The organism is Peptoniphilus sp. HMSC075B08 (assembly GCF_001815405.1).
Taxonomy (GTDB): Bacteria; Bacillota; Clostridia; order Tissierellales; family Peptoniphilaceae; genus Peptoniphilus_A; species Peptoniphilus_A harei.
In genome coordinates this window covers 134,434-192,104 of record NZ_KV820458.1, presented here as the reverse complement: position 1 = coordinate 192,104, position 57,671 = coordinate 134,434, and the positions used below count along the sequence as shown (strand labels likewise).

Here is a 57,671-nt window from a genome sequence, read left to right as displayed (position 1 = left end):
CAATTTCATTGCCGTGGTTGAGGATAGAAATTATCTCGCCAAGTCCATCTACGTGACCTTGGACTATGTGGCCGTCAAGTCTCTTGGAAGGACTTAAGGCTCTTTCAAGATTTAGTTTTTCTCCTCTTTTTAAATTTTTAAAAGTTGTAGAATTTATTGTCTCAACCATAACATCTGCCTTGTAAAAGTCTTGACCTAATTCTGTGACAGTTAGGCAAACCCCGTTGGTTGCAATAGAGTCGCCTCTCTTAGTTCCCTCTAAAACTTTGCTGCAAGAAATTCTTAGGCTGTAGAGGTCACTTTCTCTTTTAATGTCACTAAGGCTTCCAATTTCTTCTATAATTCCTGTGAAAATTTTAATCACACCTTCCAGTGACTAGTATGTCATCAAATAATTTTTCGGACTTCATGTCCTTAATCCTTATTGCATCTTTTAGTTCATCAATTTCGAGATCACCAATAGCAGGGATTCCCTTGGATCCAAGTAGGATTGGGGCAATGAAGAAGTAAAATTTATCAACTAATTTATTTTTTAGCATCTCTGCATTTAAAGTCCTTCCACCTTCAAGTAAGATGGAGGAGATGTCGTAGTCCTTTAACTTTTCCATTAAATCTTTAAGGTCAACCCTCTTGTTCTTGTCCTTACAAATTATGACTTCAACATTTTTCATAGTCTTTAATTTTTCCAGTTTTTCTTTGTCGCAAGCTTCTGTTGTTGCTATGATACAGATTGACTCTAAGTCATCTCTTAGGACCTTGGCATCAAGAGGTATCCTCAAGCTTGAATCTGTGACAATCCTTATGGGATTATTTTTATACTTGCCATGTCGGGTGTTAAGACTTGGGTCATCAGCAAGAACTGTTCCAAGACCCACCATAATTGCATCAAGCTGGCCCCTGAGTTCGTGACCATGGGCTCTTGAAAATTCTGAAGTTATCCATTGAGACTCGCCTGACTCTGTTGCAATTTTCCCATCGAGAGACATGCCAGCCTTTAGGACAACAAAGGGTCTTTTGTTTTTCAAGTAAGTGAAGAATCTCTCGTTTAGGTTTAAACATTCTTCTTCGCAAAGACCTTCTGTGACAGAAATTCCTGCATCTTCTAAAATTTTAATTCCCCTGCCAGAAACTTTTTCAAAGGGGTCGGCTGTTCCAATAACAACTCTTCTTATTCCTTCCTTTACAATCCTCTCAGCACAGGGAGGAGTCTTCCCATAATGGGAGCAGGGTTCAAGGTTTACATATAAAGTTGCACCTCTTATGTCTTCACCACGAGATTTGGCATCTAAGATTGCATTTACTTCTGCATGGTTGTCACCAAACTTTAGGTGAGCGCCTTGGCCAATTATCTTGTCATCTTTTACAATTACACAGCCAACAAGGGGGTTGGTCTTTGTCTTGCCAGTTCCCTCTCTTGCGATTTCAAGGGCACGTTCCATGTAAAAGATATCGTTAAAATCTTCTAAATACATTAAATCACCTATAAAAAAAAGAGCCCATGCAGGGCTCTAAAATTCAAAAAAATTATCTTCTTTCATCCAGACTATACTGTCGGTATTGGAATTGCACCAATTCAGCTTTCGCTCGCGGACTTTACCGCCGGTGAGGAATTGCGCCTCGCCCTGAAGAATTTTATTAACTTATAAATTTATAATAACACTAGAAATTAAATTGTCAAGGAAAAGAAAATCATTTTCCCTCTCTAATATTTTTGATTAGGCTAATGACATCTTCAAAGACAGAGTCTATGTCCCTGTCAGCATCGATGATGTAGTCTGCATAGGGATCAAGGTCTTCTAAGACATCAAGTCTCTTTTCGATATCATTTGCATGGTCATTTCTCTTTATCATCCTGTCTCTCAAAGTCTCCCTTGAACATTTTAGGTAGATTGACCTTGCATTTGCAAATTCTTTTTTAATTGCGAGGACACCTTCTTTATCAACGACAATAACACAGTCGCTGTCCTTGTTGTTATTTTTTTCAAGATCTTCCTTGAGGGTTGAATAGTAATTACCCACATAGCAAGTTGTCCCAATAAATAAATTATCCTCATCCATCTTCTTAAAAAGTTCTTGGTCAATAAAGTTATAATCCATGCCGTCCACTTCAGAGATTCTTGGCTCTCTCGTCGTGTAGGTTATTATTTTTTTTATTCCGTGTGAAGTCAGGGCATTTCTTATAGTTGACTTGCCTGAACCAGAATGTCCTAGTATTAAATAAATCATAATTGCTCCTTAAATTTTAATTTCTAAAGTATAAGATATTTTTTCTATTATACTTTACAATTATAAAAATTTGAAGTACTATGGATAAGATAAAATATTAGATGGAGGTTAGGATGAAACATTTAATTGAGCCACTAGATTTTACAACTGAAGAATACGAAGAAATTTTTAGACTAGTTGATGACATTATTGCAAAGCCAGATGATTATTCTCATGTTTGCGACAATAAGTTATTAGCTAGTCTTTTTTTTGAGCCTTCTACCAGGACGAGACTTTCCTTTGAGACTGCCATGCTAAGGCTTGGGGGACAAGTTATAGGATTTTCTGATGCAGGAGTAAGCTCATCGACAAAGGGCGAGACTCTGCTTGACACCATAAGAGTTATAGAAAACTACGCCGACATTTGTGCTATGCGTCACCCAAAGGAAGGGGCAGCACTTATGGCATCAAAGGTAGTGAAGACCATGCCAATTATAAATGCAGGAGATGGTGGTCACTTCCACCCAACTCAAACTCTTGCAGACCTAATAACAATTAGGCACTACAAAGGATCCTTTGACAATTTAACCGTGGGACTTTGTGGAGACTTAAAATTTGGAAGGACAATTCACTCTCTTGTGAGAGCCCTTAATAGGTATGAAAATGTGAAATTTATTTTTATTTCACCTGAGGAACTCAAGATGCCAGATCCCTTTAAAAATTTTATAGACAAGGAAAACTACGAGGTGACTAGGGATCTTGCAAGTGTAATTGACGACCTAGATGTCCTTTACATGTCAAGGGTTCAAAAGGAAAGATTTGTTTCTTCAGATGAGTATGAAAGGTTAAAAGACTACTATATTTTAAATGAAGAAAAGTTAAAAAATGCAAAAGAGGACATGATTATCCTTCACCCCCTACCAAGGGTAAATGAAATTGCACCTGAGGTGGACAAGGACCCTCGTGCAGTTTACTTTGAGCAAACAAAGTTTGGAATGTATGGTAGGATGGCACTGATCATGAAACTTTTGGAGGCTAGAAAATGATAAATGTTTCAAAAATAAAAAAAGGAATTGTACTTGACCACATAGAAGCAGGCAGGGCCCACGTCCTTTACAAGGCCCTTGAACTTGACAAGGTGACAGATCCAGTTGTACTTATGCAAAATATTTTCTCAACTTCCATGGGCAAGAAGGACTTAATAAAAATAGAGACAGATTACGACTTGGACTTCAAAGTCTTGGGACTTATTGCCCCTCACACAACTGTTAACTTTATAGAAGATGGCGAAAGGGTCAAAAAAATCCGCATGGAGATGCCAGAACTTGTTGAAGATGTCTTGACTTGCAAGAACCCAAGATGCATAACAAATTCTGAAAGAGAAATACCCGGTCACAAGTTTTTCTTATATGATAGGGATAAGAAGGAATATAAGTGCGAATATTGTGACACAGTAACCACATATGGAGAATGATATGGCAAAGATAATAGAAAATATTGATGTATGTAAGGATTACTTCATACTGAGAACAGACTTAGACGTAAAAGTTTATCCAGGACAATTTTTTATGCTAAGGGCCTGGGAAGCTTACCCAACTCTTTCAAGACCAATTTCAGTTTATGACGTCACTGATGGAGTTGACTTCTTAATAGAAAAAAGAGGAGAGGGAACAAAGATCCTTGAAAGCTTAAAGGAAGGCGACGAGATTAAATTATTTGGTCCCTTTGGCAATGCCTTCTACGCAAATGTAGACGAAGTTGCCCTAGTTGGTGGTGGAGTTGGAGTAGCTCCATTCCACTATTTAATTAAAGAGATTCAAAAACTAAAACCCAATTCAAAAATCACCCTCTATATTGGAGAAAGGGAAGAGCTTGAACTTGAAAATGCCTTTAAGGATATTAAATGCGACATAAAAATTAAAAAGGGCGGCTTTATAACAGATATAATTGATTTTGAAAACCACGACTTAATTTACACTTGTGGACCAGAAATTATGATGAAAAAAGTTGTAGAACTTGCAAAAGAACATGACGTGACTACTTATGTTTCACTAGAAAAGAGAATGGGATGTGGCGTGGGCGCCTGTCTATCTTGTTCTTGTGAGACAAAGAGAGGCAGGAGAAGATCTTGCAAGGAAGGACCAATATTTAAGGGGAGTGATTTAATTGACTTCTAGGACTGAAATAGATTTAGCAGGGATAAAATTAAAAAATCCAATAATAATGGCAAGTGGTACTTATGGATTTGGGGAAGAGTTTAAGGACTTCTACGACCCAAAGATTCTTGGAGGAATTTCTTCAAAAGGGATCACAAGGTATCCAAAAAAGGGAAATGATGGAATAAGAATTTGGGAAACACCATCAGGAATTTTAAACTCAATAGGACTTGAGAACCCAGGAGTTGAAGAATTTGTCAAAACAAAAATCCATGACATGAATAAACTTGGGACAGAAGTTTTTGTCAACCTTGGTGGCAATACTATAGAAGAATACATTGAGTCAGCAGAAATTTTAAATGACTACGACTTTGCAGCCATTGAGTTAAATATTTCTTGCCCCAATGTCAAGGAAGGTGGCATGGCCTTTGGTATGGACAAGGATTCTGCCGCAAGAGTTGTGAGAGAAGTCATGAAGGTGACAAACAAAAAAGTTTTTGTAAAATTATCTCCTAATGCTGGCGATATTGTTGGCATTGCCAAGGCAGTAGAAGCTGAAGGTGCAACGGGACTTTCTCTGATAAATACAATTCTCGGCATGGCCATTGACTTAGACAGAGAAGAAATTCCCTTTGACAACACTTATGCAGGTCTATCAGGCTCAGCAGTAAAACCAATTGCTCTTAGGATTCTCCACCAAGTTGCAAAAAATGTAAACATTCCAATTATTGGGATGGGAGGAATTTCAAATTATAGGGACGTCTTAGAGTTCTTAATGGCAGGAGCCACCGCAGTTGAAATTGGAACTTACAACTTTATGAATCCCAATGGAGGAGCAGAAATTATATCTGACCTTGAAAAATATTTAGAAGAAAAAAATAAAAATATAAATGACTTTATAAAAAAATTAGTTTAAAGATTATAAATTTTAATTTGGAACTCCTAAGAGGGGAGTTCTTTTTTGTTATTTAAAATTTTACATGATGTAAAAATTATCATGCTATATTGAAATTTTGTATATAAAAAAGGCAAAAATTGAATAAAACGAAGAATTAACAAGTTATTATGTTATTTTACTAAATCGCAGTTTAATTTAAATTAAATTTTAGTTATAATAAATATATCGAACATTGAGTCTTTGTTTAAAGGATTTAATAGATTCGAAATTTTTTGAAAGGAGATGAGTTTATGGATTTATTAAGTATTTTAAATTCAAAACCACTTTATCTTTTAGTTGGAGTATCGTTAGCCATAATCTTTGGCATGTGTATCTTTTTTTGCAAAAGGGCAATTAAAAGAGCAAAAGAGTTGAACATTACGCAGGACAAGATTAATTCTGTAATTAGGTCTTCAGTAATTTTTTCAATAGTACCTTCAATTTCTGTTATTATTGGACTTATTACTCTTGCACCAATTCTTGGAGTTCCTTGGCCATGGTTTAGACTTTCGGTAGTAGGTTCTCTACCTTATGAATTAATGGCAGCAGACCTCTCTGTAAAAGGAGCAGGTTTCACTGGATTTGACGACTTTCTAGCAAATGGTACATCAAGTGTAATCGGAGCAATTATGTTTGTAATGAGTATTTCTATTATGGCTGGAATGGTTTTCAACATTTTAGCTCTTAAAAGAGTACATACAGGAGTTTTGAAAGCTGGAGAAAAAGACACACCTTTTGTTGACCTTGCTCTATCAGTTCTTGTAATTGGTATGATGTCTGTATTCGTTCCAGTTCAATCTGTTAAGTCGATTATTCACTTACTTACAATAATAGTTAGTATGCTAATAACATTAATTTGTCAAAAACTTGCAAGTAAGTATAAGATAACATGGTTAAATGATTTTACAATGTCTTTTGCCCTAGTTGGTGCAATGGCAGCAGCGGTTATTTTTACTAATATGGGAATAGGAGGTTAATTATGCAAATGTCAAATTATATGAGAAATACTTACAGATACGGAATTATTGCAACCTTAATTGCAATGACACTAATGCTTGGTATACCAGCTATAATGTGTACAATTTATGGAATGTGGCCTGAGTGGTCACTTATTGGGTCAGTGGCAGGACCATTACTTGCGTTATTCGTACCAACAGCACTTGCAGAACAACTTACAATGATACCTATCGGTGGTACGACATGTTATCTTAATTCAATTTTAGGAAATGTAATGAATATTAAATTCCCTTGCTACCTTTCAGCAATTGAAACTGTAGATGCCACTCCTGGTACAGAAGAAGCAGACGTTATGGGTATGATTGCAGTAACAGTCTCAGGGATGGTTTCTATGATTACTATACTTATTGGAGTAGTTCTACTTACGCCACTTAAACCAATCCTTCAAACAGAAACAGTTGCAACTGCAACAAATTATATTCTTCCAGCACTTTATGGATCAATGGGAATTTCTGCTTTTATTTCGACAAGTGCGGGTTCAAAATACAAGGCACCAAGAAGACCACTGATAGCAATTGTTGCTCTAGTAATAGTTTATGCTTTTAATTTTTTAGTAATGCCTATAGCAGGAAAAGAAGGCTATGCAATGTTGATAATGTTAGTTATAACACTTTTAATTTCTTACTTTTTTTATAAGTCAGGAATTGTGAAGCTAGAAAAAAAGGAAGAATGATATGGATAGTTTTTTAAATTCAGTAATAGAATATGGAAAAGGTTTTGTCGATGAAGGAAAGTTGGTAGACTACATTCCAATTTTAAAAGATGCAGATAAGACTGCTTTAGGAGTGTGTCTTATTGATAAAGATGGAACTGTTTATGAAGCAGGAAAATCTCGAGAAAAATTTGCAATAATGTCCATTGTAAAAGTAATACTTTTCGAAATCGTGCTTGAAAATTATGAAATAGAAGAAATAAAAAAATATATTGGATTTAAAGGTTCTTCAAAACCCTATGATTCAATTTTAGACTTGGAAATGGAAAACGGAAAGCCAGTAAATCCTTTTATAAATTCAGGGGCAATAATGTCTTCTTATTTAATTTTCAAAAAATTTAAAGAAAAATCAATAGATGTTCTTTTTGAAAAGGCAAAAATTTTAACAGATAATGAAGATATTGATTATGCTAGAGAGTTATTTAAAATAGCCGGTAAAGGTGGAGATAATAATTTAGCTCTCACTTATATATTAAAAAAGCATGGCAGTATTGATAAAGAAACAAAGATAGAGGACGTTCTTTATATTTACAATTTAGCATGTTGCCTCATGGTTAACACAAAAGATTTAGCTATTTTAGCGTCTATTATTTCTAGGAATGGAATAGGAATAGATGGTAAAAGAGTAATAGACGAAGAACATGCTAGAATTTTAAGGACTCTTATGTCAATTTGCGGTACTTATGACTATTCGGGAGATTTTGCAATTAATATTGGTATTCCAGCTAAAAGCGGTGTTGGTGGAGGTATAATGGCCACTACTAATAAAGATATTGGTCTATGTACATTCTGTCCAGGTCTGGATAGTTCAGGAAATTCAGTAGCTGGAGTAAAGATGTTAGAAATGATCTCTAAAGAACTAAAATTGGGTTATTATTAAATCGAGATTTATAAAATAATTAAGAAAGAGAGATGATTATATGACAGGCGCAATGCTAACTACTTTATTTCAAAGTGTTTGCTTTTTAGCACTATTTTTACTAATAGGATTTTTCATGAGAGCAAAAATTAAAGCTTTTCAAGAAACTTTTATACCAGCTAGTGTAATTGGAGGTTTTATTCTATTATTACTTGGACCTATAGGATTTGGAGTCCTTCCGATTCCAGAAGAATGGATTAAAATTTGGTCGTTAATACCTGGTATTTTAATTGTACCAGTGGTTACAGCTACTCCGCTTGGACTTGATTTAGGTGGAAAAAATGGAATGAATAAATTTAAACCAGCAGTTCCACTATTTTTTATTATGTTCGCAGCTTATTATCTTCAAAATGCTATTGGTTTTGGTACAAACGAGTTATTTAGATCAATGGGTCAAGATTTGTATGATACTTTCGGTTGGGAACTTTGTATAGGGTATACTGGAGGACATGGTACTGCGGGTATACTTGGAAATATGCTAAGTGAACTTAATATTCCATATTGGGAAACAGCGCAAGGTGTTGCAGTAACTATGGCTACATTTGGTCTAGTTGGAGGAATCCTAATAGGTATGGTTCTCATTAACTGGGCTGCAAGAAAAGGCGAAACTTCAGTTCTTAAAGAACCAGGGGATATCCCTCAAGATGTTAAGATTGGATATCAAAGAGATATAAGTAAACAAGGTTCTCTTGGTAGAGAAACAACAAAATCTGCATCAATGGATACTGTAACTTTCCATTCTGCAATAATATTTTTGGGCTGTTTAATTGCCTATGGAATACTTGCTATTTCTAAAAAATATAATATTCCAGGACTTAAATCTATTTCTGTTTGGGCATATGGAATCATTGTAATGTTTGCTATATGGGGAATAATCAGGAAATTAAAGTTAGATTTCTTGATAGACTCTAATGTGAAGGGAAAAATCACAGGATCACTTACAGAGTTTGCTGTAATCGGTGCTGTTGCATCACTTCCTTTAAAAACTGTATTTACTTACTTTGTTCCTATAATGGTAATGGTAATATTAGGATTTATTGGAACGGTTGCAATACTTTTATTCTTATGTAAGAGATATTTAAAAGTAGATTGGTTTGAGCATATGATTGCCACTTTAGGAATGAGCTCTGGTGTGTTTTTAACTGGACTTTTACTTCTAAAAATTTGTGATCCTGATTCAGAAAGTACTGCTCTTGGAAATTATTCAATTTCCTTCTCAATAATATCAGCTGTTACATTTGCTATAATGCCGATAATTTTAAATATCATATTAACAAATGGACCAGGAAAAGCGTTTATATTAACTAGTGGTCTTACAGTGTTTGGAATAATTGCAACAATTATTTCATCTAAGATTCTTTTAAAAGATTGAGATATCAAAAAATAAATTTTAAGGAGAATGATATGGATAGATATAATGATGAACTTATAGAACTTGCAAAAGATATTTGGGGATATGCGGAAATTAAGTGGAAGGAATATAAATCCGTTGAAGCTCAAAAAGAAATTTTAAAGAAACATGGTTTCAAAATTAATGAAAATTTAGCAAATCTTCCAACAGCTTTTAGTGCAGAATACGGGGATTCTGATGGAGCCACTATTGGTTTCTTAGGAGAATTTGATGCTCTTTCTGGACTTTCACAAGTGGAAGATTTAGCTGAGAGGAAAGAAAAAGTTAAGGGAGAATGTGGTCATGGTTGTGGTCACCACCTCTTGGGAGCGGCATCTATTGGTGCAGCTCTTAAACTTAAAGATTATATTGTTGAAAATAATCTTAATGGCAAAGTAGTTTATTTTGGATGTCCAGCAGAAGAAGGCGGAAGTGGAAAAGCTTTTATGGCTAAAGCAGGTTGCTTTGATGATTTAGATATTGCAATAACTTGGCATCCATTTAATGGAAACGCAGTTTTAACAGGCTCACTTCAAGCAAACAAGCAAGTTTATGTGAGATTCAAAGGAAAGGGAGCACATGCTGCAGGAGCACCACACCTAGGAAGATCGGCTCTCGATGGTCTGGAACTCGTGAATATTGGAGTGCAATTTTTGAGAGAACACATGCAGGACTTTGAAAGAATTCACTACTCAATAATAGATCCTGGTTCTGCATCTCCAAATGTTGTTCAACCTTATGCAGAAGGAATATATTTGTTGAGGTCAAAGGATACTGAACATGTAAATAGACTTTATGAGAGATTTGCAAAAATAGTTGAGGGCGCGGGTCTAATGACTGAAACTGAGCCAGAAATTATTTTTGACAAGGCTTGTTCTAATGTAATTCCAAATTCTGTAATTGAAGAAGAGCTTTACAAGGCTTTCTTGGAAGAGGGGCCAATGGAATTTACAGATGAAGAAATAGAGTATGCTAAGCAATTTAGAGATACTTTTCCAGAAGAAAACATTGAAAGTGAAACTACAATAGGATTTTCAGAAGATAAAAATGCAGAACTAGATTATTTAAAAGAAAATATTTTGTATGATAAAATTTTGGATTACAAACATTCAGATGGAATAATGATGGGATCCTCTGATGTAGGCGATTGTTCTAATGTTGTACCAACATCTCAAATAATAACAGCTTGCTACGCTATAGGAACAGCAGGACACTCTTGGCAAGAGGTTGCTCAAGGGAAATCTTCAATTGCAATGAAGGGAATGATTAAGTCATCAGATGTAATGGCAAGGGCAGCGATCAGCTTCATTGAAAACCCTGAACTAATAGAGAAAGCTCGTGAAGAATTTATAAAAATTCGTGGAGAAAAATTTATATCTCCTATTCCTGACGGATCTAAACCAAGGATGGACTGAAATGGATAACATATTAAGCAAATCAAAGGAAAACCAAAAACTTTTGATAAAAATAAGAAGAGAACTTCATATGAACGCTGAAACTTCACAAAATGAAATTGAGACTTCAAAGATAATTATGAAATATCTCGATGAATTCAATATTCCTTATAGAAGTGATATTGGTGGGCATGGAATTGTTGCAGAAATAAACGGAAATGAACCAGGTAAAATTGTCGCTCTAAGAGCTGATATGGATGCACTAGAAATGGAAGAAGAAACAGACCTTGACTTTAAATCCAAAAATAAAAATGTTATGCACTCATGTGGACATGACTCTCATATGACTTTTCTTCTTGGTGCAGCAAAATTATTGAATGATAACAAAGATAAGATAAAAGGCAAGGTAAAGCTTGTATTTCAACCAGCAGAAGAACTTTCTCCAATTGGTGGAGCACCAAAAATTTTAGAATCAGGACTTCTTGATGATGTTGATGCAATATTTGGTTCCCACGTATGGCCTGATCTTCCGTTTGGGAAAATTGCTGTAAAAGAAGGACCTATGATGGCTAACTCTGATCATTTTACAATAAAGTTTATAGGAGCGTCATCTCATGCGGCTAAGCCTCACGAAGGTGTTGATGCTGTCGTAATGGGTTCACAATTTGTAAATGCTATGCAAACATTAATATCTAGAAATACTGATCCAATGAATTCCGCGGTTTTAACTGTTGGAAGATTTATAGCAGGGACAAGGTATAATGTTATGGCAGAAGAAGCCCTAATTGATGGAACTTGCAGAACTTTTTCATATGATGATAGGATGAGAATTTCTAAAGATATGGAAAACTTGGCAAATGCCATTGCCGAAGTGAATCATGGAAAATGCGAATATAATTATGGATTTGGTTATCCAGCAGTTATTAACGAAAAAGAGTCTGTAGGAGTTGTAAAAGAAAGTGTTGCAGAACTTTTTGGAAAAGAATCTATATTAGAGATAGAAAAACCAGCCATGACTGCAGAAGATTTTGCTTTTTATCTTGAAAAGATAAAGGGAGCTTTTTATTGGGTAGGAATTGGTAAAGAAGGCGAAAAAAACTATCCTCTTCACAGTAAAAGGTTTTATCTTAATGAGGATATTTTATACAGAGGCGCGGCTTTAATGTATGAAATAGCCACAAAATTTTTAAACAAAAATTATTCAAAATAAATTTTTAGGTCTCTTCGGAGGCCTTTTTTATTATAAGGAGAATAAAAATTTTTCTTAAATAAATTCTTTTATTTTATAAAATCTAAATTAATTTTACAAATTCACTTTAGCATATTATAATATCAAAAAAGGGTATAGTATACTAAATGTTTATTTATAAAGGAGATAAAATGGATTATAGAAACGGATACAAGGAAACGATAAAAGCTAGAGAAAGAATTAGGGACTACATTTATGAAACTCCCTTGGTTAGACTAAATCATATATCTGAAATGCTCGGCACATCTGTCTATGCAAAACTTGAAAATATGCAAAAGACAAATTCCTTTAAGATAAGAGGCGCCTTAAATAAAATTAGAAAACTTTCTGATGAAGAATTGAAAAAGGGAGTTGTAACAGCATCAAGTGGCAACCATGGCAAGGGGATTGCAACTTGTGCAAAAATCTTGGGAATTCCAGCGAAGATTGTCTTGCCAGACACTTCTACTGAGACAAAGAGGCAAATGATAAGAGACCTTGGGGCGGAAATTGAAATTACGACTGTGGAAAAGAGATTTGAAGTGGCAAAGGAAATTGCTGACAAGGAAGGCATGACTTTCATCCATCCCTTTGACGACCTAGATGTTTCTGAAGGTCAAGGAACTATTGCAGTTGAAATCCTAAACAAGATGGACCACTTGAAGATGATTGTTCCCATTGGTGGTGGCGGACTAATCTCTGGTATTGCCATGTATACCAAGGGAGTTACAAGATGGTCTAAGGTCATTGGGGTTGAGCCAGAAAATGTTGCCAGATACACTATATCACTTGAAGAAGGTAAACCTAGTGAAGTTAAGAGAGGAGAAACTCTTGCTGATGGACTTCTTTCTGTTAAGCCAGGAGACCATGTATTTCCTATTGTAAGAGATCTTGTTGACGATGTAGTTACTTGCCAAGATAAATATCTTAAAAAAGCTTTAGATTTATTGTATAATAAAGAGAAATTAATTGTTGAGCCTTCTTCTGCCATTGGACTTGGTGCAATTTTAGAAGGCAAAATAGAATATGATGACAGGGACAAGCTTGTTCTTATTATCACAGGTGGAAATGTAGAAGGAAGCAAAATCGAAGAAATAATCAATTCGTAGGGAGGAAATCATGAGAGATTTTATTTGTAGTAAGTTTAACAAGGTGGGACCATCTGGTATTAGAAAGATAAATGAAAAAACTATTGAGATGGAAAGAGCCGGCAAAAGGATCTACCACTTTGAAGTAGGCAGACCAGACTTTGACACTCCAAAGGTAATTAAAGATGCCACTATAAAAAGCATCGAAGATGGAGATGTTTTTTATACATCAAATTATGGCATTATGCCTCTAAGAGAAGCTGTGGCTGAAAAACTTAGGAATGAAAATAATTTAGACTATACTGCAAAGGAAGTCTTGATAACAGCAGGTGCAACTGAATCAATTTACGATTCCTATTCACTAATCTTAGAAGAAGGCGACGAAATTCTTCTTCCAAACCCATGCTGGCCAAACTATGTTAACACAGCCCACATTATGGGAGCAGTGCCTGTAAGATATAGCCTTGCAGAAGAAAATGACTTCCAAATTGATTTTGATGAACTCGAAGGTCTTGTAACAGAAAAAACTAAGGCCATAGTAATTATTAACCCATCAAACCCAATTGGATCTATGTTCACATTAGAAACTTTGGAAAAGCTTGCTGACTTTGCAAAGAAAAAAGACATCTTAGTAATTTCTGATGAAATTTATGAAAAAATTGTCTATGGAAATAAGAAACATATCTCCATGGCATCCCTTGATGGAATGAAGGAAAGGACTATTACAATTAATGGTTTTTCAAAAACTTATTCCATGACAGGCTTCCGTCTTGCTTATGTTGCAGCACCAGAAGAATTTATAAGGGTCCTAAATATTATCCACCAACACAACACTTCTTGTGCAACTTCCTTTGTTCAACATGGAGGAATCACTGCACTTAAGGCAGGAAATGAAGGCTCACAAGAAATGGTTAAGGAATATAAGAGAAGACGTGACTACATTGTTGAAAAAGTTAATTCTATTGAGGGACTTAGCCTTAATGCTCCAGACGGTGCCTTTTATGCCTTTATTAACATTAAGGGACTTGGAGTTTCTGCAGAAGAATTTTGCAATTACCTTCTTGATGAAGAATGTGTTGCAATAGTTCCAGGAACAGTTTTTGGTAGTGCAGGAGAAGGCTTTGTTAGATTTTCCTATGCATCTTCTTACGAAGATATAGTTGAAGGTCTAAATAGGATGGAGAAAGCTTGTAAGCATTTTTTAAATAAGTAAGTAATCGTGATTTTATAATCAGGTGAAAGAATGAAAAAAGTTTTAATAATTGTATTAAATGTCCTTGTCTTTGCACTAGCGTCAATATTACTTCCAAGTTCTCAAAAAAGTGGAGATTTGATGTTAAAATTATTTTATTCAATAACCCTAGTAAAGGCAGGCTTTAATATAGAAAAGGCATTAAAAAAAGAGTAGGTTTCTCATTGAACCTACTCTATTTTATTTGCATAAGTTTTTAAAAATATTCCAACTACCTTGTGGAAGCGAGCTATGTCAGTTATATAGGCGTAGTCATTTCCGTAAATTTTTTTTATGTTCATGCTTTCTGCTTCTTCGCCTGTGAAGACTCCAAAAGTGTTGATTCCCTTGAGCCTTGTCAAGAGGACTTCCTTTGATGTGTCCATGACAGCTTCTTCGTCTTTGTAATTTTCTCCAGGAGTCTTTGACGCACCAACTATTCCAATGTCGATCTCGTCAAAGGGAAGACCATCAGTTAGGACAATTAAAAATCTTCTTGCATCCCTGTTTTTAGAAACAAGGTGGCGCATAAATTTTATTGCAAGTCCATCTCTATTGGAGCCCGACGGGGAGTACTTGAAGATGTCCTTATTTTTTATTCTTAGGTCATTGTAGTCCCTGTATTTTTTTATTATAAGATAATTGTAAAAGTTGTTATAGGAGAAGACCCTGGTTTTTATATTTAGGGAAGTTAGGGCTTCAGCAATAATATAAGTTTCCGTCGCAAGGATTTCCTTTCTTTCATTTTGAGAAGCAGAGGAGTCCAAGAGGATGTCTACAAAAATCTCATTGGAGTCCTTCCTGTTAATTTTTTCAAAAATCCTATCTTCATTTAATTCTCTGGTTTTCCAAATTTCTGATGGAACAATTCTTCCAGAAGTTGATTTTAATATTTCATCTTCAGATTCCTTTAAGAGGGAATTTTTTATTACTCCGGCTAGTTCTCTTATGGCACGAGAATTTTGCAGCTTGTTATTCTCATAGAAGTGCAAGTTGTCAGAGTAATTTCCCAACTCTTCCTGAGCGTAGTAGGAAGATTTATTTTCAAACTCTCCCACAGGGAAGAAAAATTTAATTTCTTCATGGATGCCTGTTGAAATTTCTTGAGCAATCCTATCAGCAGTGTGTCTTTTTATTTTTTCTATCCCGTAGCGTTTGACTAGGGCCTTGTAAATATTTTTGTCTCCAAACTTATTTACGGGAGCATCTTCTATGACGTTAATGTCCCTGAAGTCATCGTTAAAAAATGTAAACTCTGCTGACTCAATGTTGTACCTCTCGAGAAAAGTATTGTCCTTGAAATTTTTCCTCTGATAGGGAGAATTCTTCTTGGAAGTTGAATTGGATTTAGCTTCTTTCTTGAATTCTTCATAGGACTCTTCTGTGTCATGGGGAAGGTCCTTGTTTACGTGAAAATATTTTTTGAAAATATATCTTAGGAAGTCAAGATACTTGAAGGTGTCTCTTTCCTTAAAATTATAAATTTCTCCCAGCATTTCTTCCAAGATTTTTTGGACTTTGGGATACTGGCCTCTTTCTTTTCTGATGTAGCCAATTTTAAGTTCTGTTGTCATTATAATTTTTCGCCTGTTGAGATTTTTTAAGATTTCTTCGTCGTGGTCCTTTTTAAAATCAAGGGTCCCAGGTCTTTCCAAAATCATTTCTTTTGAAAAAATATTTTCCAAAACTAATTTTGAAATTTCCCACAAGTCCTTTTTGTTGTTTAAAGAGTTTACATACTTCTTGAAGAAGTCATCCAGGACATAGAAATCAAAATTCCTAGCAGCATAACCCATAAGGGCAGCCTCGTAGGAGTCCTCTGGTTTTAGTGAAAAATTAAAAATATCAAAGTCATAGAAGTCTGAAAGGGTCCAAAAAATATTTTTTAGCCTATTTTCATCCTTCAAATAGATCAGCTCTTTCAATATTTTTTACAAAAAGGGTGTCAATGACATCATTGACAATTTCTTTTTCGTAGGAGTCGAAGGTCTTGTCAACAATACCAAGGTCAAGAGACTCTCTTATGCCAAGACCACGATTCATTAGCTCAATACTTGATAAGAGTCCACGAAGGTCAATGGCCTTGGAAGAAATTTCTGAGTTAAGAGATTTCTCTTGAAGGTCTAAGAATAGTCTTGTGAAAATTTTTATGGCATCCTTGTTAAGATTTGTGTTTTCTTTAAATAACTTGGCCAAGTCACTTTCTGATATTGTTGGCATGTCAATTACCAAAAATCTTGAAACTAAGGCTTCGTTAAGGTCACGAGTTCCAATGTAGCCGTAGTTCATTGTGGCAATAAATCTTGTTGCGTCGTTAAGATTTAATCTGTCGTAGCCAGAAATGTCTAAAACTCTTCTGTAGTCAAGAGTGGAGTGGACAACAGAAAGAGCTTCGTTCTTTGCCATATTAATTTCATCAAAGACTGCAAAGCCACCTTCTTCTGCTGCCTCATAAACTGGTCCCTTCTTAAGAGTAACTTCGTTGTTCTTAAAGGTATCAGATCCAATTAAACTTGATGGGTCTGATGCAATGTTTAAAGAGACTGTCCAAAGTGGTCTCTTAAAGAGATAGGCCAAGTTTTCTGCCAAAACATTTTTGCCCGTTGCCTTTGGTCCAGAGAGGAGGATGTTGTCGCCAGATAAAATTGCAGCGATGGCCTTCTCCCAAGTTTTTTTGCCGTAATATTTGTATTTTATATTTGGGATTCTATATTCAAAATCCTTATTTAAATCATGTTTTTCTATAAATTCATCTACTCCCTTAAGTAGATCTTCTGAAACGCCTTGTGAAAGTAAAAACTCTCTCATTTCATCACCTCTTGCCTATTATAACAAAAAGAAAAAATTATGTGCGTAAATAAATTTTGTAAAAGATTAATTATATTGATATAATGTAAAAAAGTATAAAGGAGGAATCATTATGGCTTTTACCACTTCTTGTTCACTTATTTCATTAATTCTTGGCTTGGGGATTTACATAGGTGTTTTTGTACTTATAATCTTGGCAATCCTTGCCCTTATAAAGTATCTTAAAAAATAAAAAAAGGCTTAGCAGCCTTTAAAAATAGGAATATTATGTTATAATATAGATAAAGAGGACACCATGAAAGATGGTCGCCCTTAGGTTTAATATTAAAGAAATACCACCTAAGTCGATACAGGTGGTATTTTTATTTCCTAATCTTTTTTATAAAGTGTTAGGATGCCAACGATAAGTGTTAGGATTTTTATCACTATGGATATCAATTCATAATCACTCACGTGTGCCCGAATGGGTATGTTGCACCTCCCAATAATTAAATTGGGCAACCACCTAGCCTGTGCCCGAATGGGTATATGTCCTCATCTATATTATACATATTTTAGAGAATTCTATCAATTTAATAAAATTGAAATGATTAACTAAAAACAAAAAAAGGCTTGCTAGCCTTTAAAAATAGAAATATTGTGTTATAATAAAGATAAAGAGGACACCGTTTAAGACGGTCGCCCTGCAGTATGATTTATGAAACCATCTGTAGTGACGATACAGGTGGTTTTTTCTAACTACTTATTTTTACAAAGTGTTAGGATGGCGATTATAAGTGTTAAAATTTTAAGCATAATACTTAGAATTTCATAGTCACTCATAATTGCACCTCCCAAAAATTAAATTGGGCGACCATCTGTATGTCCTCAAAACTATTATAATCTTTTAAAACAAATCAATCAATTGACTTTACTTTGTTAATTAAAAGGCTTGAACTTATTTTTCCTTATGTTATAATAAAAAAAACTAAAAAAGGCGATAATTGAGAATAGTAATTTTAAAAAGTTTTTAAGAGAGCAGGTGGATGGTGAGAACCTGTAAAGTTTTTAAGATGAATCCACCTCATAGTCTGTGTAATTTTAAGTGAACCATTTGGTTAATTAGGGTGGCAACGCGGGTCTCTCGTCCCTTTAGGGATTGAGGGGCTTTTTTTATTTTAAGGGAGGATATATGCTAGACATTAAATTTGTAAGAGAAAACCCAGAAGCAGTCAAAGAAAATATCAAAAAGAAATTCCAAGATGACAAGCTTCCACTAGTTGACGAAGTTATAAAAATTGACGAGGACCTTAGAGCAGTAAAGACTAAGGGCGACAACCTTCGTGCAGAAAAAAACCAAACTTCAAAAAAAATTGGTGGCTTTATGCAAAAGGGAGAAAAGGACAAGGCAGAAGAAGCAAAGAAAAAAGTTGCTGAAATAAATGAAGAGATAACAAATCTTGAAGCTGCTGAAAGAGATCTTGCTGAAGAACTTAAGAAGAGGATGCAAGTTATCCCACAAATGATGGACGAAACAGTGCCAATAGGAAAAGACGACAGCGAAAATGTTGAACTCGAAAGATTTGGCGAACCAGTAATTCCTGACTTTGAAGTTCCTTACCACATTGACATCATGGAAAGCTTTAACGGGATTGACCTTGACTCTGCAAGAAATACATCAGGGGCAGGTTTCTACTACCTAAAGGGAGATATTGCAAGACTTCACTCTGCAATCCTAGCTTATGCAAGAGACTTTATGATTGACCGTGGCTTTGAATACCACATTCCACCATTTATGATTAGATCAGACGTAGTTACTGGCGTTATGAGTTTCGCAGAAATGGAAAACATGATGTACAAGATTGAAGGCGAAGACCTTTACCTAATTGGTACTTCTGAACACTCAATGATTGGTAAATTTATAAACACAATTAATCCAGAAGAAGATATGCCTCTTGCACTTACTTCATATTCACCTTGCTTTAGAAAGGAAGTTGGAGCTCACGGTATTGAAGAAAGAGGAGTTTACAGGATTCACCAATTTGAAAAACAAGAAATGGTTGTAATTTGTAAACCAGAAGAATCTAAGGATTGGTATGTAAAATTGTGGCAAAACACAGTGGACTTCTTCCGTTCACTAGAAATTCCTGTTAGAACTCTTGAATGTTGTTCTGGTGACTTGGCAGACTTAAAGGTTAAGTCTCTTGACGTTGAAGCCTTCTCACCAAGACAAAATAAATATTTTGAAGTTGGATCATGTTCAAACCTTGGCGATGCCCAAGCAAGAAGACTTAACATAAAACTTCGTGGTAAGGATGGCACATACTTTGCCCACACACTAAATAACACTGTAGTTGCTCCACCAAGAATGTTAATTGCCTTCTTAGAAAATCTACTTCAAGAAGATGGCAGCGTAAGAATTCCTGAGCCACTACAAATGTATATGGGTGGAATGACAAAACTTACTCCAAAGAAATAAAAATAATTTATTAAAGATTTATAGATTGTTTTAGGCAAAATAATTTGATATAATTTACTCACTTAGGGGAGTAACTTTTAAATTTTCAGTCGTCATTACGGCATAGCCCGGCTGGAAAGCTTATTATTAAGTATGTGAGACCGATGTAACAATCGGTCTCTTTTTTGTATTTAAAGGAGGAATTATGGAAAAAAATTGGTATAACCAGTCCCCAGACGAAGCCCTAAAAAATCTTTCTGTGACGAAAGAAAAGGGACTTAGTCAAGATGAAGCCAAAACTAGGCTTGAAAAATATGGGGACAATGCCCTAGCAGCAGAAAAGAAAAAATCCTTTGGGGAAAAGCTAAAAGAACAAATCCTTGACCCAATGATTATCATTTTAATTGCAGCAGCACTTGTATCTGCCTTCAATGGCGAAGCCCTTGATGCAGGGATAATTGTTGCCATTGTAATTGTCAACGCCTTTCTATCAATTTATCAAGAAGGTAGAGCAGAGGAAGCAATTGCAGCCCTACAAAAGATGTCTTCACCAAAGGCCAAGGTCATAAGAGATGGAGACCATGTTGAAGTTGATTCAAACACAATTGTGCCAGGAGATATTATCATCCTTGAAACCGGAGATATTGTCCCAGCAGACCTAAGACTTCTTGAGTCATCAAACTTAAAAATTGATGAATCATCCCTAACTGGTGAATCAGTGCCAGTAGAAAAGGATGCAAGTGTGGTTTATGATGGCAAGATGGAAATTGGTGACAGGGAAAACTTGGCTTACTCATCAACTATTGTGTCTTACGGTAGGGGTATGGGACTTGTTGTAGAAACTGGTCACGAAACAGAAATTGGAAAGATTGCAACTTCAATTGCCACAGTTGGAGATGAACAAACTCCCCTCCAAAGAAAACTTGCAAAACTTTCTAAGACTCTTGGTATTTTAGTTCTTGTAATTTGTGCAGTAGTTCTTGCAGTTGGCGTACTTTATAAGCACGACCCAAGAGAAATGTTTATGACTGCAATTTCCCTTGCAGTAGCAGCAGTTCCAGAAGGACTACCAGCAATTGTAACAATTGTACTTTCAATTGGTATGGGCAAGATGGCAGAAAAAAATGCCATTGTAAAAAAACTTTTGGCAGTAGAAACTCTTGGAACAACTACAGTAATTTGTTCCGACAAGACTGGTACACTTACACAAAACGAAATGACTGTTGTAAAGGTATTTACTGACGGACACGTTTACGATGTTTCAGGAACTGGCTACTCTCCAGAAGGTGACGTAACAAGAAAAGATTCAAAAGTTACTATCGAAGAAGATGAAAATATTAAAATTCTTTCTTCTATTGCAGCCCTAACTAATGATGCAAAATTACAAGTTAAGGGTGAGGAAGCGTCAATTATTGGAGACCCAACTGAAGGTGCCCTTCTTACTTTTGCAGAAAAAGCAGGAAATGGACTTAAGGAACTTTATAGTAACATTGACAGAATTGAAGAAATTCCTTTTGACTCTGACAGAAAGATGATGACAACTTTCCACGACAAGATCTTTGATGACATCACATCCTTCACAAAGGGAGCACCAGACGTAGTTCTTGACAGATGTAGCAAAATCTTAATTGATGGAAAAGAAGTAGACCTTGATGAAAAATTAAGAGAAGAAGTTTTAGAAAAGAATAGCGAGTTCGCAAGATCAGCCCTAAGATGTCTAGGATACGCTTATAGAAAACACAGCGACATGCCAAGTGAAGTCACATCAGAAAATATTGAAAAAGACATGGTTTTTGTTGGACTAACAGGTATGATTGACCCATCAAGACCAGAAGCTAAGGCAGCTATAAAAGAATGTAGGACTGCAGGCATAAGACCGATTATGATTACAGGTGACTACCTTGAAACAGGTCTTGCCATTGCAAAAGACCTTGGAATTGCTGAACATGACGATGAAGCAATCATGGGTAGAGAACTTAACGAAATGTCTGAAGCAGAAATGAGAGAAATTGTAAAAGAAAAATCTGTCTTCACAAGAGTTTCTCCAGAAAACAAGGTTCAAATCGTTACAGCTCTAAAACAAAATGGTCACATAACAGCCATGACTGGTGACGGTGTTAACGACGCCCCAGCAATTAAGAAGGCAGACATTGGTATTGCCATGGGTATAACAGGTACTGACGTTGCAAAAAATACTGCAGAAGTAATTTTGACAGACGATAACTTTGCGACAATTGTAAATGCAGTTGAAGAAGGAAGAATTATTTATTCCAACATCAAGAAGTTCGTTGCATATTTACTTTCATGTAACCTTGGAGAAGTTTTAATAGTTTTAATTTCAATCCTATTAAACCTTCCAGTGCCACTAATTCCAATTCAATTATTGTGGCTTAACCTTGTTACAGACTCCTTCCCAGCACTTGCACTTGGAGTTGAAAGAGGAGAGGCAGACATAATGAATGAAGCACCTCGTGACCCAGATGAGCCAATTCTTGATACAGAAATAAAAATCACAGTTGCCATCCAATCTATTGCCATAACAGTTGCCACACTACTTTCATATTTAGTTGGACTTAAGTGGTATGGCCAAGGCGAAGGACTTGGACACGCAAGGACAATGGCCTTTGCAACCCTAATAATTTGTGAGCTTCTAAGAGCCTACTCTTCAAGATCAATTGACAAGACTGTATTTGAACTTGGAGTATTTACAAATAAAAAGTTAGTGTTTGCAACATTATTCTCCTTCATACTAATGCTAGTAGTAATTTATGTACCAGTATTAAACGATGCCTTTGGCCTAATGGACTTAGGACCAAAAGAAATTGGCGTTGTACTTGGATCATCACTTATCCCACTAGTTGCAGGAGAAATCCAAAAGAAAGTTAGATTTAAGAAAAAATAAATTTTAAAAGATAAAATCAAAAGTGTCCTTAGACTCTAATAGTTTAAGGACACTTTTTTATTATATATAATTTTATAGGAATTATTATTTTTTGAAAAAATAAATACTTAGAGAAATAATAAGACCAATTAAACTACCCGACATTGAGTCTTTTGCAAGACCATACAAAGGGATACCAAATATTCTTTCAATCCCAGATAATTTGTAAAAAATAAATAAAAGAATTCCTAATATAAAAAATAGCACAGCCATTTTGCACATATTAAATAAGTAAAAATAAATGTCGTCATTTACATCAATTTTTTTATAGTGTTTTAAAATAAATTTTTCAAGCCATAAATTTATTTTTTTCATAATTTCTCTCCTATGCATTGAAAAGTATTGTAAATGTAATTGTGACATTAGCCACATATTTCACACCATAAAATTATCATAAACCTTAAAATCAGTCAACCACTAATGTAATATGAGTAAACCTTTTTATTATCTCCATATTTAAAGTTACTAGAAAAACTTCCTTAGCTATTATCTAGATAAGTAATATCACTTTGTTTTTCTATAGCACTCAAAATTGGATAGCTTATTATTTCATTTTACATGATAAAAAAATTTTTAACATGCTATAATATTTACTAATTAACTTTAAGGAGGAGAAGAGATGATAAAAAATTTAAAAAAAGTTTTTCCAATTACAATTCCAATTTTAATTTCCTTTTTATTTATTGGACTTAGCTTTGGAATATATACATCTTCCTTTGGATATGATTTTTGGATGCCACCATTGACATCAGTGGTAATCTTTTCTGGCTCAATTCAATTTGTAGTCGTTGAAGCCATGCATTCAGGCATGGATATCATGTCATACATCTTAGTGGTTGTCATGATGAACATAAGACACTTCTTTTATGCCCTAACATGTCTTGGAAAATTTAAAGACATGAGTAGGAAGAAAAAAACTTATGCCTACTACGCCCTTTGTGATGAAGCCTACTCAATGATAATGGGAACAGAAGTGCCTAGTGATATGAAGAAGGAAGACTTTTATCTTTCAATTTTAATCTTGCTCCAGTCCTATTGGTTTATAGGCACAATCCTTGGGGGCATCCTTGGCAACTTCATAAATTTTGAAATCCAAGGCATAGATTTTATTTTGACAGCCCTCTTCCTTGTAATATTTTTGAGCCAGTGGAAGCAAGTGGAAGATCACTTCCCAGCCCTTCTTGGGCTTGTGGCTTCTATCTTATCTTTAATAATCTTTGGAGAGAACTTCATCCTTCCAGCCATGATTATCATCTTACTTGTCCTTTATCTTGCTTACAGGAGGGAAAGAAATGACTGAAATGAAATATATTTTTATAGCAGGCGGAATAACAATCCTTGCAAGATTCCTCCCAAGAATAATTTTTAGGAACAGAGAACTCCCAGGCTTCATAGCCTATCTTGGGGAAAAGTTGCCCTACTCACTAATGGGACTCTTACTTGTTTTTTGCATAAGGGGAGTGGACTTTACAAATTCAGCAGAAGTCCTGCCCCTTGGGCTAGCCTTCGCAGGGATAATTTTGTCCTTTAAGTTTTTGAAAAACTTCTTGGTCTCAATCTTTATTGGAACAGGAATTTACATGGCTTTGATTTATTTTTTGTAAATAATAATTAAGAAGCGAAGAACAAAAATTAAAAATTAAAATTTTTGAGAGGAGACTAATTAAATTTAGTCTTTTTTTATTGGGAATTTTTATAAAAATCTTGACAAAAATATTTACCGGGCTTATAGTGTAAATATAAAGTATATACACTATAAATTGAATTAAGGAGTTGAAGAGATTATGAAAAAAGATTTAAAAATTTTTATTGGCATATCATTTATAATTCCCTACTTAATGGGATTTGCCATTTATTACTGCAAATTACACGAGATAAGCACAAGTATTTATCCCTTATTTCAAATGTTTATTCCATTTTTAGCTGTAATAGCCTTGTTATACAAAGAGGACAAAATTATTATAAAGGTTTTTCCATTTAAAATTTATATATTTACAAGTATTGTTGTGTTTGTATTTGCTATAGTAAATATTTTTTATCCAGAGTTTAGCGGGTTGTCTGAATTTGTTATTTTAATTTCTGCTATTGCAATGATAATAGCTATTTCAACTATGGACAAAGATCTTAAAAAGAAATTATCTCTAAATAATCCAAATAAAAAATCAACTTTACTTATGTGCTTACTTTTTATAATTATATATTTTTTTAGAGCTTTTTTAGGTTATGTATTGCAAGGGGAAACAAATGAATTTTTTAAAATTTTAAATCTAAAGAGTTTAAGAATTTTCATTTCAATTTTTGTTTTTTCTTTTTTAAACATTATGCCATTCATAGGAGAGGAATATGGTTGGAGGGCATATTTAGCACCAAGACTAAAAGAAATTTATGGTGTTAAAAAATCTATTTTAATGACAGGTTTTATTTGGGGAATTTGGCATTTGCCCCTTAATTTATTTTATTATTCAGATGGAGTTTTGACATCGCAAATTTATTCAGTACTTGTACAACTTGTATTCTGCACATTTTTGGGAATATTTTTAACTTATGCATATAATAGGACAAAATCAATTTGGGCTCCAGTTATGATTCACTATTTAAACAACAATCTTGCCTTATTATTGGTCACAGATTTTTCTCAAGATATATTTTCTGGACAGCATTATGATTTAAAAGAAACTTTGTTTTCAATAGTAAGTTCAATAATATTATTTGGAATTTTTATGTTTTCAAAATACGTTAAGGATGAAAATCTTTGGGAAAAATCTGTATATGAGAAAATAAAAGAATCTTAATTGTTTTGTGCTTTTAAAAGGTATTACAGTATTTAATACAAGTATTGTGTAAAAGCAAAAATATAAAGTATATACACTTAAAGGTGGTGTGATATGAAAATTATTATTTCAAATGACTCTGGCCTTCCAATTTATGAGCAAATAAAAAATCAAATCAAGGCTCAGATAGTTGCTGGAGACTTAAAAGCTGACGAAGGGCTTCCTGGTATGAGGACTCTTGCCAGCGACTTAAAGGTCTCTGTCATTACAACAAAGCGTGCCTACAATGACTTGGAGCAAGAGGGATACATTTATTCCATGCCAGGCAAGGGTTCCTTTGTAAAAAAATTAAATGAAGAAGTTGTAAGAGAAAATGCTCTTGCAGAGATAGAAAAATATTTAACTGACGCAATGACTGTTGCCAAGGCAGCAGGAATTGACATAGACGAATTGCAAGAAATTTTAAAGACATTAGATGAAGTGGGTGACTTATGAAAACAATAGAAATAAATAATTTGAGAAAAGAATTTAAGGACTTTGACCTTGATATAGAAAATTTAGAAATTCCTGAAGGAGCAGTCCTTGGTCTAATTGGGGAGAACGGTGCAGGCAAGACAACGCTACTTAAGTGCATCTTGGACCTCTATAGGTATGATGGAAACATAAAAGTTTTTGGAGAAGAGATCCACAAGGAATCCTTTGAGAAAATTGGGGCAGTGATACCTGACTCCTTCTTCAACGATACTTTTAAGATAAAAGACGTTGTTGATATTTTAAAAGGTGCCTACAAAAATTTTGATGAAGATATGTTTTATGACTGCGCAGAAAAATTTAAGATGCCCAGGGACAAAAAGTTAAACGAACTCTCTACCGGTAACCTAATGAAGCTAAAAATTATTTCTGCCATTTGTCATGACCCAGACCTTTTGATCCTTGATGAGCCGACTTCTGGTCTCGACCCAGTTATTCGTGACGAGATTATAGGATTTTTGTTTGACTACATCAAGGATGGGGATAAGACAATTTTATTTTCGTCCCACATCTTGTCTGACATAGAAAAAATTGCCGACTATATAATTTATATCCACGAGGGAAGACTAATCTTATACGATGAAAAGGACTCTCTAATAGAAAAGTATGGAATTTTAAAAACTTCTGAGGAAAATTTAAAAAATTATGGAGACTTCATCTTAAAGACAAGAAAAAATAAATACTCAACAGAAGCCTTGATAAAAAATGTCCAAGTTTTTAAAGAATTTTATCCAAATGAAGTTGTGGACAGGGCAAATGTGGAGGACATAATGATATTCTTATCAAGAGGTGGACAATGAAAGCAGTATTAATAAATGAGTGGAAAATATTTAAGTATTATTTTTTAGCATCAATAGTAGGATTGGCATTAATACTCTTAATTTTTATTAATAATAGGGGAGGAGACAACAGACTTCTCAACTACTGCGTTGCCATTGTTTCTTATACATTAAGAGGTCAAATTGTCTTTGGAGATAAGTATAATGATATGGGTAATTTCTTAACAATACCAGTTTCTATTAATGACTATGCCCTTGGAAAAATCATGAGGAATATAATTGTTTATGTAATAACATCGACAGCATTTTTTTCTTTAGTAATTTTTAAAGAAAATATTACAATGGAAATTATAAAAAGATTTATATTTTATTTTTTAGCAATTGATTTTAGCTTAATGAGCATTTTCCATATATTTTTTTCAAAATATAAAAAATCTTATATTTTTATAATTTATACATTATTTGTTTTATTAGTTGGGATGCCATTGCTTAGATACACCAAGTATCTTTTGAATTACAAAATAATTTTTATAATTCTTTCCATAGCCTTACCAGTAATTTCAGTTTTTATGGATTATAAATTCTCATCAAAACTTTTAAAGGAGAATGAAATGCTATGAAAGCAGTTTTATATAATGACTTTAAACTTGTAAAGAATACTGCCCTTCCACTTGTAATTGTTATTGGGGCAATTTTAGCTTTGAGTTTTGTGGTTAGGGGAAAATTTTCTGAGCAATTTTTTTTGCAATGGGCCTTTATTATGGTCTTTACCTTGAGGTCACAAATTGTTTTTGGAGATAAGTTCAAAGATTTTCAAAAGTTTAAGACAATGCCAGTATCTATAAGAAATTACTCTCTTGCCAAGATTATAAAAAATCTAATAGTATTTTTTATTACTAGTCTTGTATTTTTAATTGGTATGATTACCAGTTCTGATGAAGACAGACTTATTTTAAATATGTATGTCGACCTCCTAATAGCTTTGGACTTTTTCGCCCTTAGCCTTAGTCACCTAATTTTTACAAAATATAGAAAGAACTTAGTGTCATTCCTATACGGCTTATTGATTGTTGCTTTCGGTATTGTTTTTGGCATGATTTACATGGCTAATTATGAAACATTAATTAACTACAGACCACTATTTATAATAGGATCAATAATAATTTGTATCTTGTCCTTTAACTTAGACTATAAATTTTCTACAAAATTTTTAAGGGAGAGTGAGATAGTATGAAAGCAGTTTTATATAACGACTTCAAACTTGTAAGGAATATTATCCTACCACTTATGGTTTTTATTACGGGCATACTTTTTATTGGCTTTTTGATAACAGGACAAGCCTTCAACAAATTTTTTAGCCAATGGACTCTTACAATTATTTTTATCATTAGAGCCCAAAGCGTCTTTGGAGATAACTTTAAAGATTTTCAAAAGTTCATGACCATGCCAGTATCTATTGAGGACTATTCTCTAGCCAAGATAATAAAAAATCTAATTATCTTTGCAATTACTTCACTTGTTTTGTTAATGGGGTTAATTCTTAGTAACGAGGAAGATAAAAATATTATCATAGACATTTATATGAGCCTATTTATTGCCCTAGACTATATGGCACTTAGCCTTAGCCACATTGTTTTCACAAGATATCAAAGGGGAATCGTAGTCTTCCTCTATACCTTAATTGGAATAATTTTTGGAGCAGGCTTAACTTTTATTTACTCAAGTTTCTATGAAAGCTTTACTATTTACAGACCAATGTTTATAGGAGCCTCAATAATAATTTGCATCTTGTCTTTTAGCTTGGACTATAAATATTCTACAAAATACTTGAGAGAGGGGATAGTATGAAAGCACTCCTAGTAAATGATTTAAAAATTAGGAAAAAATTTATTATTGCTTATTTAATATTTATTGCAATGATTTTTGCCCTAAAGACTATTGGACTTATGTCAGAAGAATATAGGTTTTTCACAAACAAACAATTCGTTCTAGTTTACCTATCAGCTATCCTAGTTCATTTCGTATTATATGTAATAAGTAGTGAAGGTATAATGATTGACAAGAGCAAACCATATTTTTTGTGTATGGGTGTATCGAGACGTGACATAATAAATGTAAAGTTCTTGAAGATTGCAATAATATTTTTAATAGACGGTCTTTTAATGGCTTATATCTTGCAAAATGTTAAATTGCGCGGGGAGGAATTTGAGTTTGGACTTTTTATTTCACTATTTATGATGGCCTACTACCTTATAAACATTCCCATCTATCTTTACTTTGGACAAAATAGTGGAGTGGGAACAATATTTACAAGCTCTCCTGCCTTGCTTCCATTTTTAGACAAGATAGGAACAGACCCAGCAGGATTTTTCCTAGGAATAATAAAAAGAACAAGTTCCCTTAAATTAACTTTATTCTTGCTTGCCTTTGTAATAACAATTTATATAATCTCTCGAATAATAGGAGAGAGAAAAGATTATTAATAGAGAAAGACTTTTGAAGCCCCACTTCAAGAGTCTTTTTTTATTTAAAAATTATTTTAACAGAAATAAATTCATCATCTTCCTGCCATTTATCTCACAATGTGATAGAATTGAAAATGTATTTTATATGAGGAGGAAAAAATGGAAACAAATTCAAGTTTTTTAGAAAAAACTTTTTCTCTCAATGAGAGAAAGACTAATGCCAAGACAGAATTCTTGGCAGGACTTACAACTTTTATGACAATGTCATATATCCTAGTTGTAAATCCAAACATGTTATCTGAAACTGGAATGGACAAGGGTGGAGTTTTCACTGCGACTATTGTTGCATCTATAATTGCAATGATCTTTATGGGATTTTTTGCAAACTTGCCCTTCGCACTTTCAGCAGGAATGGGACTTAATGCTTTCTTCACTTACACAGTTGTCCTAAGCATGGGTCACGACTGGTCCTACGCCTTAACGGCAGTATTCTTAGAAGGTATTGTATTTATAGTGATGAGCTTTTTCAATATTCGTGAGGCAATATTTACTTCAATACCAATGTCACTTAAGAATGCAGTATCAGTTGGTATTGGACTTTTTATTACCCTAGTGGGACTAATTTCAGCTGGAGTTATTGTTGATAACGACGCAACTCTTATTGCTCTTGGAGATATTGCATCAAGACCATCCCTTGTTTTTATAGTATCACTTATGGTGATGGCACTTCTTACTGCAAAAAATGTCAAGGGAGCACTTTTATATGGAATTATAACGGGAACTGTACTTGCTCTTATCTTGGGAGTTAGTCACTTGCCTGGAGGAATGTTATTTTCACTTCCACCATCACTTAAACCAGTTGCTTTTAAACTTCACTGGGGAGATATCTTCACATTTGATATGTTCTCTGTAATGTTTACATTCTTATTTGTAGACTTATTTGACACAGTGGGAACTCTTACTGGAGTTGCAACTAAGGCAGACCTAATTGATGAAGATGGAAATCTACCAGGAGTTGGACGTGCACTTTTATCTGATGCTATTGGTACAGTTGTGGGAGCCCTTTTGGGAACATCTACTGTTACAACTTTTGTTGAGTCTGCATCAGGTGTTGCAGACGGAGGAAGAACTGGACTTACAACTTTATCTTGTGCCTTCTTCTTCTTTATATCATTATTCTTATTCCCGATTTTTTCAATCGTGCCAGCACAAGCGACATCAGCTGCCCTTGTAATGGTAGGACTTTTTATGATTAGTCCAATTAATCAAATAAAATTAGATGACTACACAGAATCAGTTCCAGCCTTTTTGACAATGGTGACAATGCCCTTTGCTTATTCAATTGCAGAAGGTATTTCTGTGGGAATGATCTCTTATGTAATCTTAAAGGTGACAACAGGACGTGGAAAAGAAGTTTCACCTGTTATGTATTTATTGGCCCTTATCTTTACACTAAGATACCTAAGACCAATTTTACCTTTATAAGAAATAAGAATTTTTTAGGACTTCAAAAATTATTTTGAGGTCCTATTTTTTTATGAGTTAATAATGAATTTGTAAGTGACACTTTTTTATGACTTGAGAATAAATTTGTAAGTGACACTTTTTTATGACTTGAGAATAAATTTGTAATTGGCAATTTTTTATGACTTTATAATGAGTTTGTAAGTGACAAATTTTTATGAGCTTATAATAAATTCACGAGTGACAATTTTTTATAAACTTGTAATTATTTATGAAGTCATAAATTTTTGTGAAGTGTTATTTTCTTGTAAGGTCAGAATTATTTATAAAGTCTCATTTATTGAATTGTTGGGGTCCCTTTAGTATAATTGTAAGTATATTAAGGGGGCGTTTTTATGAAAAAAATGTTTTTATACATAGTTATGGCTCTTACTCTTTTTGTAAATGTTTTTGCTGCTGAAGACATCCAAGTTGTTCTAGAACAACCAGGTCTTTCACAGGCGAAGAGTGGAGACAGTCTAAAGTATAATTTAATTGTAAATTTGCCAAAAGACTACAAGGAGAAGTATTCATCTTTTTCTGTAACTCTTTTGTTTGACAAGGCACTCGATGTAAAGGGAACAAAATTAATTGATGAGAAGGAAGTGTCTGGCAAGCTTGACATTAGGGAAACTTCTATTAAGGGAAAGGACCAAAATATTGTCACTATCAATGCCAATGACCTTTCTGTAATCAAGGGAGACAGGTTAAATCTCGAAATCAACACTAGAGTGAAAAGTGATGTTGGTTCAAGTTCCAACTTAAAGAATTCCTTTGTCCTTTCTTATGTTGACAGGGAAGGGGACACTAAGAGTGACCAAAGAAATCTTGAGTCTTCAACAAAAACTCAAAATGGAGTTTTGACTATCAAGGACGTTTACGATGGATCAAGTGAGATTGAAGGCAAGACAGAAAAAAATGCTGATTTGAGACTTGCCATTGATAAAAAACTTGTGGCAACTACAAAGGCAGATGCAAAGGGAAACTTTATCTTTGAAGGACTAGACCTAAAAGAAGGTTCCTACCTAAGGATAGCTGCGACTACTAAAGACAAGGAAGCCAGCCTGGACTACATGGTAAAGCCAAAGGTCGAAGCTAAGAAGTCAGCAGAACTTGTAAATGAAAATAATGACGAGTTAGAAACTTACAGCACAATAAAAACTCTTGAGAAATTAACTGACTATGTGGATTTTGGGAAAAATCTTTCCACTGCCAAGGCAGGAATCCAAAATGAGAGAAGACTTCATGCAGCAATTGCGTCAGCTGAATATATTGTTGTAAAAAGCGAAGTTTCAACTGATGAAATAAATAAGTCTCTTGAAGAACTTCAAAAGTCCATAGAGCTTGTAAGACTACCATACATGGCAGGTATATCTGAGGATAAATTCGCTCCTAATGAAAAAATAACTAGGGCAGAGGCTGCTTCAGTTTTAAAGAGATTAATTGATGACAAGACCAAGTCCAATGGAGAGACTAAATTTAGTGACCTTAAAGAAGGCCAATGGTTCTATGACAATATTGTCTTCATAGAAAAAGAGGGCCTAATTTCAGGTTATGAAGATGGAACTTTTAGACCAAAGGAGCCAATGACAAGGGCACAGTTTGCCAGCATGATGGCAAATTATTTGAAATTAAATGTGGGCAACAACCCAATTGATTTTAAAGACGTAAAAGAAAACTATTGGGCAAGTGATGCCATAAATATCCTATCAAGTCATGGAATTATGGTTGGAAAATCAAAAAATGAATTCAAGCCAAATGACAAGATAACAAGGGCAGAAGCTGCAACAATCTTTAACACGGTTTTAGATAGGAAGATCAACAAGTCTTTCTTAGATAAGTATTCAAAGAACCCATTTAAGGACCTAAAGAGGAACCACTGGGCTTATTATCAAGTTATAGAAATTACAGCAAAATAAATAGAAAAGTAAATAGAAAGGAATAAATAATGTCAGATATTAAATTAAGATTTGCACCATCACCAACAGGTTACCTTCACATTGGAGGTTTGAGAACAGCTCTATACAACTACCTATTTGCAAAGAAAAATGGCGGCAAATTTGTTTTGAGAATAGAAGATACAGACAGGACAAGATATGTGGAAGGTGCCATAGAAAACCTAATTGAATCCCTTGAATGGGCAGGCATCTCTCACGACGAAGGTGTTGTAGTAAAGGATGGCAAGCTAACAGAAGTTGGCGATTGTGGACCTTACATCCAATCAGAAAGACTGGACATCTACAAAAAATATGTTGATCAACTAATTGAAGATGGCCACGCTTACTACTGCTTCTGTTCAAAGGAAAGATTAGATAATCTTAGGGAAGAACAAAGAATTAAGGGTAAGGTGCCAAAGTATGATGGACTTTGCCGCGGTATTCCTCTAGAAGAAGCTAAGAAGAGAGTTGCAGCAGGAGAAGATTATGTTGTAAGACTTAAACTTCCAAAGAACAAGGACATCACATTTAACGATGCAGTTCGTGGAAAAGTTACTATTAACACTGATGAAATCGACGACCAAGTATTAATGAAATCAGATGGTTTCCCAACTTACCACATGGCTGTAATAGTTGACGACCACCTAATGGGAATCACTCACATAGTTAGAGGAGAAGAATGGCTTCCTTCAACTCCAAAACACGTTTACCTTTACGAATGTCTTGGATGGGATGCACCAGAATTTGTTCACCTTCCAACAGTTTTAAATAAGGACAGGAAAAAACTTTCTAAGAGACAAGGAGATGTTTCTGTAGAAGACTTTAAGAAGAGGGGCTACCTTCCAGAAGGTATTGTAAATTATCTTGCACTTGTTGGTTGGTCACCTGAAGATGGAGAAGAAATTATGTCTCTAGATGAATTAGTGGAAAAATTCTCATTTGATAGGGTAGGAAAGTCTGGAGGAATCTTCGACACAGATAAATTAAACTGGGTTAACTCTCACTACATGAAATCTTATGACTTAGAAAAACTTTCAGAACTTGCAATTCCATTTGTAACTGAATCAGGACTATTAAGTGAAGAAAAAATTAGGGATAACTTTGAATGGTACAAGATCTTAATAGACACAGTGAGAGAAGCTTGTGACAAGTTAGAAGATATTCCAGAACACATCAAATTCCTATTTGGAGATATTGAAATCACAGAAGATGCCGCAAAAGAAGAGCTTGCACAAGAACACGTGCCAGGACTTCTTGATTCCTTTATAAAAATTGTAAAATCCCACGATGAAATTGACATGGAAACTGCTAAGGGACTTATGAAGGAAGTGCAAAAGGATTCTGGAGTAAAGGGCAAGAAACTTTACATGCCAGTGAGGGCTGCAATATCTGGAAATGTTCACGGACCAGAAATGCAAAATGTTCTTTACCTTTTAGGAAAAGACAAACTTATTGAAAGAGCAGGAAAAATTAAAAATTCACTTTAATAAAAAGAAGAGGACTAGTCATAGAGATTGGTCCTTTTTGTTTTAAGCTTAATACCTAAATTGTTCTAAAAAAATAATTTTTAGTTGTAGATAATTTTTGATCTAATAAACTATAATATATTTACAAATAATTTTTAGGTGGAGATATATTTGACGAGAAATATAAAAAAGTTTTTACAGGTAATCCTATGGCAGTATCCTAGTAAATCCAATATAATTTACAGGATTTTAATTCATGCCTTTATAATATTTTTAAGCTTGTGTTGGGCTTATATTTTTATTGATAATATAAATATTACTTTTATTAAAGTTTGTCTTATTATCTATACTTATCTTAATTTTTTATCTTATCTACCTAGTCTACTTATTGTTGGAAGTCTAGATGAAAAAAGAGGAAATTCTTTATTTATTGTCTATATATTATTTTCTTACATCTTGGCCTTTGTCAGCCTATTTATTTTAATCTACTTGATAAAAATGGACTTAGTTTAATTTAAAAATTAATAATCTTGCTTTTGTCTATAAATAATTTAAGGCAAATAAAAAGAGGACTGAAAATAAAATCAGTCCTCTTATTTTTTAATTTTGTGAGAATTTCAAATTATTTTAAAATTCCAAATTCATAGTCCCTGTCCCTAAAGTACTTTATAACTTCTGATAGGGAATCAGCTGTTAGTTGTTTGTTTCTTGCGTCGTGGGCAAGGACAACGACAATCTTTGTATTCTTATTTTTGTTTAAACTTCTGTCAAGATATTCGATTTGACCTGCAGTCGTTGTTGGCCTAACAGACTTTTTCTCTGCATCGCCAACTAGGCAGTTCCAGTCAATCCAATTTATGTCTCTTGATTCTAAGAAAGAGTTTGATGCAGGAGTATTCTTCCAAGACATCTCGCCACCTGGATATCTAAAGACTTTGGAATGAAAAGCATCGCCTAAGATATTTTGAAGTCTTTCGTTGGTCTTTTCTATTTCTCCATAAACTCTTTCTGGACTTACAACTCTTCCTGGATATAGATAGTCGTAGTCGTGAGAGAAGGAGTGAGTTGCAATAGCATTGCCATTTGCAAGAATTTCTCTAACCCTATCTGCAGTCTTATCTCCAATTGATTTACCAACTAAGAAGAAGGTTGCACGAGCATTCTCTCTCTTTAAGGTGTCCAAAACTTGTGGAGTGATTTCATTGTTTGGTCCATCATCAAAGGTCAAGAATACAATTTTTTTCTCTCCCTTGTAGTTTTGGTGGACTGTGTAGTCACGAATTTTTTTGGCATCATAGGCATACTTGTCAACCCTTTTTAAGTGGTTGGATCCCTCGACAATAAATTCATCCTCCATTTTACTTATTTTATCCAAGGCCACATTAGAAATATATTCTTTTTCATAAAATATTGGTCTTGGTCTGTCCTTGTAAATTTCATTTGTGTAGTACCACATAAGGGCAGGTGAAACTTCTTTGTTTTTTGAATTTTTAATACCAGAGAAAATTTTTGAGAAAATTAGTATAAGTATTAGTGCAAAAATCGAAATAGAAATAATTTGCCTAATTCTCTTTTTTCTCCTGGCCTTTTGTCGTCTTAATCTTTTTCTTCTTTCATAACTTGTTTGGGTCATAAAAAAACCTCCCATTGATAAATATACATCAGTGGGAGGTAAGAAGCAATTACAAAAGAATTACAATTACTTTATTGAGTTATAGATTAGGTATAGGATTTCTTCAAGGGTCATTTCCTTGTCTGGGTCTATGTCCCCATCAATATATCCAAAGCCTTTTGCGATAATATAATAAGATTCATAGTCGTCTAAAGATTTTTGATTTTTAAATAAATCTTCCTTAAAGATTCCCTTGACCTTAGTAAATCTTTCAAGATTATTTTTTGTCACGAGGGTCTTAACCACATCTTTTTCAGGAATATTTTTATCCTTTAATTTTTCAAGGTCTAGGCCAAAAGAATCCATGTAGGAAGAGTTCATTCCACTTGACCCATTTAAGAGCTTGACAAAGTCTTGGTAAGTTATTTTGTCCGAAAGATTTCTTCCAATTAAACCAATTTCCATATCTTTTAAGAAGAGGATGGCATCCTTATTCCTTGCCTTATCAAGGTCAGGATAGGAAATTTGTTCCTTGAAGTTAATAATCTCGCCATTATAGTCTCTTAAGATTTTATCTTTGCCAATGATTGGGTCAAAGTCCTTTATGTTTCCGTAGAAAAGCGTAGGCCCCTTTTCAGTGATTACATATTTTAAACCAAAGTTTTTTGAAGATAAGAAAATCTTGTTGGCTTCTTCTTGGGTCAAGTTATTGTCACTTGGTTTTGAAAAATCTACTTTTGTAAAAGTTCTTTCATAGGATGAAATTTTCTTGTCTTGGTCTACAAAAATTTTTACTCCTTCCTTTAGGACAGGGAGTTTATTTACATATCTTGGTAAAGTAACAGAAGTTCCCATTTTAGATGAGTCTATAGAAACTTTATCTAAGTTAAGCTCAGATTTATCTCCATACTTTTCTAAGAAGTCTAGGGCAAGTTTTTTTGCATCTTCTTCTTTTACTTTATTATTGTAAACTTTTCTGTCAGTCCAAAGGTCTAGGGAAACAAGATTTAAGTTCTTGGCATTAAGCGTGATATGACTATAATTTTTATCTTTTTCTAGATTAATATTGTAGTAATAATTTTCCTTGTCAGAGTTCAGGGAGATTGAAGTAACTTGGTAACCATCACCAGTAATTTCATAGGCTCTTTTCTTGGCTTCAGATTTTTTCTTTAAGTCCTTTAAGCCATCAATCTTTTTAACTTCTACATCAGTTAAACTTGCAACGTCAGCAACTTTATCCATCTCATAGGGCATAAATCCCAAATTATTATTTTTTACAAGCTTTCCATCTTTTGCATCAATATCAAAAATTTCTGAATGGTAAACTTTAGACACAGACTTGCCATCATTGGAAATCTTGTAGGAAAGTCTAAGTGGAAATTTTTTTGCAAATATTTTTTCTGCATCCTCTTGACTTAACTTGGCCTTGTCTGTAAAGTCCTTATCACTTAAGAAGGATGTGGCAGGTCCAAAGTCGGAGTTGATTCCCATATCTCTTATTTCCTTAGAAGTTAGGGAAATATTTACATAAAGTGAATCTGATGCAAGAGGTATTCCCTTAACGAGTCTATCATAAAATAAACTTAATTCTTTTCCATCATCTAGGAGAGAGAAATCCTTTAATTTATATTTTTTGTCAAAGTCTGGAATAAGTTTTTCCAGCTTTTCTTCTACAATTTTTTGCGCCTGGTCTTTTGAAATTTTTTCAGAATTTTTATTGTCATATTGATCCTTGCGCCACTTTGAATAAGAGTAGAAGTCGCCATCACTTGTGTAGGTAACTTGTAAATTTCCTAAATTTTCATCAGACCATTGGTAGGAGTCAAGACTTTTGTTTTTTGCTTTTTTATTTAGATAAGCAGAGCCTGTGTCAGAATTTATTGGGTCTTTAATCAAATTAAAATCTTCATAGGATTCTGTGATATTAAATACTTCTTTAATTTCTTCAACCTTTTCTTTTTCTTTCTTCGTTATGTCAACAGACACTGCCTCATCCGTTGGATTGTAGTTAGCCTTTTCTACTGAAGCTACAACTGGTCCCACAAGTAGGGCTAGGGATAGGGCGTAAATTATTTTCTTTTTCATAAGTATCTCCTTATTAAATCATTAAAGTATTTATGTAAAAAAAGAAGAGGCCTCTGCCTCTTCAAATTTAAGCTTTAGATTAAGCTTCCGCTTCTTCTTTCTTATCTTCATTAAGAGCAGCTACAAGCGTATTTGGATCTATACCGTGAACCATTGCTGCTTCTTCAAGAGTTTCCATTTGAGAAGATGGGCACATGATGCAACCCATTCCAAAACTCATTAGTGTACCAATTGATTCAGGTTTTTCTGAAAGAATTTGTCCGATTAACATATCTTTTTTAATTTCCATCTATTAACACCTCCCTAGTTTATATACCCAAAATTATTTATATTTAAAAGATGAGTACTTAACAAAATGATCTTTACTTTTTGCTCCCATGCTGATTTCAAATTCGTCTGTGGAGTCAAAGCCCTTTGATGTTAAAGTTTTTGCAACTTCAAATTCTTTTTCATAAGGGAAGACTTCAGACTTATCTCCTTGGTCAATCTTTATATAAGGAGTGTAAGTGAGTTTGCCGTTATACTTAGCAGAAGTTGGTAGAACTTCAACAATATTTTCTGACTTAACATAAGTTGACTCGCCACTTAACTTACCTTCTTCAGCTGTTGCAAGTACTTCGTTTTTAATATTAGCAAGAAATTTGGAAATGTCAAGAAGAGGGTTCTTCAAGATGTCCAGTTCTTTTTCTTCGTAGTCAGTTGCATAGTCAACAATTTTTACATCTACTTGGTTATTTACAAGAGAACGACCAGGTATTGCCTTTGAATCAATTAAAACAGAATTATTTTTTTCGTCAAAGTCAACATCGAATCCAATTGTCTTTCCAAGTTGTCTCAATTGGAAATAATTGTAACCGTCAATTGTGTAAACCTTAAAGGAATGTCTCACACCATCCACAAAAACCCTGTGGTTTGATTTTTTTACTTCGTTCTTACTGTCCTTTAGGGGAGCTAAATCTTCTTCAGTCTTCTTGTAGTCAGACTTGCTGTTAATCATAACAGCTTCTCTGTCGCTGTCGTAAGATACACTAAACTCAGCATCAAGTCCATCAAGGAGAGCTGCAATGTCTCTTAACTTGAAGTAGTTGTTGTCTTCGATGTTGTAACCCTTAACACCAGTGTCCTTTCCATCAACATAAACGCTTTGGCTAGAAACTTTTGCTCCAGCAAAAACATTTGTAATTAAAACAAGGGACGTAAGTCCAATAGAAATTATTTTTTTCATAACATGACCTCCTAGGTCTATTGTATTTTAAAAGATTGCCCTCGACAAGCCTAAATATTTACCCTATAATTTAATGAGGTGATTTTATGAGTAACTTACTTATGGGTTTTAATATTGTATCGCCCGTATTTATAGTTTTGCTACTGGGATACTTTGCAAAACAAAAAGGATACATAGATGACAACTTTGTAGACAGAGGAACCTGGCTTGTTTTTTATATGGCCCTGCCCTTTAAATTGTTTTATGACATAAAGAATGCCAGGATTGAGTCCCTCCATCCAAAATATGTTGCCTACATACTCTTAGGGATTATCTTTGTAATTTTTCTTGCTCTCGTAATTGGTAAATCCTTTAGGATTAAAGACAGGAAAAAATTATCTGCCTTTGTCCACTGTGCTTACAGGTCAAACTTTGTCTACGTTGGATTTCCAATTTTAGATATTATTTACAATGGGGCTCCATCAATGGAACACATGATAGTAATAATTGCTTTTGGACTAACTCTTTACAATATTTCTGCCATTGTCCTCTTGACCTACTATTCTGAGTCAGAAGACAAGTCAATTTCTATTTCCAATATACTTTTAAAGATTATTAAGAACCCAATGATTGCTGGAGTAGTCTTTGGTGCGATTTTTAATTTTTTACACATTCCAGTCTATCAAGGAATAGACAAGGCAATAGAAATGGTGGCGAAGATTTCAACGCCAATGTCACTAATCTTAATTGGAGCCAGCCTCAACTTTGAGTCATCAAAGAGCGACTTCAAGCTTATGTTTACATCAGCTTTTATAAAAACAGTTCTAGCTCCACTTATTCTCATACCTATTGGAGTTAAGCTTGGCTTTACTAATATGGAACTAGGCATTGCCTATATATTTTGGGCAACACCATGTGCAGCCAACTGTTTTATATTTACAAAGCAGATGAATTCTGATTATGAGTTTGCATCAAAGGTAATAACCTTGAGCTTTATTATGAGTATTATTACCTATCCTTTGGGCATATCCATAATGAACTATTTTAATTTGTTGCACTAAGAATTTTTAAGTGCTATAATCAAGCTACAAAATATAAATAATACCTTATTGAGAGTGGTGGAGTGAATGGGCACTGTGAAACCCGGCAACCTAGTTGGTGCTAAATCCCACAGATTTTTATCTGGAAGATGAGGTTTAATGGTCCTCACTTTTGCGTGGGGATTTTTTTATGGATTAAAATTTAAAAGACTTTACAAATTTGACTAAATAAAAAAGATTCATACATTAAATCAAGGTATTTAAAATGGAGGAAAGAATAAAATGAAAAAATGGCAATTTAGTTCAGAGTCCGTAACAGAAGGACATCCGGACAAAGTTTGCGACCAAATATCTGATGCCATCTTAGATAAGATTTTGGCAGAAGATAAAAATGCAAGAGTAGCCTGTGAAACTATGGCATCCACAGGCATGATAGTTATAACTGGAGAAATCTCAACAGAAACTTATGTAGATTTTGAAAAAACTGCAAGAGAAGTCCTAGAAGATATTGGATATAACAGGGCCAAATTTGGATTTGATGGAAACACTTGTGCAGTCCTATCTGCAATCAAGGAACAATCCTCTGACATAGCAATGGGTGTTGACAGGTTTAAGGAAGAAGGAGTAGATGAACTTGACTCCTTTGGAGCAGGAGACCAAGGAATTATGTTTGGATTTGCCTGCAACGAAACAGAAGAGCTAATGCCACTTCCAATTTCTCTTGCCCACAAGTTATCAAGAAGATTAACTGAAGTGAGAAAAAATGGCACACTTGACTACCTAAGACCAGATGGCAAGACTCAAGTTACAGTTGAATATGAAGAAGATAAACCAGTAAGACTTAAAAATGTTGTGGTTTCATCTCAACATGCTCCAGAAATTTCTATGGAACAAATTAGGGAAGATATAATAAGAGAAGTTGTAGAAAAGGTTGTTCCTAAAGAATTTATAGACAAGGACACAGAATTTTTCATAAACCCAACTGGCAGATTTGTTATTGGTGGACCAATGGCCGATGCGGGACTTACTGGTAGAAAAATAATAGTTGATACCTACGGCGGCTTTGGAAGACACGGAGGTGGAGCTTTCTCAGGTAAAGATCCAACAAAGGTTGACAGATCAGGTGCCTACTATGCAAGATATATTGCAAAAAATATTGTGGCAGCAGGACTAGCAGAAAAAGTTGAAATTGGACTTGCCTATGCAATTGGTATTGCAAGACCAACTTCAGTTTATGTAGAAACTTTTGGCACTGGCAAATTATCTGACGAAGAAATCGAAAAGATTATTATGGAAAACTTCGACATGAGACCAGCTGCAATAATTCGTGACCTTGACCTATTGAGACCAATTTACAGACAAACTGCATCCTATGGTCACTTTGGTAGAAATGACCTAGACCTTCCTTGGGAAAAGACTGATAGGGTAGAAGACCTTAAGAAGTACCTAAGATAAGACTGTGTTAAAAATTAAATTTAGGGTAAGATAAGAATAGCGGTTAAAAAAGACTAACTTAGTATGCTATAATTAAAGAGTAAATTTATTTTTAGAGTCGAGAAGAGGATGGTTATGAAGAAAACTTTTAATTATTTTAGAGCAAACCCATGTGGAAATATAACAGGATTTGTTGTAGCTCCTGTATATCCAGGATATAGAAAGGCTTACACAGATTGCATCATGGAACAAATAGATAAGGATGTAGAACAAGTTGGATTTATTTCTCCAGCCTATGAAGGTGCACCACTTAGGATGGACATGATGGGTGGAGAATTTTGTGCCAACGCAACAAGAGCATACGGACTTTACTCTGCAAGCTTCTATGACACAGATGGACTTGTTGACATAGAAGTCTATGTAAGTGGTCACGAAGGAACAACTGATGTAATTGCAGATGTTAAAAATCAAAAGGCTTATGTAGCTTTAGATGCTCCTATTGGAAGAGAAAATCTAGCAATAGATGGCAAGGACTGCACTCTTATCAAGCTTCCTGGCATTAGTCACCTAGTTGTTGAAGCAGAAGAAGATAAAGAATTTGTTAATAAGGCTCTTGAAGTTCTTAAAAAAGATCATAAGGACGAGGCCTATGGAGTTCTTTTCTTTAATAAGGAAAAGCTAGAAATGATTCCTTACGTTTATGTAGAAGGTTCTGAAACTTTATTTAGGGAAGGTTCTTGTGGATCAGGAACTATTGCAGTAGTAAACTATCTTGAAGATGACATTGCAAAGCTTGATGAAGATTACAAGATTTCTATCAAGAACCCAGCGGGAGAACTTGAAGTCTTTGTATATGAATTTGAAGATGGCAAGAAATTCTGTGTAGGTGGCAAGGTTGAACTTACTGAAGTAGAAAAGAAATCTATAGAGATTCCACAAGATGTTGCCCTAGCAGTTATAGCTGAGCACGACAAGATTGTGGAAGAACACAAGAAGCAAATGGCTGAAGAAGAAAAGGAAAAGCCAGTTGATGAAAGTGACTTAACTGATGAAGAGCTTAAAATAATGAGAGAAAAATTTGGATTTGATTAATCCTTAAGAAGAGGGGGAAGACCCCTCTTTTTTTATGTAAACTTTTAAGGACAAACTTTCGAATAATTATGAATTTGAAAATAAAATGAGGTTAGTAAAAAATTTGAAAATAAATAAGGCTTTATGTGTATAATGTTAGAAGGTGATTATAATGATAAATGTTGTTGGACTTGGGTCCACTTCTTCAAGAGACCTTACCCTTGAAGCAGTAAAAATTATGAAAAATGGAAATAAAAATTTTTTGAGGACTGATAGGCACGAAGCCCTTTCTTTTTTTGAAGAAAACAAAATAAAATATGAGTCCTTTGACTACTTATATAATGAGATGGAAAGCTTCGACGAAGTTTACAATAAAATTGTAGAAATATTATTAGAAGAAGCTAAGGATAAGGATATAAATTATTTTGTTCCAGGAACTCCCTTAGTTGCAGAAAAAACAGTTAGGCTCCTAATAGATGAAGAGGCTGATATAAACATTGTAAATGGAATTTCTTTTATTGAACCAGTTCTTGCTGGAGTGGGAAGAGACGCTGTTGATGGACTCTTATTTTTAGACTCAGATGCAAAGAAGTTTGACTTCGATACAAGACGAGATACTCTTATAACACAAGTCTACAACAAGAGAATTGCATCGGACCTTTCTCTTCTTCTTCAAGAAGTTTACAAGGAAGAAGACATGGCCTATGTAATAAGAAATGCTGGACTTGACGACGAGATTGTAAGGAAGGTTGAAATTTATAAACTTCCAAGGATTGATGACTACAACCACCAATCTTGCATTTACATTCCAAGGACAAGTGGCAAAAATCTTCCAATGATTATGGATAGGCTTGAAGATATTCTGGAAAAAGAAGATATTTACCTAGATGATGAATGTTTTGAAAAGATAAAAAAACTTTTAATTGAAAAGTCTGAGGACTTATCCATGGACTATGAAAATGAGACAGACATCCTAATTTTATCTATATTATTACTTTTATTAAAAGATAGGGAAGGCCTAGTGGATTTCCGTGAAATTTATGATGAAATATACAAAAAATTGGATAAAATAGCGATTTTTTTAAAATAAATGTAGAAAATAAACTTAACTTAGGTTATAATTGTAACAGTCTTAGGAAAAGAGCCCTTTTAGATCTTGGAATATTAAAGGTTGAGAGGGTCTTAAACTAAGAAAAAGACTAAAGAAAATTCTTCAAGGAGGATATAAAATGAACAAATCAGAATTAGTAGCAAGCATTGCTGAAAAATCAGGTCTTACTAAAAAAGACGCTGAACAAGCTTTAAACGGATTTATCTCTTCAGTTCAAGAAGCTCTTGCTGACGGAGAAAAAGTTCAATTAGTTGGATTTGGAACTTTCGAAGTTAGACAAAGAAAAGCTAGAGAAGGAAGAAACCCTAGAAATCCAGAAGAAGTTATTAAAATTCCTGCATCTAAAGCACCAGTTTTCAGATCAGGTAAAGCTCTTAAAGAAGCTGTTAATAAGTAAGAAAAGAGAAGGCAAGGCCTTCTTTTTTTATGCCCAAATTTTCCATGAGTATTGATATTTTCTTCTATATTTGATATATTCTTATTTGGAGAGGATTATGAGATTAGATAAATTTTTAAAGAATTCAAGACTTATAAAAAGAAGAACTGTAGCTAAAGAAGCCTGCGAAAAGGGACTTGTTGAAATCAACGACAAGGTTGCCAAGCCATCAGACTCTGTTAACATTGACGACATTATTTCACTACAACTTGGTGAAAGAAAGGTTAGGGTCAAGGTTAAGGACATTTCCGATGTGAATTCCAAAAAGGATGCAGAGACTCTTTACGACAGGATAGATTAAATCGAGATTAATCCAATTGGAAATTAAGAGGGGTTGCTTATGAAGGTAAAAAGAAGAAGATTTCCCTTGGCTCTTGCCCTTATTATCCTAGGTTCAGTAATCCTGGGATCAATAAAAATTGGCAAGTCGATTTCTCTTAGGAATCAAAAACTTGAGATTATCTCTGCCAACAATCAGGAAATTTCTAATTTAAAACTTGAAATAGATAATTTAAATTCTGAACTGGACAATTCTTCCTCAACTAATTTTATTGAAAAAGTAGCGAGAGAAGATTTAGGTATGGTTAAACCAAGAGAAGTTATCTATATTGATAAGAACAAGGATAAAGATAAGATTAATAATTCTGAAAAGGATATTTAAAATAAAATTTAGGAGGAAGTTATGGATTTATCGCCAGGCGATATTGTTGAAGGTGTAGTAACTAAGGTTGCCAAGTTTGGAGCCTTTGTTGATTTAGAAGATGGCAAAAGTGGTCTAGTACATATTTCTGAAATTGCAGATACTTTTGTAAAGGACATCAATAATCACATTGCTGAAGGTGACGAAGTTAAGGTTAAGGTCTTAAGCATTGATGAGAAGGGAAAGATTGCCCTATCTATCAAAGATGCAGTTGAAAAAAAGGAAGAACCTAAGGATGAAAAAGTCGATCAAAAGTTTGAAGACCTTTTGAGCAAATTCCTTAAGGAAAGCAATACTAAGCTTGACGAAGCCAGAGCAAGATACAATCAAAAGACAAAGAAGAAAAATTCTAGAAATTAGTAGTGGTGACTATCTTTTGATAGTTTGCCACTTTTTTTATTTTAATTATGGATAAGATATTTTATGAAAATTTAAAAAAATTAAATAGTATAAAAAAGTCTGACAAGCTAAGTCTTGGCGTATCTGGTGGAGCAGACTCCATGTATCTTTTTTATAATCTAATGGATTTAAGGGATGACTGGGACCTTGATATTATTGTTTGCCACCTAAACCATGGGATAAGGGAGACTGCCAAAAGAGACGAGGACTTTGTAAAGAAAGTTTGTCAAGATTTTGGGATTAAGTGCATTACTAAGACTGTTAACATGGATGAATTTGCAAAGAAAGAAAAAATTTCATCGGAAGAGGCTGGAAGAATTTTGAGGTATAAATTCTTTAGGGAGAACTCCAGAGGGAGAAAAATTTTAACAGCCCACAATGCCAATGACAGGGCAGAGACAGTACTTTTTAACATTATGAGGGGGACAGGTCTAAAGGGTCTTGCTGGGATTTCTGAGGTCAATGAAGATGTCTTTAGGCCTCTTATAAATATTAGGAGGGAAGAAATAGAAGATTACCTCCACAAGAATAAGCTAGCTTATTTTGATGATGAGACAAACTTTGAAGAGATCTACACAAGAAATAAAATTAGGCTGGGACTTATTCCTGAACTTAAAAAATTTAATCCAGACATAATAAATTCTTTACTTAGACTTTCTGAGAATGCAGAAGAAGCCAATGGACTCATAGAAGAACTTGTAAAAGAAAACTATGACAAGTGCCTGGGTCATAATTTTTTAATTCCCTCTGAAATTATAAAGGTCAAAAAATTTATTGGCCAAGAAATAATAAAAAGATACCTAGAAGAGAATTTTTATAAAGAAAATATTTTAAACAGGTCTAACATTCTTGCCATTTATGACTTGTGTCTTGGCCAGTCTGGGAGACAGGTTGACCTTGGGAAGAATATTTATGCGAGAAGGTCCTATGACAAAGTTATTATTGAAAGGTTTGAAGAGAAAAAAGAAAAATCGACTAAGGACTTAAAACTTGGAATAAATTCAACAGACTTTGGAGAAATTTTTATAAGAAAAGATGGAGAAGAAAGTCATGCCAATTCCTTTATAAAAGTAATAGACTATGATAAAATAAGGGGTAGTCTTCACATAAGGAATAGGGCTCCAGGAGATAGGTTTAAAGCTCTTGGGATGAAGAATAATAAAAAGCTAAAAGACTATTTTATTGATAGAAAAGTTGACAGACTTTTAAGAGATGAGATAGGCCTTGTGTGTGATGATGAAAAAATTATCTATGTGGTTGGGATGGATATCTCAGAAGATGTTAAAATAGATAAAAATACAAAGAACAAGCTCGTTTTGGAGGTTAAAAATGTCAGAAATTAAAGAGGTTCTTTATTCTGAAGAAGAAATCAAAGAAAAAGTTAAAGAACTTGGCGAGAGAATAAGAGAGGACTACAAGGACAAAAATTTATTACTTCTTGGAATCCTAAAGGGTTGCGTTCCCTTTATGGCAGATATTATGAGAAGTATTGATCTAGACCTTGAGTACGACTTTATGGATGTTTCCAGCTATCAAGGAACAAGGTCCATGGGTGAGGTTAGGATTCTAAAGGATATTTCAACTAATATTGTTGATAAGGATATTCTAATTGTTGAAGATATAATTGACACAGGTGTGACACTTTCTTATTTGACTAAACTTTTAAGATCAAGAGGAGCAAAGTCTGTTGAAATTGTGACTATGCTTTCTAAACCATCTAGGAGAAAGGTTGACTTACCTGTTAAATATAATGGATATGAAATTGATGACCACTTTGTAATTGGTTATGGAATGGACTATAACGAGAGATTCAGAGGTCTTCCTTACATTGGAATATTAGATGAATCTGTCTATTCTAATAGTGAGGAGTGATATTATTGAATAAGAAATTTGGAGGAGCGGGATTTTATATTGTCCTAATCCTTGTCTTAATATTATCAATTAGGTTTTTTGGGCCACCAGCAAATGTTGTGGAAGAAAAATCCTTTACTGAATTTGTAACAGAACTTGATAAGGACAATGTAAAGTCCGTTAGCTTGCAAAATGGAGTTGACTCCATTGCCAGCGTAAAATTAAAAAATGACGACACTTTTAGGACTGTGATTCCACAAGAAGCTTCAGATACTTTTTATAAGGACTACCTAAAGGAAAAGGCTGATGCAGGAACTATTGATGTAGTTTCAAGTCCAACTAAGCAAACTTCTTTCTTAGTTGAGTGGATTCCAACCCTACTTATGTTTGCCTTTATAGTTTTCTTCTGGTACAGGATGATGCAACAAGCTGGTGGCGGAGGAAAGATGAATTCCTTTGGCAAGAGCAAGGCCAAACTAATTAACAAGGAAGATGGAAAGAATCTTGTTAGCTTTAAGGATGTTGCAGGTCTTGAGGAAGAAAAGGAAGAACTTGCAGAAATTGTTGATTTTTTAAAAAACCCTAAGAAGTTTATAAATATGGGAGCAAGAATCCCTAAGGGAGTCCTACTAGTAGGTCCTCCAGGAACTGGTAAGACTTATCTTTCAAAGGCTGTTGCTGGCGAAGCAGGAGTTCCCTTCTTTATAATGAGTGGTTCAGACTTTGTTGAAATGTTTGTCGGTGTTGGTGCATCAAGGGTAAGAGACCTTTTTGAATCTGCAAAGAAAAATGCACCTTGTATTATTTTCATTGACGAAATTGACGCAGTGGGAAGAAAAAGAGGGGCAGGTCTTGGAGGTGGCCACGACGAGAGAGAACAAACTCTTAACCAACTTCTAGTTGAAATGGATGGTTTTGGAACTAACGAAGGCGTAATCGTTATGGCTGCGACAAACAGGGCAGACATACTTGACCCAGCTATCCTAAGACCAGGAAGATTTGACAGGACCGTATATGTTGGAAAGCCAGACGTTCGTGCAAGAAAGGCAATCCTTGGAATTCACTCCAGAGGCAAGAAGCTTGCTGATGATGTAAACCTTGAAGTAATTGCAAAGAGAACTCCAGGTTTTACTCCAGCAGACCTTGAAAACTTAATGAACGAGTCAGCCCTACTTGCTGCAAGACGTGGCGAAACTGCAATATCTATGGAAGATATTGACGAAGCATCAATAAAGGTTCAAGCAGGTCCTGCAAAGAAGTCTCGTGTTGTTTCAGAAAAGGAAAGAAAGCTAACAGCAGTTCACGAATCTGGACACGCAATTGTATCAAGACTTCTTCCTGAAGAAGATCCTGTTCACATGATTACAATTATTCCTAGGGGAATGGCTGGTGGATTTACTGCCTACCTTCCTGAAGATGAAATATCTTTTATGACTAAGAAGAAGATGGAAGCTTCCATTGTTTCCCTTCTTGGTGGAAGAGTTGCCGAGTCCCTAGTCCTTGATGACATATCAACTGGTGCCTCAAATGATATTGAAAGAGCAACAAAGATTGCCCGTGCCATGGTAACCCACTATGGAATGAGTGAGAAGCTAGGTACAATAAATTACGACTCATCAGAAAATGAAGTCTTCATAGGAAGAGACCTAGGACGTTCAAGAGACTATTCTGAAAGAACTGCAGCGGAGATTGATGACGAAGTAACAAGAATTATCAACGAAGCCTACGCTAAGTGCAAAAAACTTTTAAGTGAAAACTTAGACAAGTTACTTGCACTTTCCGATGCTCTTTTAGAAAAGGAAACAATCTATTCTAAGGACTTCGAAAAGATTTTTAACGGCGAAAAGCTCGATGAGGAATCCATTGATCTTGAAGACACAATAAATGAAGATGACTTGTCTGAAGAAGCAAAGGAACTTATTCATAAAAAGGATAAGAAGGAAGCAGAAGGCAATGAAGATTCAGAAGAAGATAAAAATAATTTATAAATTCAAAAATAAAAAAGCTCCGAGAGGGGCTTTTTATTTTGTCATTTTTTAAGAATTATAAATATAAATTAAAAAGGAAATATAGATATGAACTAAAATAAGAAGGTGATTTAAGATTATTAAAAGAAGAATTAAAAGCAAATAGAAGGATATATAAAAAATAAAATTAAAATGACTTTAAAATCGTAAATAATAAAATGATTGGTCTTCAAAAATAAACTTTAAAATATTCATTTAAAATCGAATAAAAGAAGACAATAAAAAAACTGGAGCTCAACTCCAGTTTCTTTAATCCTCATTATTAACAATTGATTTAGAAGTCTTCTTCTTACTGCCTGAATTGTTGTTATTGTCTGATGACTTCTTGCTCTTCTTGTTATTATTATTGTTGTTGTCGTTATTCTTTTTAGTTTCTTTTTTCTTCTTTGTATAGGACTTGTAGAAGCCATACTTGTTAGTGTAGTGTGGTTTAGTTCCCTCAGCAAAGATTTCTCTTCTACCACTAGAATATTTAGTGTAAATTCCTTCAGGTTCTTCAAACTCTTTTCTGTCAAGATCTTGGTGAATTGACTTCATAATTTGTTTCCATAGGTAAGCTGATTGAGTTGATCCAAAGGCAAGTTTTTGGTTCTTGTCGTTACCAATCCAAACGGAGCAAGTGTAGTAAGGAGTGTAGCCAATAAACCAAACGTCCTTCCTGCCATTATGCTCGTCAGTTGATGTACCAGTCTTACCAGCAACTTCTTGACCAGGGAAGGCTGCATTTCTACCAGTACCACGTCTTACAACATCCTTTAACATGTCTGTCAAGATGTAGGCATTTTGTGGACTAGTAACTTCTTTTTCCTTAGGGTCAACTTGGTAAATAACTTCACCAGTGTTTGATTCGATCTTTGTAATTACATAAGGGTTGGCGTACTTTCCCCCATTGGAAATTGCAGTGAAGGCGCCAGCCATTTCAAAGGGACTAATACCATAGCTCATGCCGCCAAGGGTAAGTGGGGCATAGTCCATATCATTCCATGTTGGGTTGTCGTCCTTTTCAACTATTGTGGAAACTCCAATTGATTTTAAAGTTTCTACTATTTTGTTTATAGATTCTTCGTCGTTGTATGCCTTAGAGTAAGTTGAGTTTCTATTGATTTTTGCATCCTTGTCAGCAGAGATATCTCTTGCAACTTGGTAGGCACCAACGTTTGATGATTGACGAAGAAGGTTTCTTATAGTTGTCCAACCTTGGTAGTAGTTACCAGAATTTCTAGGTGAGTGGCCAAATAATCTTTCTGGCATCTTTTGGTCTAGGTAAACATCGCCTGCAGTGGCGCCGTTATTTAGGGCTGTTAAGTAAACTGAAATAGGTTTAATTGATGAACCAGGTTGTCTTGGTACAAGTGCTCTATTTAAAAGTCTACCACCACTAACATTTCTACCTCCAACAAGAGCCTTAACTTCGTGAGTTTTTTGGTCGATGATGACAGAAGCAACTTGTGGTTGGATGATTCCATTCTTATCAGTAAAGCCACCATAATAGTATCTAGGGTTAGAAACTACTTCTTCAAGAGTCCTTTGCATATTTATATCCATTGGAGTATAAATCTTAAGTCCTCCATTGAAGAGTTTGTTTGTGGCTTCTTCTTGTGAGTAGCCTGATTCTGTCAAGATTTTTATGGCATTCTTTTGAACTACGTCTGTGTAGAAGGAAGAGATTCCACTTTCCTTACGAGAGCCAATATTGATTTCAATTTTTTCATTTAGGGCCCTGTCGTAGTCTTCTTGATTAATTAGTCCTTGGTTAAGCATTCTCTTTAGAACAAGTCTTTGTCTTTCTTGAGAAGTTTCATTAAAGACAGCCTTAACAGGAACTATCATGTCATTTTGAATTTGAATTAAATCAAAGTTATCGATTTGACCAAGTTCATTTAAGTTCTTGGCAATTCTTATTATTTCATCAGAGTTTGGCTCTGAGTTTTCGTTCTTTGGTAGAAGAACAATTTCAATGTTGCCCAAGTCGTCTGATTCATTTATCTCTTGAGTGTTGTAAGGAGTGTACTTTTCTGGAAGGTTTGTTACACCTGCTATAAGGGCACACTCAGCAAGGTCGAGTTCTGATACGTCTTTGTTAAAGAAAGTTTTAGCTGCAGCTTGAACCCCAACAGTTCCCTTGGAGAAGCCTGCAGAGTTTAAGTAAGCTTCGAGAATTTGTTCCTTGGAAAGATCTTGCTCTATCTGATAAGAATAGTAGACGTCGGTTATCTTTCTAACTACGCTCTTTGAGAAAGATGTGTACAGGTTCTTGGCAAGTTGCATTGTTATTGTTGATGCACCTTGTTCAAAAGACCTAGTCTTTATATCGTGAACTATGGCACCAACTACTCTCTTGTAGTCGACTCCATTGTGTTCGAAAAACCTTTCATCTTCTATTGCCACAATGGCATTTACCAAATCCTTTGGTATGTCCTCGTAGGGAACGAATTCACTAAATTGATCAGATATAAGTGATTCAATTAGCTTTCCGTCGCTTGAATAGATCCTAGAAGTTTCAGAGAGTTGTGATCTGTATTCTGATGGTTCTATTACAGGAGCTTTTTTAAAAATACCCAAGACAATTGAAGTGACAAGTGAGCCTAAAATTATAATTGCAGCCACAACAATTAAGAGTAGTATTTTTATTATGCTTGAAAGTTTTATCATTCCGCGAGGTTTATTGTTTCTATTATCTTTCATAATAACCTCCTATTTTGTTATTATATCAGAATCTTTGGCATATAACTATAAGTATAAATGAAAAAAACCTCGCCCTTAAGCGAGATTCTTTCTTAAATTATTCTATTAATTATGAACTAAATTATTTTATGGCCTTTAAAATTCTTGGTGCAATAATTGCAGCTACTACTGCTTTTGCCAAGTCAGGAATAATAAAAGGTATCATCCCAATTGCAAAGACCTTTGAGATGTCCATAGGATTACCCATAACCACATTTAAAATGTAGTACATATAAGGAAGTCCAATTGCATAGAAAATAACTTCTGCAATAACTAGGACCACCATAGTCTTTCCAAAGTTCTTTTCACCGTGAGCAAACTTAGATATAAATGCAGCTCCTATTATAAAGGCAATTAAAAATCCAAAGCTTGGTTTTAATACAGTTTGAAAACCACCTGTAAAGCCAGCAAAAATTGGGACACCAATTAGGCCAAGTAGGACGTAAATAAAAACTGTGAGTCCTGCATAAAAAGGTGTAAGTAAAAGTCCAGTCATAAATACAAAAAAGTTTTGTAGTGTAAAGGGAACTGGTCCAATGGGAATAGAAATAAAAGCTCCCACAGCTATAAGTGCTACTAAAAGTGCTATTTTTGTTATGTCTTTTGTTTGTATTTTCATTTTTAACCTCCATGGATATATTACACAATGTTTACCCAAGTGTCAATATGGTTAACCTAATTACTTTTTATAATGGAATTTATCAATTCAAAAATAATAATTAGTTGAAAGTCAAGTTTATAAAATATATAATAAATACAATTTGTTAAACAGAGGTGTAAAAATGTTATTAGTAATAGATGTAGGGAATACTTCCATAACTTGGGGAGTTTTTAAGGGTGGAGAGCTTGTCAATGACTTTAGGACTTCAACTGTAAAGACAAGGACATCTGACGAGTATGGTCTTATCTTTATAAACACTCTTCTCCATGCCAATATAGATCCACAGGATATTGAAGATGTAATTATTTCTTCAGTTGTGCCAAACCTTATGCACACACTTCCTTCTATGATTATAAAATACTTTAACAAGAGTCCAATGGTTGTTAGTACAGACCTTGACCTGGGACTTAACATTAAGTATGAAAACCCAAAACAAGTTGGTGCAGATAGGATTGTCAATGCTGTTGGAGCCCTAGAACTTTATGGAGAGCAATCAATTATAGTTGATATTGGAACTGCCATGACTTTTTGCGTTGTTGATAAAGAAAAGAATTATCTTGGTGGACTTATTATGCCTGGAATAGGGATTTCTGCAGAAGCCCTCTTCATGATGACTTCAAAACTACCAAAGATAGAAATAATTGCGCCAGAAAAAGTTATACAATCTGACACTGTTGGAGCAATGCAAGCAGGACTTTATTATGGTTACACAGAAATGATTGACGGTATTGTTACAAAACTTCTCAAGGAATTAAACTGGAAGGAAGAAGAAACAAATATTATTTCAACGGGTGGTTTCTCCACAATGTTAACTAAGGATTCAAAATACAATTTTATTATTAACAAGTTCTTGACTCTTGAAGGACTAAAAATTATTTATGAAAAAAATAACAAAATTGAAGGAATAGATTGAGAGTGATTTTTTGCTAAAGATTTTAGCCCCCATGGCAGGCTACACAGACATAGCCTTTAGGGAAGTGGCAAGTGAAAAGGGTGCAGACATTACTGTAACTGAAATGGTATCGGCCATGGCACTTGTATATGAAAATAAAAAAACTATAGACCTCTTGGACATATCTCCCAAGGAGAAAAAAGTTGCCGTCCAAATATTTGGCAGCGACCCAGATGTTATGGGCCAGGCTGCAAAAATTTTAAATGACTACGACTTTTCTTATGTGGACATAAATATGGGTTGTCCTGCACCGAAGATTGTAAAAAATAATTCAGGCTCTCATCTATTGAGTGACCCTTCTCTTGTTTACGATATTGTTAAAGCTGTTGTAAAAAACTCCAACAAGCCTGTCACTACAAAAGTCCGCAAGGGAATAGGCGGAGTTTCATCTATGAAAGCCATAAAAAATATTGAAGCTGCAGGTGCGACCTTTGTAACAGTTCATGGCAGAACGAGAGAAGAATACTACACAGGCAAGGCAGACTGGGACTTTATAAAAGAAGTTAAGGAAAATGTAAAAATTCCTGTAATAGGAAATGGTGATGTTGCTAGTCCTGAAGATGCTCTGGAAAAAATAAATTATTCTAAGGTCGATGGCCTTGCAATAGGACGAGGGGCAATTGGCAACCCTTACATCTTTTCTCAAATAGAAGAACTTATAAAGACAGGCAGTTATTACAAGCCGAGTGATAAAGAAAGACTCCGTCTCATGATTGATGAACTTGAAAGAAAAATTGCCTACAAGGGAGAAAAGCTTGGCATACTTGAGATGAGAAAGGTCTATGCAGAATACTTCAAGGGGATGAAGGGGTCCAAGGAAGTTAGGAATAAGTTAAATACATTAAAGGATAAAGAGGAGATAATAGAAGTAATTAGAACTTATATAGATAATTTAGATTGATTTTAAAATTTAAAATATAAGTGTCGTTAGTAAGAAGGGAGTTTATTATGCATTTTATAGGAAGTATATTGTGGTTTCTTGTCTATTTACTCAATCATGAGGAAAAATCTATAGAGAGATTGCCCTTTCTTGCAGCTTTAACTTTAGCAATATCTTTAATTTTTACATTTTTTTCTAAAATATTTAATCTTTTTCATGCTTATACCGTTGAGGATTTCTGTGCATATTTCGCGTTGGCTTGTATTATTGATAATTTTATTTTTATTTATCAAAATAAAAATAAAGAAAAAGAAAATAAAGTAAAATAAATTAAAATACTTTTAAACTCTGTGAATAAATTTGCAGGGTTTATTTTTTGTATAAAAACTTATGAAAGTCTTCTTAATACTTAATCTTCTTGACATTTAGCCACCTTTAAATTATAATAGCCTAGATTAAAAGGTTTTGTGAAAGGCGGCTCACGCCTTATTTTTTATATAATTGAGGGAGAGAGAATTTTGGAAAAAGATATATTTTTTACACCGGAAGGTCTAGAAAAAATCGAAAATGAAATTGAGTATTTAAAAACAGTTAGAAGAAAAGAAGTTTCTGAAAGAATTAAGGTAGCTCTTGGCTATGGTGACCTTTCTGAAAACTCTGAATATGACGAGGCAAAAAATGAACAAGCACAAGTTGAAGAGAGAATCGCTAAACTTGAAATGATGGTTCGTAATGCTAAAATTATAGATGAAAAAGATTTAAATACAGACGTTGTCAACATTGGATCAAGTGTTAAAGTTAGAGAACTTGACACAATGGAAGAAGACGAGTACACAATTGTTGGTTCAGCAGAAGCAGACCCACTAGAAGGAAAAATTTCTAACGAATCACCAGTTGGTTCAAAACTTATTGGCAACCGTGTTGGCGATGTAGTTGAAGTTGAAGTTCCAGACGGAATTATCAAGTATGAAATTTGTGGAATAACTATTTAGGAGGCAGTTTGTGAAGAAAACAGAAGATGCAAATCTAAATGAAATGCTTTTGTTAAAGAGACAAAAGCTTGAAGAATTAAAAAGTGAAGGCAAAGACCCCTTTGTCCACGAAACTTATGATGTAACTGCACACTCAGTTGGAATCAAGGAAGAATTCAACGAAGCAGATGAAAGAGAAGTTTCTATTGCTGGACGTATTATGAGCAAGAGACGTCACGGAAAAATTTGCTTCCTAGACCTTAGAGACTCAGAAGGCAATATCCAAATTTTTGCAAGAAAAGATGTCCTTGAAGAAAAATACGAAGACGTTAAGGGCATTGATATTGGAGATATTGTTGGAGTTAAGGGAATTGTATTCAAGACAGAAGCAGGAGAAATTACAGTTCGTGCAACTGATATAAGCCTACTTTCTAAATCACTACAAATCCTTCCAGAAAAATTCCATGGACTTAAGGACCCAGACCTAAGATACAGACAAAGATATGTTGACTTAATTGTAAATCCTGAAGTTAAGGATGTATTTATTAAGAGAAATAAAATCATCAAGAAGATTAGAGAATTCTTAGACAATAAGGACTTCCTAGAAGTTGAAACACCAATCCTTGGTACAGTGGCAGGTGGAGCAAATGCAAGACCTTTCTACACTCATCACAACACTCTTGACATTGACATGCAACTAAGAATTGCCAACGAACTTTTCCTAAAGAGATTAATTGTTGGTGGCTTTGACAAGGTTTATGAAATGGGCAAGATGTTTAGAAACGAAGGAATGGACACTAAGCACAATCCTGAATTTACTAACATTGAACTTTACCAAGCCTATGCTGACTACGAAGAAATGATGAGAATCACTGAAGACCTATTCGAATATGTAGCTCTTGAAGTTCTTGGAACAGATACAATTAACTACCAAGGCACAGAAATTTGCCTAAAGGCACCTTGGAAGAGAATAACAATGATAGATGCAGTTAAAAAATATGCTGATGTTGACTTCAATGAAATTGATACAGACGAAAAGGCAAGAGAAGTTGCAAGAGAAAAGGGACTTGATGTAAATGACAATGATACTTGGGGCAAGCTTCTTTCAGAAATGTTTGAAGAATTCTGTGAAGAACACCTTGTTGAACCAACATTTGTAATTGGTCACCCAGTAGATGTATCCCCACTTGCAAAGAGAAACCCTGAGGACCCAAGACTTACACAAAGGTTTGAAGCCTTTATCAACACTTGGGAATTTGCCAATGCTTTCTCAGAGCTTAATGACCCAATAGATCAAAGAGAAAGATTTGAAGCTCAAGTTGCAGAAAAGGCAGCAGGAGATGACGAAGCTCATCCAATGGATTCAGACTTCATTAACGCAATTGAAGTTGGTCTTCCACCAACAGGTGGACTTGGAATTGGTGTAGACAGGATGATTGTCCTTCTAACAGACCAACCAAGTATTAGGGACGTACTTCTATTCCCAACAATGAAACCACTTGGAAAAGAAGTTGCAGAAATTAAGGCTAATAAGGCAGCAGATGACAATGCAAGTGCAAGGATTGACATGTCAAAGGTAAAGGTTGAACCCCTATTTGAAGACATGGTAGACTTTGATACTTTCTCAAAATCTGACTTCAGAGTTGTAAAAGTTAAGAACTGTGAAGAAGTTCCAAAATCTAAAAAACTTCTTAAGTTCACACTTGATGATGGATCTGGTGAAGATAGAATTATCCTATCAGGAATCAAAAATGTTTATGATGCAGAAGAACTAATTGGCAAGACTCTTGTTGCAATAACAAACCTTCCACCAAGAAAGATGATGGGGGTTGAATCTTGCGGTATGCTTCTATCAGCAGTATGCGAATACGATGGAGAAGAATTATTAAACCTTGTAATGCTAGAAGACAAGATTCCAGCAGGATCAAAATTATATTAAAGAACACGCTAATTATGAAACTGGGGTTTATTATGAATCCCAGTTTAATTTTTATAATTGGATTAATAGAATTATTAATCTATACAATAAAATCAATTTAAAGAAAAATAAATATTAGATAATCTCAGACGATAGAAATTATAAACTCTATTGTCTTTTTTTATACTCAAAAGTTGGAGGGTATGATGATGAGGATAAAAATTCTATATTAAGGCAAATAAAAAGCTTTAAGATAGAAGATAAAGCTAAGTCAAACAAGAAAGACTGTAGCAAAGGTGCAGAGAAATAAATATCGGTAGTCTTCGGATTGCCTTTATTTGTTTGTCATATGTAAATAGATTGTATAATGGTGCTATATGTGTAGATTGTAGTATTGATGTATAGATAATAAGATAACAGATTATAAAAGTAGGATTGCACTCAGTAAAATTGAAATGGCTTTAACTGAGAAAAATATGGGATATGACGGAGACTTAGAAATCGCTCTTATTTCAGAACTTTTAGAACTAATGTTTTGATGGAAAAATCGGATTCTAACAAAGTTCTAAATGAGTCTTAAAATTCTGCCTTAAATAATTGAATTATGGGGGCTAAACATAAAGTCAGAAGAAGTCCCTAAAAAAAGTTAGACCAACAGAAAGACCAATGACTACACCCTT

At 34.4% G+C, this 57,671-nt stretch carries 56 protein-coding genes, 2 riboswitches and 1 other annotated feature (1 of these 59 running past the window's edge); of the genes, 43 read left to right on the top strand and 13 right to left on the bottom strand.

Annotated elements, in window-relative coordinates; genetic code table 11:
- From ribE to HMPREF3023_RS07560, 3 genes are all read right to left on the bottom strand, one after another.
- On the bottom strand, positions 1 to 364 hold the 5' portion of the coding sequence (gene ribE / locus HMPREF3023_RS07570; RefSeq protein ID WP_083315539.1) for a riboflavin synthase. 281 nt of this gene lie to the left of the window's left edge; only the first 364 of its 645 coding nucleotides appear in the window; its start codon is at positions 362 to 364; the stop codon falls past the left edge of the window.
- Positions 357 to 1,472 carry a bifunctional diaminohydroxyphosphoribosylaminopyrimidine deaminase/5-amino-6-(5-phosphoribosylamino)uracil reductase RibD gene (ribD, locus tag HMPREF3023_RS07565; RefSeq protein WP_070702241.1) on the bottom strand — a complete coding sequence of 372 codons (1,116 nt, stop codon included), beginning with the start codon at positions 1,470 to 1,472 and terminating at the stop codon, positions 357 to 359. Before ribD ends, ribE begins: the two co-directional genes overlap by 8 nt.
- A 50-nt stretch (positions 1,473 to 1,522) precedes the next feature.
- Positions 1,523 to 1,634: riboswitch (FMN riboswitch) on the bottom strand.
- Positions 1,635 to 1,689: 55 nt separating this feature from the next.
- The gene (locus HMPREF3023_RS07560; protein ID WP_070702239.1) at positions 1,690 to 2,226 is read right to left on the bottom strand and encodes a guanylate kinase; all 537 of its coding nucleotides are present in this window, start codon (positions 2,224 to 2,226) and stop codon (positions 1,690 to 1,692) included.
- A 113-nt stretch (positions 2,227 to 2,339) separates the two neighbouring features.
- Between HMPREF3023_RS07560 and pyrB the strand changes: the two genes are divergently transcribed.
- The 13 genes from pyrB (at position 2,340) to HMPREF3023_RS09480 (ending at position 14,454) form a co-directional block, all read left to right on the top strand.
- Positions 2,340 to 3,251 carry an aspartate carbamoyltransferase gene (pyrB, locus tag HMPREF3023_RS07555; protein ID WP_070702237.1) on the top strand — a complete coding sequence of 304 codons (912 nt, stop codon included), beginning with the start codon at positions 2,340 to 2,342 and terminating at the stop codon, positions 3,249 to 3,251.
- Positions 3,248 to 3,679 carry an aspartate carbamoyltransferase regulatory subunit gene (locus tag HMPREF3023_RS07550; RefSeq protein ID WP_070702235.1) on the top strand — a complete coding sequence of 144 codons (432 nt, stop codon included), beginning with the start codon at positions 3,248 to 3,250 and terminating at the stop codon, positions 3,677 to 3,679. The genes pyrB and HMPREF3023_RS07550 overlap by 4 nt, the downstream gene beginning before the upstream one ends.
- A gap of 1 nt (position 3,680) precedes the next feature.
- The gene (locus HMPREF3023_RS07545) at positions 3,681 to 4,382 is read left to right on the top strand and encodes a dihydroorotate dehydrogenase electron transfer subunit (RefSeq protein ID WP_070702234.1); all 702 of its coding nucleotides are present in this window, start codon (positions 3,681 to 3,683) and stop codon (positions 4,380 to 4,382) included.
- Positions 4,372 to 5,277, top strand: a complete 906-nt coding sequence (locus tag HMPREF3023_RS07540; protein WP_083315538.1) for a dihydroorotate dehydrogenase — start codon at positions 4,372 to 4,374, stop codon at positions 5,275 to 5,277. The genes HMPREF3023_RS07545 and HMPREF3023_RS07540 overlap by 11 nt, the downstream gene beginning before the upstream one ends.
- A gap of 272 nt (positions 5,278 to 5,549) precedes the next feature.
- Positions 5,550 to 6,275 (top strand): DUF5058 family protein, encoded by a 726-nt coding sequence (locus tag HMPREF3023_RS07535; RefSeq protein WP_070702232.1) that lies wholly within the window; start codon positions 5,550 to 5,552, stop codon positions 6,273 to 6,275.
- Between the two features lie 2 nt (positions 6,276 to 6,277).
- Positions 6,278 to 6,988, top strand: coding sequence for a hypothetical protein (locus HMPREF3023_RS07530; RefSeq protein ID WP_070702230.1), 711 nt, complete (start codon positions 6,278 to 6,280; stop codon positions 6,986 to 6,988).
- Position 6,989: 1 nt separating this feature from the next.
- On the top strand, positions 6,990 to 7,907 hold the full coding sequence (glsA, locus tag HMPREF3023_RS07525) for a glutaminase A (RefSeq protein WP_070702228.1): 918 nt from the start codon (positions 6,990 to 6,992) through the stop codon (positions 7,905 to 7,907).
- Positions 7,908 to 7,947: 40 nt separating this feature from the next.
- Positions 7,948 to 9,318, top strand: coding sequence for a sodium/glutamate symporter (locus HMPREF3023_RS07520; protein ID WP_070702226.1), 1,371 nt, complete (start codon positions 7,948 to 7,950; stop codon positions 9,316 to 9,318).
- 32 nt (positions 9,319 to 9,350) lie between these two features.
- Positions 9,351 to 10,751, top strand: coding sequence for an amidohydrolase (locus HMPREF3023_RS07515; RefSeq protein ID WP_070702224.1), 1,401 nt, complete (start codon positions 9,351 to 9,353; stop codon positions 10,749 to 10,751).
- A 1-nt stretch (position 10,752) separates the two neighbouring features.
- A complete protein-coding gene (locus HMPREF3023_RS07510; protein WP_070702222.1) occupies positions 10,753 to 11,940 on the top strand; it encodes a M20 metallopeptidase family protein in 1,188 nt (395 codons plus the stop codon).
- 170 nt (positions 11,941 to 12,110) lie between these two features.
- On the top strand, positions 12,111 to 13,067 hold the full coding sequence (locus tag HMPREF3023_RS07505) for a threonine ammonia-lyase (protein WP_070702220.1): 957 nt from the start codon (positions 12,111 to 12,113) through the stop codon (positions 13,065 to 13,067).
- 10 nt (positions 13,068 to 13,077) lie between these two features.
- Complete coding sequence (locus HMPREF3023_RS07500) at positions 13,078 to 14,259, top strand: pyridoxal phosphate-dependent aminotransferase (RefSeq protein ID WP_070702218.1); 1,182 nt, start codon at positions 13,078 to 13,080, stop codon at positions 14,257 to 14,259.
- Positions 14,260 to 14,289: 30 nt separating this feature from the next.
- Complete coding sequence (locus tag HMPREF3023_RS09480; protein WP_168165804.1) at positions 14,290 to 14,454, top strand: hypothetical protein; 165 nt, start codon at positions 14,290 to 14,292, stop codon at positions 14,452 to 14,454.
- 14 nt (positions 14,455 to 14,468) lie between these two features.
- On the opposite strand, the gene HMPREF3023_RS07495 is transcribed toward HMPREF3023_RS09480, so the two are convergent.
- The 3 genes from HMPREF3023_RS07495 to HMPREF3023_RS09870 form a co-directional block, all read right to left on the bottom strand.
- Positions 14,469 to 16,184 (bottom strand): vWA domain-containing protein, encoded by a 1,716-nt coding sequence (locus HMPREF3023_RS07495; RefSeq protein WP_070702216.1) that lies wholly within the window; start codon positions 16,182 to 16,184, stop codon positions 14,469 to 14,471.
- Positions 16,174 to 17,085, bottom strand: coding sequence for an AAA family ATPase (locus HMPREF3023_RS07490; protein ID WP_070702214.1), 912 nt, complete (start codon positions 17,083 to 17,085; stop codon positions 16,174 to 16,176). Before HMPREF3023_RS07490 ends, HMPREF3023_RS07495 begins: the two co-directional genes overlap by 11 nt.
- Positions 17,086 to 17,823: 738 nt before the next feature.
- Positions 17,824 to 17,907, bottom strand: coding sequence for a putative holin-like toxin (locus HMPREF3023_RS09870; RefSeq protein WP_371327608.1), 84 nt, complete (start codon positions 17,905 to 17,907; stop codon positions 17,824 to 17,826).
- 148 nt (positions 17,908 to 18,055) lie between these two features.
- Positions 18,056 to 18,219, top strand: a binding site (T-box leader).
- 37 nt (positions 18,220 to 18,256) lie between these two features.
- On the opposite strand from HMPREF3023_RS09870, the gene serS reads away from it, so the two are divergent.
- On the top strand, positions 18,257 to 19,543 hold the full coding sequence (gene serS, locus HMPREF3023_RS07485) for a serine--tRNA ligase (RefSeq protein WP_070702212.1): 1,287 nt from the start codon (positions 18,257 to 18,259) through the stop codon (positions 19,541 to 19,543).
- A gap of 184 nt (positions 19,544 to 19,727) precedes the next feature.
- Positions 19,728 to 22,424: a cation-translocating P-type ATPase gene (locus HMPREF3023_RS07480; RefSeq protein ID WP_070702210.1), complete on the top strand. Its 2,697-nt coding sequence runs from the start codon at positions 19,728 to 19,730 to the stop codon at positions 22,422 to 22,424.
- Between the two features lie 84 nt (positions 22,425 to 22,508).
- On the opposite strand, the gene HMPREF3023_RS07475 is transcribed toward HMPREF3023_RS07480, so the two are convergent.
- Positions 22,509 to 22,778, bottom strand: coding sequence for a hypothetical protein (locus HMPREF3023_RS07475; RefSeq protein WP_070702208.1), 270 nt, complete (start codon positions 22,776 to 22,778; stop codon positions 22,509 to 22,511).
- Between the two features lie 304 nt (positions 22,779 to 23,082).
- On the opposite strand from HMPREF3023_RS07475, the gene HMPREF3023_RS07470 reads away from it, so the two are divergent.
- The 12 genes from HMPREF3023_RS07470 (at position 23,083) to gltX (ending at position 33,936) form a co-directional block, all read left to right on the top strand.
- The gene (locus HMPREF3023_RS07470; RefSeq protein WP_070702206.1) at positions 23,083 to 23,763 is read left to right on the top strand and encodes an AzlC family ABC transporter permease; all 681 of its coding nucleotides are present in this window, start codon (positions 23,083 to 23,085) and stop codon (positions 23,761 to 23,763) included.
- The gene (locus HMPREF3023_RS07465; RefSeq protein ID WP_070702204.1) at positions 23,756 to 24,067 is read left to right on the top strand and encodes a branched-chain amino acid transporter permease; all 312 of its coding nucleotides are present in this window, start codon (positions 23,756 to 23,758) and stop codon (positions 24,065 to 24,067) included. The genes HMPREF3023_RS07470 and HMPREF3023_RS07465 overlap by 8 nt, the downstream gene beginning before the upstream one ends.
- Positions 24,068 to 24,247: 180 nt before the next feature.
- The gene (locus tag HMPREF3023_RS07460; protein ID WP_070702202.1) at positions 24,248 to 25,255 is read left to right on the top strand and encodes a CPBP family intramembrane glutamic endopeptidase; all 1,008 of its coding nucleotides are present in this window, start codon (positions 24,248 to 24,250) and stop codon (positions 25,253 to 25,255) included.
- 93 nt (positions 25,256 to 25,348) lie between these two features.
- A complete protein-coding gene (locus tag HMPREF3023_RS07455; RefSeq protein WP_070702200.1) occupies positions 25,349 to 25,729 on the top strand; it encodes a GntR family transcriptional regulator in 381 nt (126 codons plus the stop codon).
- Entirely contained in the window at positions 25,726 to 26,565 is an 840-nt protein-coding gene (locus tag HMPREF3023_RS07450) for an ABC transporter ATP-binding protein (protein WP_070702198.1), read from the top strand. The genes HMPREF3023_RS07455 and HMPREF3023_RS07450 overlap by 4 nt, the downstream gene beginning before the upstream one ends.
- The gene (locus tag HMPREF3023_RS07445) at positions 26,562 to 27,164 is read left to right on the top strand and encodes a hypothetical protein (protein ID WP_070702196.1); all 603 of its coding nucleotides are present in this window, start codon (positions 26,562 to 26,564) and stop codon (positions 27,162 to 27,164) included. The genes HMPREF3023_RS07450 and HMPREF3023_RS07445 overlap by 4 nt, the downstream gene beginning before the upstream one ends.
- Positions 27,161 to 27,778 carry a hypothetical protein gene (locus HMPREF3023_RS07440; RefSeq protein WP_070702194.1) on the top strand — a complete coding sequence of 206 codons (618 nt, stop codon included), beginning with the start codon at positions 27,161 to 27,163 and terminating at the stop codon, positions 27,776 to 27,778. The genes HMPREF3023_RS07445 and HMPREF3023_RS07440 overlap by 4 nt, the downstream gene beginning before the upstream one ends.
- Positions 27,775 to 28,392 (top strand): ABC-2 transporter permease, encoded by a 618-nt coding sequence (locus HMPREF3023_RS07435; protein WP_070702192.1) that lies wholly within the window; start codon positions 27,775 to 27,777, stop codon positions 28,390 to 28,392. The genes HMPREF3023_RS07440 and HMPREF3023_RS07435 overlap by 4 nt, the downstream gene beginning before the upstream one ends.
- Positions 28,389 to 29,027, top strand: coding sequence for an ABC-2 transporter permease (locus HMPREF3023_RS07430; RefSeq protein WP_070702190.1), 639 nt, complete (start codon positions 28,389 to 28,391; stop codon positions 29,025 to 29,027). The genes HMPREF3023_RS07435 and HMPREF3023_RS07430 overlap by 4 nt, the downstream gene beginning before the upstream one ends.
- Before the next feature lie 141 nt (positions 29,028 to 29,168).
- A complete protein-coding gene (locus HMPREF3023_RS07425; RefSeq protein ID WP_070702188.1) occupies positions 29,169 to 30,494 on the top strand; it encodes an NCS2 family permease in 1,326 nt (441 codons plus the stop codon).
- Between the two features lie 374 nt (positions 30,495 to 30,868).
- Positions 30,869 to 32,431 (top strand): S-layer homology domain-containing protein, encoded by a 1,563-nt coding sequence (locus HMPREF3023_RS07420; RefSeq protein WP_070702186.1) that lies wholly within the window; start codon positions 30,869 to 30,871, stop codon positions 32,429 to 32,431.
- Positions 32,432 to 32,460: 29 nt separating this feature from the next.
- The gene (gltX, locus tag HMPREF3023_RS07415; protein ID WP_070702184.1) at positions 32,461 to 33,936 is read left to right on the top strand and encodes a glutamate--tRNA ligase; all 1,476 of its coding nucleotides are present in this window, start codon (positions 32,461 to 32,463) and stop codon (positions 33,934 to 33,936) included.
- 601 nt (positions 33,937 to 34,537) lie between these two features.
- On the opposite strand, the gene HMPREF3023_RS07405 is transcribed toward gltX, so the two are convergent.
- From HMPREF3023_RS07405 to HMPREF3023_RS07390, 4 genes are all read right to left on the bottom strand, one after another.
- Complete coding sequence (locus tag HMPREF3023_RS07405; protein WP_070702181.1) at positions 34,538 to 35,548, bottom strand: polysaccharide deacetylase family protein; 1,011 nt, start codon at positions 35,546 to 35,548, stop codon at positions 34,538 to 34,540.
- 66 nt (positions 35,549 to 35,614) lie between these two features.
- Positions 35,615 to 37,612 carry a YcdB/YcdC domain-containing protein gene (locus tag HMPREF3023_RS07400; RefSeq protein WP_070702179.1) on the bottom strand — a complete coding sequence of 666 codons (1,998 nt, stop codon included), beginning with the start codon at positions 37,610 to 37,612 and terminating at the stop codon, positions 35,615 to 35,617.
- 79 nt (positions 37,613 to 37,691) lie between these two features.
- Entirely contained in the window at positions 37,692 to 37,901 is a 210-nt protein-coding gene (locus HMPREF3023_RS07395) for a DUF1858 domain-containing protein (RefSeq protein WP_070702177.1), read from the bottom strand.
- A gap of 33 nt (positions 37,902 to 37,934) precedes the next feature.
- Positions 37,935 to 38,837 carry a hypothetical protein gene (locus HMPREF3023_RS07390; RefSeq protein WP_070702175.1) on the bottom strand — a complete coding sequence of 301 codons (903 nt, stop codon included), beginning with the start codon at positions 38,835 to 38,837 and terminating at the stop codon, positions 37,935 to 37,937.
- 86 nt (positions 38,838 to 38,923) lie between these two features.
- On the opposite strand from HMPREF3023_RS07390, the gene HMPREF3023_RS07385 reads away from it, so the two are divergent.
- From HMPREF3023_RS07385 to ftsH, 11 genes are all read left to right on the top strand, one after another.
- Complete coding sequence (locus HMPREF3023_RS07385) at positions 38,924 to 39,877, top strand: AEC family transporter (protein ID WP_070702173.1); 954 nt, start codon at positions 38,924 to 38,926, stop codon at positions 39,875 to 39,877.
- A 42-nt stretch (positions 39,878 to 39,919) separates the two neighbouring features.
- Positions 39,920 to 40,012: riboswitch (SAM riboswitch) on the top strand.
- A 126-nt stretch (positions 40,013 to 40,138) separates the two neighbouring features.
- Positions 40,139 to 41,311 carry a methionine adenosyltransferase gene (gene metK / locus HMPREF3023_RS07380; RefSeq protein WP_070702171.1) on the top strand — a complete coding sequence of 391 codons (1,173 nt, stop codon included), beginning with the start codon at positions 40,139 to 40,141 and terminating at the stop codon, positions 41,309 to 41,311.
- A 114-nt stretch (positions 41,312 to 41,425) separates the two neighbouring features.
- Positions 41,426 to 42,382 carry a histidine racemase CntK family protein gene (locus HMPREF3023_RS07375; RefSeq protein WP_070702169.1) on the top strand — a complete coding sequence of 319 codons (957 nt, stop codon included), beginning with the start codon at positions 41,426 to 41,428 and terminating at the stop codon, positions 42,380 to 42,382.
- 151 nt (positions 42,383 to 42,533) lie between these two features.
- The gene (locus tag HMPREF3023_RS07370) at positions 42,534 to 43,451 is read left to right on the top strand and encodes an SAM-dependent methyltransferase (RefSeq protein WP_070702166.1); all 918 of its coding nucleotides are present in this window, start codon (positions 42,534 to 42,536) and stop codon (positions 43,449 to 43,451) included.
- Positions 43,452 to 43,590: 139 nt separating this feature from the next.
- Positions 43,591 to 43,869 carry an HU family DNA-binding protein gene (locus HMPREF3023_RS07365; protein WP_005957971.1) on the top strand — a complete coding sequence of 93 codons (279 nt, stop codon included), beginning with the start codon at positions 43,591 to 43,593 and terminating at the stop codon, positions 43,867 to 43,869.
- 97 nt (positions 43,870 to 43,966) lie between these two features.
- On the top strand, positions 43,967 to 44,209 hold the full coding sequence (locus HMPREF3023_RS07360; protein WP_070702164.1) for an RNA-binding S4 domain-containing protein: 243 nt from the start codon (positions 43,967 to 43,969) through the stop codon (positions 44,207 to 44,209).
- Between the two features lie 39 nt (positions 44,210 to 44,248).
- Entirely contained in the window at positions 44,249 to 44,569 is a 321-nt protein-coding gene (locus HMPREF3023_RS07355) for an FtsB family cell division protein (RefSeq protein ID WP_070702162.1), read from the top strand.
- A gap of 21 nt (positions 44,570 to 44,590) precedes the next feature.
- Positions 44,591 to 44,968, top strand: a complete 378-nt coding sequence (locus HMPREF3023_RS07350; RefSeq protein ID WP_070702160.1) for a S1 RNA-binding domain-containing protein — start codon at positions 44,591 to 44,593, stop codon at positions 44,966 to 44,968.
- Between the two features lie 47 nt (positions 44,969 to 45,015).
- Entirely contained in the window at positions 45,016 to 46,350 is a 1,335-nt protein-coding gene (gene tilS, locus HMPREF3023_RS07345) for a tRNA lysidine(34) synthetase TilS (RefSeq protein WP_070702158.1), read from the top strand.
- Positions 46,337 to 46,879, top strand: coding sequence for a hypoxanthine phosphoribosyltransferase (gene hpt, locus HMPREF3023_RS07340; RefSeq protein WP_070702156.1), 543 nt, complete (start codon positions 46,337 to 46,339; stop codon positions 46,877 to 46,879). The genes tilS and hpt overlap by 14 nt, the downstream gene beginning before the upstream one ends.
- Before the next feature lie 5 nt (positions 46,880 to 46,884).
- Positions 46,885 to 48,846 carry an ATP-dependent zinc metalloprotease FtsH gene (ftsH, locus tag HMPREF3023_RS07335; protein WP_070702154.1) on the top strand — a complete coding sequence of 654 codons (1,962 nt, stop codon included), beginning with the start codon at positions 46,885 to 46,887 and terminating at the stop codon, positions 48,844 to 48,846.
- A 288-nt stretch (positions 48,847 to 49,134) separates the two neighbouring features.
- Here the strand turns inward: ftsH and HMPREF3023_RS07330 are convergent, their stop codons facing one another.
- Together HMPREF3023_RS07330 and HMPREF3023_RS07325 are read right to left on the bottom strand one after the other, a co-directional pair.
- Positions 49,135 to 51,570 carry a transglycosylase domain-containing protein gene (locus HMPREF3023_RS07330; RefSeq protein WP_070702152.1) on the bottom strand — a complete coding sequence of 812 codons (2,436 nt, stop codon included), beginning with the start codon at positions 51,568 to 51,570 and terminating at the stop codon, positions 49,135 to 49,137.
- Positions 51,571 to 51,691: 121 nt separating this feature from the next.
- On the bottom strand, positions 51,692 to 52,228 hold the full coding sequence (locus HMPREF3023_RS07325; RefSeq protein WP_070702150.1) for a biotin transporter BioY: 537 nt from the start codon (positions 52,226 to 52,228) through the stop codon (positions 51,692 to 51,694).
- Positions 52,229 to 52,391: 163 nt separating this feature from the next.
- Here HMPREF3023_RS07325 and HMPREF3023_RS07320 point away from each other — a divergent pair, with 163 nt between their 5' ends.
- The 5 genes from HMPREF3023_RS07320 to lysS all read left to right on the top strand — a co-directional run bounded on the left by HMPREF3023_RS07320 (position 52,392) and on the right by lysS (position 57,012).
- Positions 52,392 to 53,183: a type III pantothenate kinase gene (locus HMPREF3023_RS07320; RefSeq protein WP_070702148.1), complete on the top strand. Its 792-nt coding sequence runs from the start codon at positions 52,392 to 52,394 to the stop codon at positions 53,181 to 53,183.
- Positions 53,184 to 53,193: 10 nt separating this feature from the next.
- Positions 53,194 to 54,123: a tRNA dihydrouridine synthase DusB gene (gene dusB, locus HMPREF3023_RS07315; RefSeq protein ID WP_083315537.1), complete on the top strand. Its 930-nt coding sequence runs from the start codon at positions 53,194 to 53,196 to the stop codon at positions 54,121 to 54,123.
- A 47-nt stretch (positions 54,124 to 54,170) separates the two neighbouring features.
- Positions 54,171 to 54,431, top strand: a complete 261-nt coding sequence (locus HMPREF3023_RS07310; protein WP_070702146.1) for a hypothetical protein — start codon at positions 54,171 to 54,173, stop codon at positions 54,429 to 54,431.
- 189 nt (positions 54,432 to 54,620) lie between these two features.
- The gene (greA, locus tag HMPREF3023_RS07305) at positions 54,621 to 55,094 is read left to right on the top strand and encodes a transcription elongation factor GreA (RefSeq protein WP_070702145.1); all 474 of its coding nucleotides are present in this window, start codon (positions 54,621 to 54,623) and stop codon (positions 55,092 to 55,094) included.
- Positions 55,095 to 55,137: 43 nt separating this feature from the next.
- The gene (gene lysS / locus HMPREF3023_RS07300) at positions 55,138 to 57,012 is read left to right on the top strand and encodes a lysine--tRNA ligase (protein WP_070702294.1); all 1,875 of its coding nucleotides are present in this window, start codon (positions 55,138 to 55,140) and stop codon (positions 57,010 to 57,012) included.
- Positions 57,013 to 57,671: the final 659 nt, after the last annotated feature.

Bases quoted from the DNA above. Each gene is read 5' to 3' on its own strand.
- HMPREF3023_RS07450 (WP_070702198.1), top strand. From the start codon at position 25,726: ATGAAAACAATAGAAATAAATAATTTGAGAAAAGAATTTAAGGACTTT.
- HMPREF3023_RS07375 (WP_070702169.1), top strand. From the start codon at position 41,426: ATGAAGAAAACTTTTAATTATTTTAGAGCAAACCCATGTGGAAATATA.
- HMPREF3023_RS07535 (WP_070702232.1), top strand. From the start codon at position 5,550: ATGGATTTATTAAGTATTTTAAATTCAAAACCACTTTATCTTTTAGTT.
- glsA (WP_070702228.1), top strand. From the start codon at position 6,990: ATGGATAGTTTTTTAAATTCAGTAATAGAATATGGAAAAGGTTTTGTC.
- HMPREF3023_RS09480 (WP_168165804.1), top strand. From the start codon at position 14,290: ATGAAAAAAGTTTTAATAATTGTATTAAATGTCCTTGTCTTTGCACTA.
- HMPREF3023_RS07455 (WP_070702200.1), top strand. From the start codon at position 25,349: ATGAAAATTATTATTTCAAATGACTCTGGCCTTCCAATTTATGAGCAA.
- HMPREF3023_RS07515 (WP_070702224.1), top strand. From the start codon at position 9,351: ATGGATAGATATAATGATGAACTTATAGAACTTGCAAAAGATATTTGG.
- HMPREF3023_RS07405 (WP_070702181.1), bottom strand. From the start codon at position 35,548: ATGACCCAAACAAGTTATGAAAGAAGAAAAAGATTAAGACGACAAAAG.
- lysS (WP_070702294.1), top strand. From the start codon at position 55,138: ATGCTTTTGTTAAAGAGACAAAAGCTTGAAGAATTAAAAAGTGAAGGC.
- HMPREF3023_RS09870 (WP_371327608.1), bottom strand. From the start codon at position 17,907: ATGAGTGACTATGAAATTCTAAGTATTATGCTTAAAATTTTAACACTT.
- tilS (WP_070702158.1), top strand. From the start codon at position 45,016: ATGGATAAGATATTTTATGAAAATTTAAAAAAATTAAATAGTATAAAA.
- HMPREF3023_RS07500 (WP_070702218.1), top strand. From the start codon at position 13,078: ATGAGAGATTTTATTTGTAGTAAGTTTAACAAGGTGGGACCATCTGGT.
- HMPREF3023_RS07475 (WP_070702208.1), bottom strand. From the start codon at position 22,778: ATGAAAAAAATAAATTTATGGCTTGAAAAATTTATTTTAAAACACTAT.
- HMPREF3023_RS07560 (WP_070702239.1), bottom strand. From the start codon at position 2,226: ATGATTTATTTAATACTAGGACATTCTGGTTCAGGCAAGTCAACTATA.
- HMPREF3023_RS07470 (WP_070702206.1), top strand. From the start codon at position 23,083: ATGATAAAAAATTTAAAAAAAGTTTTTCCAATTACAATTCCAATTTTA.
- HMPREF3023_RS07465 (WP_070702204.1), top strand. From the start codon at position 23,756: ATGACTGAAATGAAATATATTTTTATAGCAGGCGGAATAACAATCCTT.
- HMPREF3023_RS07390 (WP_070702175.1), bottom strand. From the start codon at position 38,837: ATGAAAAAAATAATTTCTATTGGACTTACGTCCCTTGTTTTAATTACA.
- HMPREF3023_RS07520 (WP_070702226.1), top strand. From the start codon at position 7,948: ATGACAGGCGCAATGCTAACTACTTTATTTCAAAGTGTTTGCTTTTTA.
- ribD (WP_070702241.1), bottom strand. From the start codon at position 1,472: ATGTATTTAGAAGATTTTAACGATATCTTTTACATGGAACGTGCCCTT.
- HMPREF3023_RS07440 (WP_070702194.1), top strand. From the start codon at position 27,161: ATGAAAGCAGTTTTATATAATGACTTTAAACTTGTAAAGAATACTGCC.
- pyrB (WP_070702237.1), top strand. From the start codon at position 2,340: ATGAAACATTTAATTGAGCCACTAGATTTTACAACTGAAGAATACGAA.
- HMPREF3023_RS07330 (WP_070702152.1), bottom strand. From the start codon at position 51,570: ATGAAAGATAATAGAAACAATAAACCTCGCGGAATGATAAAACTTTCA.
- HMPREF3023_RS07365 (WP_005957971.1), top strand. From the start codon at position 43,591: ATGAACAAATCAGAATTAGTAGCAAGCATTGCTGAAAAATCAGGTCTT.
- HMPREF3023_RS07400 (WP_070702179.1), bottom strand. From the start codon at position 37,612: ATGAAAAAGAAAATAATTTACGCCCTATCCCTAGCCCTACTTGTGGGA.
- HMPREF3023_RS07430 (WP_070702190.1), top strand. From the start codon at position 28,389: ATGAAAGCACTCCTAGTAAATGATTTAAAAATTAGGAAAAAATTTATT.
- HMPREF3023_RS07490 (WP_070702214.1), bottom strand. From the start codon at position 17,085: ATGAGAGAGTTTTTACTTTCACAAGGCGTTTCAGAAGATCTACTTAAG.
- HMPREF3023_RS07530 (WP_070702230.1), top strand. From the start codon at position 6,278: ATGCAAATGTCAAATTATATGAGAAATACTTACAGATACGGAATTATT.
- gltX (WP_070702184.1), top strand. From the start codon at position 32,461: ATGTCAGATATTAAATTAAGATTTGCACCATCACCAACAGGTTACCTT.
- HMPREF3023_RS07545 (WP_070702234.1), top strand. From the start codon at position 3,681: ATGGCAAAGATAATAGAAAATATTGATGTATGTAAGGATTACTTCATA.
- HMPREF3023_RS07435 (WP_070702192.1), top strand. From the start codon at position 27,775: ATGAAAGCAGTTTTATATAACGACTTCAAACTTGTAAGGAATATTATC.
- HMPREF3023_RS07325 (WP_070702150.1), bottom strand. From the start codon at position 52,228: ATGAAAATACAAACAAAAGACATAACAAAAATAGCACTTTTAGTAGCA.
- HMPREF3023_RS07505 (WP_070702220.1), top strand. From the start codon at position 12,111: ATGGATTATAGAAACGGATACAAGGAAACGATAAAAGCTAGAGAAAGA.
- HMPREF3023_RS07320 (WP_070702148.1), top strand. From the start codon at position 52,392: ATGTTATTAGTAATAGATGTAGGGAATACTTCCATAACTTGGGGAGTT.
- HMPREF3023_RS07310 (WP_070702146.1), top strand. From the start codon at position 54,171: ATGCATTTTATAGGAAGTATATTGTGGTTTCTTGTCTATTTACTCAAT.
- serS (WP_070702212.1), top strand. From the start codon at position 18,257: ATGCTAGACATTAAATTTGTAAGAGAAAACCCAGAAGCAGTCAAAGAA.
- HMPREF3023_RS07425 (WP_070702188.1), top strand. From the start codon at position 29,169: ATGGAAACAAATTCAAGTTTTTTAGAAAAAACTTTTTCTCTCAATGAG.
- HMPREF3023_RS07350 (WP_070702160.1), top strand. From the start codon at position 44,591: ATGGATTTATCGCCAGGCGATATTGTTGAAGGTGTAGTAACTAAGGTT.
- HMPREF3023_RS07510 (WP_070702222.1), top strand. From the start codon at position 10,753: ATGGATAACATATTAAGCAAATCAAAGGAAAACCAAAAACTTTTGATA.
- HMPREF3023_RS07385 (WP_070702173.1), top strand. From the start codon at position 38,924: ATGAGTAACTTACTTATGGGTTTTAATATTGTATCGCCCGTATTTATA.
- HMPREF3023_RS07355 (WP_070702162.1), top strand. From the start codon at position 44,249: ATGAAGGTAAAAAGAAGAAGATTTCCCTTGGCTCTTGCCCTTATTATC.
- HMPREF3023_RS07550 (WP_070702235.1), top strand. From the start codon at position 3,248: ATGATAAATGTTTCAAAAATAAAAAAAGGAATTGTACTTGACCACATA.
- HMPREF3023_RS07370 (WP_070702166.1), top strand. From the start codon at position 42,534: ATGATAAATGTTGTTGGACTTGGGTCCACTTCTTCAAGAGACCTTACC.
- metK (WP_070702171.1), top strand. From the start codon at position 40,139: ATGAAAAAATGGCAATTTAGTTCAGAGTCCGTAACAGAAGGACATCCG.
- HMPREF3023_RS07360 (WP_070702164.1), top strand. From the start codon at position 43,967: ATGAGATTAGATAAATTTTTAAAGAATTCAAGACTTATAAAAAGAAGA.
- HMPREF3023_RS07460 (WP_070702202.1), top strand. From the start codon at position 24,248: ATGAAAAAAGATTTAAAAATTTTTATTGGCATATCATTTATAATTCCC.
- HMPREF3023_RS07480 (WP_070702210.1), top strand. From the start codon at position 19,728: ATGGAAAAAAATTGGTATAACCAGTCCCCAGACGAAGCCCTAAAAAAT.
- HMPREF3023_RS07445 (WP_070702196.1), top strand. From the start codon at position 26,562: ATGAAAGCAGTATTAATAAATGAGTGGAAAATATTTAAGTATTATTTT.
- HMPREF3023_RS07395 (WP_070702177.1), bottom strand. From the start codon at position 37,901: ATGGAAATTAAAAAAGATATGTTAATCGGACAAATTCTTTCAGAAAAA.
- HMPREF3023_RS07420 (WP_070702186.1), top strand. From the start codon at position 30,869: ATGAAAAAAATGTTTTTATACATAGTTATGGCTCTTACTCTTTTTGTA.
- hpt (WP_070702156.1), top strand. From the start codon at position 46,337: ATGTCAGAAATTAAAGAGGTTCTTTATTCTGAAGAAGAAATCAAAGAA.